Source organism: Agromyces sp. G08B096 (genome assembly GCF_040267705.1).
Lineage (GTDB): Bacteria > Actinomycetota > Actinomycetes > Actinomycetales > Microbacteriaceae > Agromyces.
On record NZ_CP158374.1, the window covers coordinates 1,506,269 to 1,560,819 of the forward strand.

At 71.1% G+C, this 54,551-nt stretch carries 56 protein-coding genes and 4 tRNA genes (2 of these 60 running past the window's edge); 31 read left to right on the forward strand and 29 right to left on the reverse strand.

Features of this window, described 5'->3' with window-relative positions; all coding sequences use genetic code 11:
• The 3 genes in view from ABIQ69_RS07280 to ABIQ69_RS07290 are tightly spaced (each overlapping or abutting the next) and all read left to right on the forward strand, a layout consistent with a single transcriptional unit that may run on beyond the window.
• On the forward strand, positions 1-272 hold the final stretch of the coding sequence (locus tag ABIQ69_RS07280) for an energy-coupling factor transporter transmembrane component T (protein WP_350349699.1). It extends 508 nt beyond the left edge of the window; the window shows 272 of its 780 coding nt (coding positions 509-780); the start codon falls outside the window, past its left edge; its stop codon occupies positions 270-272.
• Positions 269-916 carry an ATP-binding protein gene (locus ABIQ69_RS07285; RefSeq protein WP_350349700.1) on the forward strand — a complete coding sequence of 216 codons (648 nt, stop codon included), beginning with the start codon at positions 269-271 and terminating at the stop codon, positions 914-916. Before ABIQ69_RS07280 ends, ABIQ69_RS07285 begins: the two co-directional genes overlap by 4 nt.
• Entirely contained in the window at positions 913-1,170 is a 258-nt protein-coding gene (locus tag ABIQ69_RS07290; protein WP_350349701.1) for a hypothetical protein, read from the forward strand. Before ABIQ69_RS07285 ends, ABIQ69_RS07290 begins: the two co-directional genes overlap by 4 nt.
• A gap of 13 nt (positions 1,171-1,183) precedes the next feature.
• On the opposite strand, the gene ABIQ69_RS07295 is transcribed toward ABIQ69_RS07290, so the two are convergent.
• The 6 genes from ABIQ69_RS07295 to ABIQ69_RS07320 all read right to left on the reverse strand — a co-directional run bounded on the left by ABIQ69_RS07295 (position 1,184) and on the right by ABIQ69_RS07320 (position 5,028).
• The gene (locus tag ABIQ69_RS07295; RefSeq protein ID WP_350349702.1) at positions 1,184-2,428 is read right to left on the reverse strand and encodes a hypothetical protein; all 1,245 of its coding nucleotides are present in this window, start codon (positions 2,426-2,428) and stop codon (positions 1,184-1,186) included.
• Positions 2,429-2,448: 20 nt separating this feature from the next.
• On the reverse strand, positions 2,449-2,796 hold the full coding sequence (locus ABIQ69_RS07300; RefSeq protein WP_350349703.1) for a metallopeptidase family protein: 348 nt from the start codon (positions 2,794-2,796) through the stop codon (positions 2,449-2,451).
• A gap of 41 nt (positions 2,797-2,837) precedes the next feature.
• Positions 2,838-2,913 (reverse strand) — tRNA-His (locus ABIQ69_RS07305).
• A 41-nt stretch (positions 2,914-2,954) separates the two neighbouring features.
• Positions 2,955-3,578 (reverse strand): oligoribonuclease, encoded by a 624-nt coding sequence (gene orn / locus ABIQ69_RS07310; protein ID WP_350349704.1) that lies wholly within the window; start codon positions 3,576-3,578, stop codon positions 2,955-2,957.
• A gap of 61 nt (positions 3,579-3,639) precedes the next feature.
• Positions 3,640-3,712: transfer RNA gene (locus tag ABIQ69_RS07315), tRNA-Arg, on the reverse strand.
• Positions 3,713-3,801: 89 nt separating this feature from the next.
• Complete coding sequence (locus ABIQ69_RS07320; RefSeq protein WP_350349705.1) at positions 3,802-5,028, reverse strand: cation:proton antiporter; 1,227 nt, start codon at positions 5,026-5,028, stop codon at positions 3,802-3,804.
• 116 nt (positions 5,029-5,144) lie between these two features.
• Here ABIQ69_RS07320 and nadE point away from each other — a divergent pair, with 116 nt between their 5' ends.
• Positions 5,145-5,990 (forward strand): ammonia-dependent NAD(+) synthetase, encoded by an 846-nt coding sequence (nadE, locus tag ABIQ69_RS07325; protein ID WP_350349706.1) that lies wholly within the window; start codon positions 5,145-5,147, stop codon positions 5,988-5,990.
• Between the two features lie 51 nt (positions 5,991-6,041).
• Here the strand turns inward: nadE and ABIQ69_RS07330 are convergent, their stop codons facing one another.
• The 3 genes from ABIQ69_RS07330 to mgrA all read right to left on the reverse strand — a co-directional run bounded on the left by ABIQ69_RS07330 (position 6,042) and on the right by mgrA (position 8,170).
• Positions 6,042-6,683, reverse strand: coding sequence for a hypothetical protein (locus ABIQ69_RS07330; RefSeq protein ID WP_350349707.1), 642 nt, complete (start codon positions 6,681-6,683; stop codon positions 6,042-6,044).
• A 116-nt stretch (positions 6,684-6,799) separates the two neighbouring features.
• Positions 6,800-7,054, reverse strand: coding sequence for a hypothetical protein (locus tag ABIQ69_RS07335; RefSeq protein WP_350349708.1), 255 nt, complete (start codon positions 7,052-7,054; stop codon positions 6,800-6,802).
• A gap of 108 nt (positions 7,055-7,162) precedes the next feature.
• Positions 7,163-8,170 (reverse strand): L-glyceraldehyde 3-phosphate reductase, encoded by a 1,008-nt coding sequence (gene mgrA / locus ABIQ69_RS07340; RefSeq protein WP_350349709.1) that lies wholly within the window; start codon positions 8,168-8,170, stop codon positions 7,163-7,165.
• Between the two features lie 17 nt (positions 8,171-8,187).
• Between mgrA and msrA the strand changes: the two genes are divergently transcribed.
• The 5 genes from msrA to ABIQ69_RS07365 all read left to right on the forward strand — a co-directional run bounded on the left by msrA (position 8,188) and on the right by ABIQ69_RS07365 (position 12,257).
• The gene (msrA, locus tag ABIQ69_RS07345; RefSeq protein ID WP_350349710.1) at positions 8,188-8,712 is read left to right on the forward strand and encodes a peptide-methionine (S)-S-oxide reductase MsrA; all 525 of its coding nucleotides are present in this window, start codon (positions 8,188-8,190) and stop codon (positions 8,710-8,712) included.
• Positions 8,713-8,903: 191 nt separating this feature from the next.
• Entirely contained in the window at positions 8,904-9,521 is a 618-nt protein-coding gene (ssb, locus tag ABIQ69_RS07350) for a single-stranded DNA-binding protein (RefSeq protein ID WP_350349711.1), read from the forward strand.
• 82 nt (positions 9,522-9,603) lie between these two features.
• The gene (locus tag ABIQ69_RS07355) at positions 9,604-10,089 is read left to right on the forward strand and encodes a hypothetical protein (protein ID WP_350349712.1); all 486 of its coding nucleotides are present in this window, start codon (positions 9,604-9,606) and stop codon (positions 10,087-10,089) included.
• Between the two features lie 4 nt (positions 10,090-10,093).
• The gene (gene ettA / locus ABIQ69_RS07360) at positions 10,094-11,776 is read left to right on the forward strand and encodes an energy-dependent translational throttle protein EttA (RefSeq protein ID WP_350349713.1); all 1,683 of its coding nucleotides are present in this window, start codon (positions 10,094-10,096) and stop codon (positions 11,774-11,776) included.
• A 4-nt stretch (positions 11,777-11,780) separates the two neighbouring features.
• Positions 11,781-12,257 (forward strand): thioesterase family protein, encoded by a 477-nt coding sequence (locus tag ABIQ69_RS07365; RefSeq protein WP_350349714.1) that lies wholly within the window; start codon positions 11,781-11,783, stop codon positions 12,255-12,257.
• Between the two features lie 3 nt (positions 12,258-12,260).
• Here ABIQ69_RS07365 and ABIQ69_RS07370 read toward each other — a convergent pair whose 3' ends face one another.
• From ABIQ69_RS07370 to ABIQ69_RS07380, 3 genes are all read right to left on the reverse strand, one after another.
• Complete coding sequence (locus ABIQ69_RS07370) at positions 12,261-12,764, reverse strand: hypothetical protein (RefSeq protein ID WP_350349715.1); 504 nt, start codon at positions 12,762-12,764, stop codon at positions 12,261-12,263.
• Positions 12,764-13,243: a Rieske (2Fe-2S) protein gene (locus ABIQ69_RS07375; RefSeq protein ID WP_350349716.1), complete on the reverse strand. Its 480-nt coding sequence runs from the start codon at positions 13,241-13,243 to the stop codon at positions 12,764-12,766. Before ABIQ69_RS07375 ends, ABIQ69_RS07370 begins: the two co-directional genes overlap by 1 nt.
• A 93-nt stretch (positions 13,244-13,336) precedes the next feature.
• On the reverse strand, positions 13,337-14,221 hold the full coding sequence (locus ABIQ69_RS07380) for an acyl-CoA thioesterase II (RefSeq protein WP_350349717.1): 885 nt from the start codon (positions 14,219-14,221) through the stop codon (positions 13,337-13,339).
• Positions 14,222-14,316: 95 nt separating this feature from the next.
• Between ABIQ69_RS07380 and ABIQ69_RS07385 the strand changes: the two genes are divergently transcribed.
• Positions 14,317-14,997 (forward strand): hypothetical protein, encoded by a 681-nt coding sequence (locus tag ABIQ69_RS07385; RefSeq protein WP_350349718.1) that lies wholly within the window; start codon positions 14,317-14,319, stop codon positions 14,995-14,997.
• A 26-nt stretch (positions 14,998-15,023) separates the two neighbouring features.
• On the opposite strand, the gene ABIQ69_RS07390 is transcribed toward ABIQ69_RS07385, so the two are convergent.
• The 9 genes from ABIQ69_RS07390 to pepN (ABIQ69_RS07430) form a co-directional block, all read right to left on the reverse strand.
• The gene (locus tag ABIQ69_RS07390; protein ID WP_350349719.1) at positions 15,024-16,688 is read right to left on the reverse strand and encodes an FAD-binding dehydrogenase; all 1,665 of its coding nucleotides are present in this window, start codon (positions 16,686-16,688) and stop codon (positions 15,024-15,026) included.
• Between the two features lie 36 nt (positions 16,689-16,724).
• Entirely contained in the window at positions 16,725-17,138 is a 414-nt protein-coding gene (locus ABIQ69_RS07395; protein WP_350349984.1) for a globin, read from the reverse strand.
• An 80-nt stretch (positions 17,139-17,218) separates the two neighbouring features.
• Positions 17,219-18,319, reverse strand: a complete 1,101-nt coding sequence (locus ABIQ69_RS07400) for a mechanosensitive ion channel domain-containing protein (protein ID WP_350349720.1) — start codon at positions 18,317-18,319, stop codon at positions 17,219-17,221.
• A gap of 11 nt (positions 18,320-18,330) precedes the next feature.
• Entirely contained in the window at positions 18,331-20,934 is a 2,604-nt protein-coding gene (gene pepN, locus ABIQ69_RS07405; RefSeq protein WP_350349721.1) for an aminopeptidase N, read from the reverse strand.
• A gap of 56 nt (positions 20,935-20,990) precedes the next feature.
• A complete protein-coding gene (locus tag ABIQ69_RS07410; RefSeq protein WP_350349722.1) occupies positions 20,991-21,722 on the reverse strand; it encodes a response regulator transcription factor in 732 nt (243 codons plus the stop codon).
• Positions 21,719-23,041 carry a histidine kinase gene (locus tag ABIQ69_RS07415; RefSeq protein WP_350349723.1) on the reverse strand — a complete coding sequence of 441 codons (1,323 nt, stop codon included), beginning with the start codon at positions 23,039-23,041 and terminating at the stop codon, positions 21,719-21,721. The genes ABIQ69_RS07410 and ABIQ69_RS07415 overlap by 4 nt, the downstream gene beginning before the upstream one ends.
• Before the next feature lie 10 nt (positions 23,042-23,051).
• Positions 23,052-23,900 (reverse strand): ABC transporter permease, encoded by an 849-nt coding sequence (locus ABIQ69_RS07420; protein ID WP_350349724.1) that lies wholly within the window; start codon positions 23,898-23,900, stop codon positions 23,052-23,054.
• Complete coding sequence (locus ABIQ69_RS07425; RefSeq protein WP_350349725.1) at positions 23,897-24,808, reverse strand: ATP-binding cassette domain-containing protein; 912 nt, start codon at positions 24,806-24,808, stop codon at positions 23,897-23,899. Before ABIQ69_RS07425 ends, ABIQ69_RS07420 begins: the two co-directional genes overlap by 4 nt.
• 122 nt (positions 24,809-24,930) lie before the next feature.
• Entirely contained in the window at positions 24,931-27,474 is a 2,544-nt protein-coding gene (pepN, locus tag ABIQ69_RS07430) for an aminopeptidase N (protein ID WP_350349726.1), read from the reverse strand.
• Positions 27,475-27,604: 130 nt separating this feature from the next.
• Between pepN (ABIQ69_RS07430) and ABIQ69_RS07435 the strand changes: the two genes are divergently transcribed.
• The 7 genes from ABIQ69_RS07435 (at position 27,605) to ABIQ69_RS07465 (ending at position 35,054) form a co-directional block, all read left to right on the forward strand.
• Positions 27,605-28,108 carry a ribose-5-phosphate isomerase gene (locus ABIQ69_RS07435; protein ID WP_350349727.1) on the forward strand — a complete coding sequence of 168 codons (504 nt, stop codon included), beginning with the start codon at positions 27,605-27,607 and terminating at the stop codon, positions 28,106-28,108.
• Positions 28,109-28,120: 12 nt separating this feature from the next.
• Positions 28,121-29,125 (forward strand): DNA-formamidopyrimidine glycosylase family protein, encoded by a 1,005-nt coding sequence (locus tag ABIQ69_RS07440; protein ID WP_350349728.1) that lies wholly within the window; start codon positions 28,121-28,123, stop codon positions 29,123-29,125.
• A 46-nt stretch (positions 29,126-29,171) separates the two neighbouring features.
• Positions 29,172-29,840 (forward strand): FMN-binding negative transcriptional regulator, encoded by a 669-nt coding sequence (locus ABIQ69_RS07445; protein ID WP_350349729.1) that lies wholly within the window; start codon positions 29,172-29,174, stop codon positions 29,838-29,840.
• Positions 29,837-31,309 carry an amidohydrolase family protein gene (locus ABIQ69_RS07450; protein WP_350349730.1) on the forward strand — a complete coding sequence of 491 codons (1,473 nt, stop codon included), beginning with the start codon at positions 29,837-29,839 and terminating at the stop codon, positions 31,307-31,309. The genes ABIQ69_RS07445 and ABIQ69_RS07450 overlap by 4 nt, the downstream gene beginning before the upstream one ends.
• 80 nt (positions 31,310-31,389) lie before the next feature.
• Entirely contained in the window at positions 31,390-32,925 is a 1,536-nt protein-coding gene (locus ABIQ69_RS07455) for a multicopper oxidase domain-containing protein (protein ID WP_350349731.1), read from the forward strand.
• Entirely contained in the window at positions 32,912-34,318 is a 1,407-nt protein-coding gene (locus ABIQ69_RS07460; protein ID WP_350349732.1) for a sensor domain-containing protein, read from the forward strand. Before ABIQ69_RS07455 ends, ABIQ69_RS07460 begins: the two co-directional genes overlap by 14 nt.
• A gap of 76 nt (positions 34,319-34,394) precedes the next feature.
• Complete coding sequence (locus ABIQ69_RS07465) at positions 34,395-35,054, forward strand: response regulator transcription factor (protein ID WP_350349733.1); 660 nt, start codon at positions 34,395-34,397, stop codon at positions 35,052-35,054.
• Between the two features lie 18 nt (positions 35,055-35,072).
• Here ABIQ69_RS07465 and ABIQ69_RS07470 read toward each other — a convergent pair whose 3' ends face one another.
• The 3 genes from ABIQ69_RS07470 to ABIQ69_RS07480 all read right to left on the reverse strand — a co-directional run bounded on the left by ABIQ69_RS07470 (position 35,073) and on the right by ABIQ69_RS07480 (position 36,508).
• Complete coding sequence (locus ABIQ69_RS07470) at positions 35,073-35,768, reverse strand: hypothetical protein (RefSeq protein WP_350349734.1); 696 nt, start codon at positions 35,766-35,768, stop codon at positions 35,073-35,075.
• Between the two features lie 66 nt (positions 35,769-35,834).
• The gene (locus tag ABIQ69_RS07475; protein WP_350349735.1) at positions 35,835-36,323 is read right to left on the reverse strand and encodes a DNA starvation/stationary phase protection protein; all 489 of its coding nucleotides are present in this window, start codon (positions 36,321-36,323) and stop codon (positions 35,835-35,837) included.
• A gap of 111 nt (positions 36,324-36,434) precedes the next feature.
• A tRNA-Gly gene (locus tag ABIQ69_RS07480) sits at positions 36,435-36,508 on the reverse strand.
• Positions 36,509-36,709: 201 nt separating this feature from the next.
• Here ABIQ69_RS07480 and ABIQ69_RS07485 point away from each other — a divergent pair.
• The 8 genes from ABIQ69_RS07485 (at position 36,710) to clpX (ending at position 42,357) form a co-directional block, all read left to right on the forward strand.
• Positions 36,710-36,784, forward strand: a tRNA-Pro gene (locus ABIQ69_RS07485).
• A 50-nt stretch (positions 36,785-36,834) separates the two neighbouring features.
• A complete protein-coding gene (gene tig, locus ABIQ69_RS07490) occupies positions 36,835-38,307 on the forward strand; it encodes a trigger factor (protein ID WP_350349736.1) in 1,473 nt (490 codons plus the stop codon).
• A gap of 63 nt (positions 38,308-38,370) precedes the next feature.
• Positions 38,371-38,865: a tetratricopeptide repeat protein gene (locus ABIQ69_RS07495; protein WP_350349737.1), complete on the forward strand. Its 495-nt coding sequence runs from the start codon at positions 38,371-38,373 to the stop codon at positions 38,863-38,865.
• A 73-nt stretch (positions 38,866-38,938) separates the two neighbouring features.
• Positions 38,939-39,526, forward strand: a complete 588-nt coding sequence (locus ABIQ69_RS07500; RefSeq protein ID WP_350349738.1) for an ATP-dependent Clp protease proteolytic subunit — start codon at positions 38,939-38,941, stop codon at positions 39,524-39,526.
• 19 nt (positions 39,527-39,545) lie between these two features.
• Entirely contained in the window at positions 39,546-40,214 is a 669-nt protein-coding gene (locus ABIQ69_RS07505) for an ATP-dependent Clp protease proteolytic subunit (protein ID WP_350349739.1), read from the forward strand.
• A 13-nt stretch (positions 40,215-40,227) separates the two neighbouring features.
• Complete coding sequence (locus ABIQ69_RS07510; protein ID WP_350349740.1) at positions 40,228-40,641, forward strand: AAA family ATPase; 414 nt, start codon at positions 40,228-40,230, stop codon at positions 40,639-40,641.
• Positions 40,583-40,978, forward strand: coding sequence for an AAA family ATPase (locus tag ABIQ69_RS07515; RefSeq protein WP_350349741.1), 396 nt, complete (start codon positions 40,583-40,585; stop codon positions 40,976-40,978). Before ABIQ69_RS07510 ends, ABIQ69_RS07515 begins: the two co-directional genes overlap by 59 nt.
• Positions 40,979-41,082: 104 nt before the next feature.
• A complete protein-coding gene (gene clpX, locus ABIQ69_RS07520; protein WP_350349742.1) occupies positions 41,083-42,357 on the forward strand; it encodes an ATP-dependent Clp protease ATP-binding subunit ClpX in 1,275 nt (424 codons plus the stop codon).
• Between the two features lie 53 nt (positions 42,358-42,410).
• Here the strand turns inward: clpX and ABIQ69_RS07525 are convergent, their stop codons facing one another.
• Both ABIQ69_RS07525 and sepH read right to left on the reverse strand, forming a co-directional pair.
• Positions 42,411-42,695: a hypothetical protein gene (locus tag ABIQ69_RS07525; RefSeq protein ID WP_350349743.1), complete on the reverse strand. Its 285-nt coding sequence runs from the start codon at positions 42,693-42,695 to the stop codon at positions 42,411-42,413.
• A gap of 106 nt (positions 42,696-42,801) precedes the next feature.
• On the reverse strand, positions 42,802-43,911 hold the full coding sequence (gene sepH / locus ABIQ69_RS07530) for a septation protein SepH (RefSeq protein ID WP_350349744.1): 1,110 nt from the start codon (positions 43,909-43,911) through the stop codon (positions 42,802-42,804).
• Positions 43,912-44,105: 194 nt separating this feature from the next.
• On the opposite strand from sepH, the gene ABIQ69_RS07535 reads away from it, so the two are divergent.
• Positions 44,106-44,399 (forward strand): DUF4193 domain-containing protein, encoded by a 294-nt coding sequence (locus tag ABIQ69_RS07535; RefSeq protein WP_350349745.1) that lies wholly within the window; start codon positions 44,106-44,108, stop codon positions 44,397-44,399.
• 1 nt (position 44,400) lies between these two features.
• Here the strand turns inward: ABIQ69_RS07535 and ABIQ69_RS07540 are convergent, their stop codons facing one another.
• Entirely contained in the window at positions 44,401-44,862 is a 462-nt protein-coding gene (locus ABIQ69_RS07540; protein ID WP_350349746.1) for a DUF3093 domain-containing protein, read from the reverse strand.
• Between the two features lie 38 nt (positions 44,863-44,900).
• Between ABIQ69_RS07540 and dut the strand changes: the two genes are divergently transcribed.
• From dut to dxs, 5 genes are all read left to right on the forward strand, one after another.
• Complete coding sequence (gene dut / locus ABIQ69_RS07545; protein ID WP_350349747.1) at positions 44,901-45,359, forward strand: dUTP diphosphatase; 459 nt, start codon at positions 44,901-44,903, stop codon at positions 45,357-45,359.
• Complete coding sequence (locus tag ABIQ69_RS07550) at positions 45,356-45,976, forward strand: DUF3710 domain-containing protein (protein WP_350349748.1); 621 nt, start codon at positions 45,356-45,358, stop codon at positions 45,974-45,976. Before dut ends, ABIQ69_RS07550 begins: the two co-directional genes overlap by 4 nt.
• Positions 45,973-46,773, forward strand: coding sequence for a DUF3159 domain-containing protein (locus ABIQ69_RS07555; protein WP_350349749.1), 801 nt, complete (start codon positions 45,973-45,975; stop codon positions 46,771-46,773). Before ABIQ69_RS07550 ends, ABIQ69_RS07555 begins: the two co-directional genes overlap by 4 nt.
• Positions 46,774-46,931: 158 nt before the next feature.
• Positions 46,932-49,745, forward strand: coding sequence for an aconitate hydratase AcnA (gene acnA / locus ABIQ69_RS07560; protein ID WP_350349750.1), 2,814 nt, complete (start codon positions 46,932-46,934; stop codon positions 49,743-49,745).
• A 174-nt stretch (positions 49,746-49,919) separates the two neighbouring features.
• Positions 49,920-51,866 carry a 1-deoxy-D-xylulose-5-phosphate synthase gene (gene dxs / locus ABIQ69_RS07565; protein WP_350349751.1) on the forward strand — a complete coding sequence of 649 codons (1,947 nt, stop codon included), beginning with the start codon at positions 49,920-49,922 and terminating at the stop codon, positions 51,864-51,866.
• Positions 51,867-51,971: 105 nt separating this feature from the next.
• Here the strand turns inward: dxs and ABIQ69_RS07570 are convergent, their stop codons facing one another.
• Together ABIQ69_RS07570 and ABIQ69_RS07575 are read right to left on the reverse strand one after the other, a co-directional pair.
• On the reverse strand, positions 51,972-54,110 hold the full coding sequence (locus ABIQ69_RS07570) for a 3-hydroxyacyl-CoA dehydrogenase NAD-binding domain-containing protein (RefSeq protein ID WP_350349752.1): 2,139 nt from the start codon (positions 54,108-54,110) through the stop codon (positions 51,972-51,974).
• A 5-nt stretch (positions 54,111-54,115) separates the two neighbouring features.
• Positions 54,116-54,551: the 3' portion of a thiolase family protein gene (locus ABIQ69_RS07575; protein WP_350349753.1), read on the reverse strand. 770 nt of this gene lie beyond the right edge of the window; only the last 436 of its 1,206 coding nucleotides appear in the window; its start codon lies off the right edge, out of view; it ends in the stop codon at positions 54,116-54,118.

A 54,551-nucleotide genomic window follows, 5' to 3' on the forward strand; every position in this document is an offset into this window, starting at 1 on the left:
CGCGACGCGCCCGCGGCGTCGCCGACCGCGGTCGGCTGCTGCGGTTCGCCGGGCAGGCGTTCGCGCTGCTCGTGCTCGCGGTCCGGCGCGGCAGCACGCTCGCCACGGCCATGGAGGCGCGCGGCTTCGGCGCTCCCGTGCGACGCACCTGGGCGCGGGAGGTGGTGTTCGGCGGGCGCGAATGGGCGGTGATCGCGGTCGGATGCCTCGTGGCGGTCGCCTCCGTCGTCGCCGCCGTCGCGGCGGGCACGTGGAACCTGGTGTGGTCGTGACCGGCCCCGCGCCAGCGGTCGAGCTGCTCCGGCGCAGGATCGCTTCCGCGGGCGATGGCCGGCCCGGCGGCTCGCGCGTCGTCGTCGCCATCGACGGGCCGAGCGGGTCGGGCAAGTCGACGTTCGCCGACGCGCTCGTGCGCGGATGCCCCGCCCCGGTCGACCTCGTGCGCCTCGACGACGTCTATCCCGGCTGGCACGGCCTCGAGCGAGGCGCGCAGCTCGCCGCCCACGGCCTCGTCGAGCCGTGGCTCCACGGGCGGGCGGGTCGCGCAGCGAGCTGGGACTGGGCGCACTCGCAACCCGGCGCCGCCCGTCCGGTGCGTCCCGGCCGTGCGCTCGTCGTCGAAGGGTGCGGGGCGTTCGACGCGGTCGCCCGCATCGGCGGCAGGCCCCGGCGCGGCGCCGCCGCGGCGGTCCTCCGCGTGTGGGTCGAGGCATCCGATGCGGTCCGCAAGCGCGCCGCACTCGACCGCGATGCGGGCGGGTTCGATCCGTGGTGGGACGTCTGGGACGCGCAATGGCGGCGGTACGCCGCACGCACCCGCGCTCGCTCGGCCGCGGACCTGGTCGTCCGCACGTCCTTCCGACCCTCCGCGACGCTGGCGCGCGGCGACGCGGCCGGGACTACGGTGGAGGCATGAGTGCAGAGACGTCCGGCGAGTACGTCGCCGAGTTCATCGACGGGCCCCTCGAAGGCGAGTTCGAACGGCGGGTCCTCGTGAGCGGCGAGCCAGAGGAGCGCGTCGCGCGCGTCGCCGCCATCGACGGCCTCGAGTCGCTGTTCTGGTACGACGCGGTCGAGCGGCGCGAGGTCGACGGCGAGGTGCGCGTGCGGTTCCGCTTCGACGCCGGAGACTCCGACCCGGTGGAGTTCGATCAGGACGACAACGAGTAGACGCCGCTCGTCGTCATCCGGCGAGGTACTCGCCGATGATCGGGAACGGATGCGTCAGCCGCCAGAGCGGACCGGGGTCGTCGATCGGCGCCGACAGCTCGATCGGTGAAGCGAGCTCGCCCGCGGGAGTCGGCACCGTGACCCGGCCGACGGCGCTGCCGCCCCGCGCGGTCGTGAACGGGTCGACGTCGAGCTCGGCCTCGCCGACCGCCGACTGCCATCCCGTGCTCGTGCGGGTCGCCTGCGCCGTCAGGTCCGCTTCGTCGCCCCAGGCGGAGTGCGCCCGCCCGTAGACCGCGCCGGCGGAGATGACGTCGACCGGCTGCGCCGCATCGACCGCCGTGTCCGCGATCGCCCCGACCGCGGGGTCGAGGGTCTCGTAGTCGGGGATGAGGGTCATCGCGCCGACGAGGCGGACGGCTTCGCCGCCCTCGGCGACCGGGATCTCGCGCGTGAACACGAAGGACAGGGCCGCCTGGTCGGTGTAGCTGCGGGTGATCGCCCGCACACCGCGGTCGGCGAGATGGTCGATGACGTCGGGCACTGTTCGTGCGCCGACGCCGACCGGAGCCTCGCCTGCGAGCATCGCCGCGAGCGACGGATCGGCGACGGCGAGCCCGGCGAGCCGCACGAGCTCCTCGGCGGTGGCGACGTTGTCGCCCGAGAGGCCGGTCGCATCGGCGACGTGCGCGGTGGCGAACCCGTTGGCCGCGAGCCACTCGTTCGCGGCCGCGACGTACTGGTCGACGCTGCCGAACGCCCACCGCGCCAACGTGTCGGCGTGGTTGTTGCTGGAGGCGAGCAGCACGGCCCGCACCACGTCGCGCTGGGTCCAGCTTTCGCCGGGGGAGACCTGCAGCGTGCGCGACTCCTCGCTCTGGTAGCGCAGGTAGTCGGTGAAGTCCTCGGGGCCGATCTTGATCGCGGGACCCTCCGCGCCGACGGCCAGCGGCAGGGAGTCGAGGGTCACGAGAAGGGTGACGAGCTTGGCTGCGCCGCCGATCGGCACGGCCTCGGTCGAACCTCCCGTCGCGATGGTGGTGGTCTCGCCCTCGGGGTCGACGACCGCGACGGCGCTCGCGCCGTCGGCGGGGAGCGGCAGCGCGACGGCGGCCGGCGGCGCTGCGGCCGAGGCGACCGGTTCGACCGCCACCGCGGGCAGCGGCCCGAGCAGCATCGCCGGGCCGTAGACCCCGATCCCGAGGATCGCGAGCGCACCGACGGAGATGCCGACGATGCGGCCGGGACTGAGGGTCATGCACCCAGATTAACCCGGCCTCACGCCCACCCGAGTTCGTGCAGCCGGTCGTCGTCGATGCCGTAGAAGTGGGCGATCTCGTGCACGAGGGTCACGTGGATCTCCTCGCGCAGTTCGTCCTCGTCGTCGCAGATCGCCAGCAGCGGCTCGCGGTAGAGCACGATGCGATCCGGCATCTCGCCGAAGCCGTACCGGTCGCGTTCGGTGAGCGAGGTGCCGTCGTACAGGCCGAGCAGGTCGAGCGAGCCGTCCTCGGGGCGATCCTCGACGACGAACACGACGTTCTCGAGCCCGTCCACCATGTCGTCGGGCAGCTGGTCGAGTTCGTCGACCACGATGGCTTCGAAGGCCTCGGCGTCGAGCTGCATCGGGATGCTCCGTTCACCGGTGACTGCCCTCGGGAGGCGAGTGGGGTGAGTAACGGGGCTTGAACCCGCGACCTCCTGGACCACAACCAGGCGCTCTACCAACTGAGCTATACCCACCATGGCGACCCCGGTCTCACGACCGAGGCAACTCCACGAGCTTACACCACCTTGGCGTCGAACTCGTTCACGACGACGGTGGCGAGCTCCTGCAGTTCCTGGCTGGTGGGGCCAGGGTCGGCGACGAACACGGCGCGCCGGTAGTACTCGAGCTCACGGATGGATTCGCGGATGTCGGCGAGCGCGCGGTGGCCGCCGTGCTTCGCGGGCGCGTTGAAGAACGCCCGGGGGAACCACCGCTTCGCGAGCTCCTTGATGGAGGACACGTCGACGTTGCGGTAGTGCAGGTGCGCGTCGAGCCGCGGCATGTACTTCGCGAGGAACGCCCGGTCGGTGCCGATGGAATTGCCGGCGAGCGGGGCCTTCTGCTCGTCGGGGACGTGGCGCAGGACGTACTCGAGCACCTGGTACTCGGCGTCGGCGACGCTGACCCCGTGGGGGATCTCCTCGATGAGCCCGGACTCGGTGTGCATCGCACGAACGAACTCGCCCATCGACTCGAGGGCGCTGGCGTCGGGCTTGATCACGATGCTGAGCCCCGCATCGACCGGCTTCAGGTCGTAATCGGTGATGACGACGGCGATCTCGACCAGCTCGTCGACCTCGAGGTCGAGTCCGGTCATCTCGCAGTCGATCCAGACGAGTCGGTCGGTCGAGGCTGTCATGGCGGCGAGTCTACCGGCCGGCGGCGACAGGGCCGGGCGCCGATGAAGCGGTGGATCGGTGCGCCCCCGGCAGGAATCGAACCTGCGACCGACAGATTAGAAGGCTGCTGCTCTATCCGCTGAGCTACGGGGGCCGACCCCGACAGCTTACCGAATGCCTGTTGAGGGGCTCGGAGGCGGCCCGCCGGAGCGTCGGCGTGGGCCCGTGCGGGGCCAGCGCGTCTCAGCCCTCGGTCGGCGCGAACACGTCGTCGTCGACGCCGGGCGGCGGGGCATCCCGCCGGCGGCTCCGGATCGCGAGCGCGACGAGCGGGAAGACGAGCACCGAGCACATGCCGGCCCCCACCAGGGCGGCGGCGACACCGGTCGTCAGATCGCCCTGCTCGACGCCGATGGCGGTGACCGCGACGATGATGGGCAGCCCGGTCGCGCCGAAGAGCGCGGTCGCCGCCCGGTCGCGGAACGACGCGCCCGCGGGCGCAGCGAACGACGACGGGATCCCCCGGACGAGCAGCAGCAGCGCGAGGAAGATCGGCACCAGCAGCAGGACGCGGACGTCGGAGAGTAGGGCCTCGAGGTCGAAGGTCACGCCGGTGTTGATGAAGAACATCGGCACGAGCAGGCCATAGCCGACCGCTTCGAGCTTGCCCTCCACGACCTCGACATCGGGCTCGGGGGCGCCCGACAGCAGCAGCCGGTAGATCACCCCGGCGGTGAAGGCGCCGAGCAGCATGTCGAGCCCCAGCACCACGCTGAGGGCGACGAGCGCGAAGAGGACGAACACCACGAGCCGAACTGCGAACTGCCCGCTGGTGTGCAGCGTCGCCGTGATCACCCGGTGCATCCGTCTGCCCGCGCCGCTCGCAGCGAGCCAGATCGCGACGCCGGCGACCACGGCGAACGCAACGAGCACGATCGCCGCCGTGAGGGGCGAACGCCCGCTGAGGAACAGCGAGATGGCGAGCAGCGGGCCGAACTCGCCTACGGCGCCGATCGCGAGCACGCCGATACCGAACGGCGTGCGGAGGTCTCCGGCATCCCGCAGCACGGGCATGATCGTGCCGAGCGCGGTCGAGGTGAGGGCGATGCCGATGAAGACCGCCGCTGAGAGGTGCGGGGCGAGCAGCGCCGCCAGCGCGATGCCGAGCGCGAGCGAGACGAGCCAGCCGCCGGCGGCCCGCCCGAGCGGCCGGCCGCGAATGGTGCGGAAGTCGATCTCGTTGCCGGCGAGGAAGAAGAGCATCGCGAGGCCGAAGTCCGAGAGCGCGGCCGTGACGTCACCCGGCTGGATCCAGCCGAGCACCGCCGGTCCGAGCACGAGGCCGAGCACGATCTCGAAGACGACCAGCGGGATCGCGACGACCTTGCCGACGAGGCGGACGAGCAGCGGTGCCGCGACGGCGACCGCCGGGAAGAGCACCAGTGTGCCGATCGTGACGTCGAACTCCATGAGCCCCTCCTCCAGCGCCGCGCGCCCCCGCGCCGATGCTATCGAGCCGCCGGCGGCGTCGGCAGGGACCGGCGCCGTGTCGCCCGCCGGAAACATGCGCGGAGTAGGGTCGTCGCATGCGTGACCTGCAGGCTTCGATCATCGCCGACCTCGACGTGAGCCCGACCATCGACCCCGCCGAGGAGGTGCGCCGTCGCGTCGACTTCCTGAAGGCGTACCTGCGCCGCACCGGCGCGAAGGGGTTCGTGCTCGGCATCAGCGGCGGCCAGGACTCCACGCTCGCCGGGCGGCTGTGCCAGCTGGCGGTCGACGAGCTGACCGCCGAGGGCGTCGAGGCGCGGTTCGTTGCCGTACGACTGCCGTACGGCGTGCAACGCGATGAGGATGACGCGCAGCTGGCACTGTCGTTCATCGAACCGCGCGAGCGAATCGTGTTCAACATCCGCGGCGGCGTCGACGGAGTGGCCGCCGATTACGCCGACGCGATCGGCAGCCCGATCAGCGATTTCGGCAAGGGCAACGTGAAGGCCCGCCTGCGGATGATCGCGCAGTACGCGATCGCCGGCGAGCACGCGCTCCTCGTCGTCGGGACCGATCACGCCGCTGAGGCGCTCACCGGGTTCTTCACGAAGTACGGCGACGGTGGCGCCGACCTGCTTCCCCTGTCCGGCCTCACGAAGCGGCAGGGCCGGGCGCTGCTGCAGCACCTCGGCGCGCCGGAGCGGCTGTACGTGAAGGTGCCGACCGCAGATCTGCTCGACCACGACCCCGGCCAGTCCGACGAGGCGAACCTGGGACTGACCTACGAGGACATCGACGACTTCCTCGAGGGTCGCGACATCGACACCGAGGTGGCGGAGCGCATCGAAGCGAGGTACCTGCAGACCCGGCACAAGCGGACCACGCCGGTGTCGGTCTTCGATGACTGGTGGCGTGACGAGGACGCCTCCGCCCACGGCTGACCGGCGCGTGGCTGACCGGCCCGCAGCTGACCGGCGCGCGGACGCCGCGGCCTAGTAGGCCCGGGTGGGTGCCGTGTCGGCGCCCGACGCATCGCCGGCCGCCAGGGGCGCCGGCGCGGTGGTCGTCTGGTAGCGCTCGTGGTGCTGCTCGGCGACCCAGGCGTCCTGCTCCTCGACGAGCGTCTGCTCAGGCGTCGCCCGCTCGCTGCGCCAGCGCGCGAGGTCGTTCTGGAACTGCCGCTTCGTCCGCGAGGGATGCCGCTGCCACTCGAGCATGCGGTCACGGAACTCCGCGACCGCCGGATCGAGCTGGTAGCCGAACGTGGCCGAGGCGCGCTTGAGCTCATGCAGCTGGTGCGCCGCCCAGTTCGCCGCGACGTCGGCGCCACGGATCGGAAGCAGGCGCACGTGGATGTCGGCCTGCCCGACGGCGCGGTCGGCGAGTACCTGCTCCTGCGGGGTGAGCGAGTTCCAGACGGATGCCTCGGTCGCCGCATCGACGAGCGCGGCGATCGCTGCCGTCTTCAGTTCGCGATCGCGCTGGGCGACGACGCGCTTGATCGCGGCGCTCGCGATCCAAGCGGCGAGCAGGCCCGCCACGACGACGGCCACGAACAGCACGGCCGCGGCGAAGAGCGCCGGCCGGGCGGCGCTCGAGTCGAGCCAGGACATGAGGTCGTTCCACCACTGCATGAGCGTAGGCTACCGGCGGTCGACCGATGCCGTCGGCAAGGGCTCCGGCGTGCCGGACGGCACGGAGCTGCGACCGCCGAGGCGGGTGCGGCTGCCGGATTCGCGTCGGCCGGCCCTCACCGGAACACGTCCGCCGCGTCGCGCGAGCTCCAGAACTCGCCGAGCTCGACGGAGCGCACGAGGCCGGGCATCAGACGCCGTGCGCGGAAGCGTTCGCCGGCAGGACCGGTGCGGCGCTCGATGTGCCCGAGCAGCGCGCCGTCGGCCGCGGCGACTCGCCAGAGGTCGGGCGCCGCCAGGGTGAACCGGAGGCCGGGCACATCGGCCGGGTACGGTTCGCGGACCGGCGCAAGGACAGTGGTCGGGGACATGGACGATGCTCCTCTCCTCGTGCAGCCGGCCCTGCGTCTCGTGCTGCACACGCTACGCAGGGCCGCCGACACGAAGAAGGCGATCCGCCGTCCGACCGCCCGCTCGGGTCAGCCGAGCGCGGTGCCGTGCGCGGCGAGCGGCTCGATCCGCTCGATCTCCTCGGCCGAGAGCGGAGCCGCCTCGAGGGCCGCGACGTTCTGTTCGAGCTGCGCGACACTGGACGCGCCGATGAGCGCGCTCGCGACGAGCGGCTGGCGGAGCACCCAGCTCAGGGCGAGCTGCGCCAGCGACTGGCCGCGCTCCTTCGCGATGGCGTCGAGGGCGCGCGCACGGTCGAGATAGTCGCCGCTGATGCGGTCCGGCGAGAGGAACCGGCTCGTCGCGGCCCGCGAGTCCGCGGGCACGTCCCCGCCGAGGTAGCGGTCGGTCAGCAGTCCCTGCGCGAGCGGGGAGAACACGATGGCCGAAGCGCCCACCTCGTCCAACGCCTCGAAGAGGCCGTCTTCGATGTGCCGGTCGAACATGGAGTAGCGCGGCTGGTGGATGGTGAGCGGGACGCCTTCGGCGGCGAGCGCCTCGGCCGCGCGGCGGGTCTGGTCGGGAGAGTAGTTCGAGACGCCCACGTACAGCGCCTTGCCCTGACGCACGGCCGTCGCGAGGGCGCCCATCGTCTCCTCGATCGGCGTCTCGGGGTCGGGCCGGTGAGAGTAGAACACGTCGACGTAGTCGAGGCCGAGACGTCCGAGGCTCTGGTCGAGCGAGGAGAGGAGGTACTTGCGCGAGCCGCCGTCGCCGTACGGACCGTCCCACATCTCGTAGCCGGCCTTCGTGGAGACGATGAGCTCGTCGCGGTAGGGCTTGAGGTCGTCCGCCAGCAGCCGGCCGAAGTTCTCCTCTGCGCTGCCGGGGGGCGGTCCGTAGTTGTTGGCCAGGTCGAAGTGCGTGACCCCGAGGTCGAAGGCGCGGCGGACGATGGCACGCTGCGTGTCGAGGGCGCGCTCGTGGCCGAAGTTGTGCCAGAGCCCGAGCGAGAGGGCGGGCAGCTGCAGGCCGCTCCGTCCGACCCGGTTGTAGCGCATGTCGTCGTATCGCTGGGGGCTGGGCACGTAGGTCATGCCGTTACTCTAGAGCGGTGGAGAGCTTCGTCCTGGCCGGTGGGTGCTTCTGGTGTCTCGATGCGGTGTACCGCACGCTCCGAGGCGTCCACGAGGTCGTCTCCGGGTACACCGGGGGCACCACGCCCCACCCGACGTACGAGCAGGTCTGCACCGGAGCCACCGGCCACGCCGAGGCGGTTCGCGTCGAGTTCGATCCCGACGTCCTTCCGCGCGAAGTCGTCCTCGACGTGTTCTTCACGCTGCACGACCCCCGTCAACTGAACCGTCAGGGCGCCGACGTCGGCACGCAGTACCGGTCGGCGATGTTCTTCGCCGGCGACGAGCAGCGCGCCCTCTTCGAGCGGGCCCGCGAGCGCGCGGGCGACTGGTGGGACGGCGAGATCGTGACGACCATCGAGCCGCTCGGCGAGTTCTTCCCGGCGGAGGAGTACCACCAGGACTTCTTCGCGAAGAATCCCGGCCAGGGGTACTGCCTCGCCGTCGCCGTGCCCAAGGTGAACAAGATCCGGCGCTCCTACGCCGAGTACGTGGTCGCCTGATCGGCCGCGTCGCCGCTCCTGCACAGGCGGCGACGCCTTCCGTTCCCGCACAGCTCAGCGCTCTGCCAGGCCGCTGGCGTCGGTCGCGCGCGATCCTCGTTCCACGCGGCATCCGGGGCGATTCTCCGGCACGAGCACTCCGGATGCCGCGAGCCGCCACTCCGGGCGGCGTGGAGTCGCGAGGAGCGAACATGTCCGATCTCATCACCGTCACGGGCGTCGTGGGCAGCGACCCGCGGGCCATCGTCACCAGCCAGGGGCTGCCGATCACATCGTTCCGGCTGGCTTCGAAGCGCCGGTTCTTCGACCGCGCGGCCGGCACCTGGCAGGACGGCGAGACCAACTGGTACACCGTCTCGGCGTTCCGCCAGCTCGCCTTCAACGCGGGCGCCTCGCTGCACAAGGGCGAGCGCGTCGTCGTGCACGGGCGTCTGAAGCTCCGCGCGTGGACGGCTGGCGACAAGGCGGGCACGTCGGTCGAGATCGAGGCCGACACCATCGGCCACGACCTCGTGTTCGGCATCAGCCAGATGCGCCGGCTCCAGCCGGCGCGCGACGACCAGGGTGCGGATGCCTCCGCCCTCGACGCGCGCGACGGCACCCTGTCCTCCGACGACGGCGCGGCGGGGTTCGCGACCGGCGGCGATGCGATCGCCGGCGACGAGCTCCGACCCGAGGCGACCGACGACGAGCGCGACGGCTTCGCCTCGTTCGACCCCTCGTCGGAAGACGACCCCGAGGATGACGCCGAGCGCGAGGCATCCATGACGGACGAGGCGTTCGCCCTTCCGGGCGGGCGCCCGTTCTGACCGGGCAGCCGGCCGCGTCGCCCGCCTGAGCCGACCGAATAGACTCGGCTCGGGCGGACGGCACCCGCCGGACAGGGGACTCATGCACCGGCTTCGGCTGAAGACCGCGGCGCCGGCTCTCGCGGGCTCCGCCCTCCTGATCGTGCTCGCGGCGTGCACCGCGGGAGACCCGCAGCCGACGGCGACGCCCGAGAGCTCGCCCTCACCGAGGCCGACGCCGACGGAGGCGCCCGCGCCGACGCTGCGGCCCGAGCTCTCCGCCGCGGAGAACCTGGCGTACTTCGACAGCGTGAACCAGGCCGTCGTCACCGCCGATCCGAATGCCGGTGGCCGTGCCTTCATCGACGCCCTCGTCGCGGCCGGGTTCGACAAGGCCGCGATGCAGGTCACGGCCGATCGCACGACCATCGACCTGGCGGCCGACTCCGTCCAGTTCTCCGTGCTGTTCCAGGGCGAGTGCCTCATCGGCCAGTACGGGCCCAATTCCGGCGGATACCACGGCGCCGTCCGGCCCGTGCTCGGCACCGGCGCCTGTCTCGTCGGGCAGACCCGCCCCATAGACTGGTAGCGACATGGCTGAATACATCTACTCGATGGTCCGCGCCCGCAAGGCGGTCGGCGACAAGCTCATCCTCGACGACGTCACGATGGCGTTCCTCCCCGGCGCGAAGATCGGCGTCGTGGGTCCGAACGGCGCCGGAAAGTCGACGATCCTCAAGATCATGGCCGGGCTCGACCAGCCCTCCAACGGTGAGGCCCGGCTCTCGCCCGGCTACTCGGTCGGCATCCTCATGCAGGAGCCCGAGCTCGACGAGTCGAAGACCGTGCTCGAGAACGTGCAGGAGGGCGTCGGCCCGATCAAGGCGAAGATCGACCGGTTCAACGAGATCTCGGCCGCCATGGCCGAGCCCGACGCCGACTTCGACGCGCTCCTCGCCGAGATGGGCACCCTCCAGGAGGCGATCGACGCCGCCGACGCGTGGGACCTCGACTCCCAGCTCGAGCAGGCGATGGACGCGCTCCGCTGCCCGCCGGGAGACACGCCGGTCTCGGTCCTGTCGGGCGGTGAGAAGCGACGCGTCGCGCTCTGCAAGCTGCTGCTGCAGAAGCCCGACCTCCTCCTCCTCGACGAGCCCACCAACCACCTCGATGCCGAGAGCGTGCTCTGGCTCGAGCAGCACCTGGCGAAGTACCCCGGGGCCGTGCTCGCCGTCACCCACGACCGGTACTTCCTCGACCACGTCGCGGAGTGGATCTGCGAGGTCGACCGCGGCCGGCTGTACCCCTACGAGGGCAACTACTCGACCTACCTCGAGAAGAAGGCCGAGCGCCTCGAGGTGCAGGGCAAGAAGGACCAGAAGCTGCAGAAGCGGCTGAAGGAGGAGCTCGACTGGGTCCGCTCCAACGCCAAGGGCCGCCAGGCGAAGTCGAAGGCGCGTCTCGCCCGGTACGAGGAGATGGCCGCCGAGGCCGAGCGCACGAGGAAGCTCGACTTCGAAGAGATCCAGATCCCGCCGGGGCCGCGACTCGGCGACGTCGTGCTCGAGGCGAAGAACCTGCAGAAGGGCTTCGGCGACCGCACGCTCATCGACGGGCTGAGCTTCACCCTCCCGCGCAACGGCATCGTCGGCATCATCGGCCCGAACGGCGTCGGCAAGACCACGCTGTTCAAGACCATCGTCGGCCTCGAGCCGCTCGACGGCGGCGAGCTGAAGATCGGCGAGACCGTGCAGATCTCCTACGTCGACCAGTCGCGAACGGGCATCGACCCGAACAAGTCGCTGTGGGAGGTCGTCTCCGACGGGCTCGACTACATCCAGGTCGGCAAGACCGAGGTGCCGAGCCGTGCCTACGTCTCGACGTTCGGATTCAAGGGTCCCGACCAGCAGAAGAAGGCCGGCGTGCTGTCCGGCGGTGAGCGCAACCGTCTGAACCTCGCGCTCACCCTCAAGCAGGGCGGCAACCTCCTCCTGCTCGACGAGCCGACGAACGACCTCGACGTCGAGACCCTCTCGAGCCTCGAGAACGCGCTGCTCGAGTTCCCGGGCTGTGCCGTCGTGATCACCCACGACCGGTGGTTCCTCGACCGCATCGCAACGCACATCCTCGCGTACGAGGGCACCGACGAGAACCCGGCGAGCTGGTACTGGTTCGAGGGCAACTTCGAGGCGTACGAGGAGAACAAGGTGGCGCGGCTCGGGCCCGACGCGGCGAAGCCGCATCGCTCGGCCTACCGCAAGCTCACCCGGGACTGACCGGATGCGCCTGCACGTGCCGACCCCGCTCCGCTGGAGCGACCTCGACGCGTACGGTCACGTCAACAACGCCCGGATGCTGAGCCTGCTCGAGGAGGCCCGCATCCAGGCGTTCTGGGTGTCCGACGACTCGTCCGAGCACGCCGCCGGAGCGACGACGGCCGTCATCGACGCCTCGCCCGGCGCGACGACCTTCACGCTCATCGCCCGGCAGGAGGTCGAGTACCTCGAGCCGATCCCGTACCAGCGGCAGCCCGTCGACATCGAGCTGTGGATCGGGCGCATGGGCGGAGCGAGCCTCGACGTCTGCTACGAGGTGTACTCGCCGGCCGGCGTCGAGCCGCGCACGCTCTACACCCGCGCGAGCACGACCATCGTCCTCGTCGACGCCGCGACCGGCCGGCCGCGCCGGATCGACGAGCGCGAACGTGCCGCGTGGGAGCCGTACCTCGAAGCCCCGGTGGAGTTCCGGCACCGCTGACCGTCACTCCAGCGGCTCATCGCTGAACGTCCCCTCCCAGACGGCACGGCTGCCCGACTCTCCGATCTGCACGAGCGTCCAGGTCGCGCCCGCCCCCACCCCGAGCGCAGCGAGCGTCAGCACCGCGCCGGCCCCGAACACGGCGCCGCGCCCGACGGAACGTCCGCGCCGTCGCGCCGTCAGCTCGACGACCGCCCAGCTCGCGACGGCCAGGGCGACCGCCGCGAGGCCGACCACCCACGGCAGAAGGTCTTCGCCGCGACCGGTGTGCTCCTGGATCAGCGGCGCGGTCGGGACCCGCGCCTCCAGCCACTTGCCGGCCTCGATCGTCGCGATCGTCGCCGGCAGCACGAGGGCCGCGCCGATGAGGCAGGGCACCCAGAGCACCCGGCGCGCCCCGGGCCAGGCGGCGGCGATCACCAGGGTGAGCGCGAGAAGGGGCACCGCCACGATGACCACGTGCACGAGCAGCACGTGCAGCGGCAGCCCCGCGAACTCGTAGTCCATCACGCGCCCGCGACGACCTGGTCGCCTTCGACGTGCACCGGGATGGCCGGCAGCGGGTCGAGCGCCGGCCCCTGCAGGACCTCACCGGTCGCCGCGTCGTACGCCGACCCATGACAGGGGCACTCGAACCGGTCACCGGCGGCGGCGAGCACGCACTGCTGATGCGTGCAGATCGCGCTGAACGCGGCCACCTCGCCCGCGGTCGGCTGCGCGAGCAGCGCGGGCGCCCCATCGATCTCGACCGACACGCTTCCGCCGACCGGGACGTCCGCGAGCGCTGCCACCCCCGCCGCCGTGCCGGTTTCCGGGGCCGCGCCGTCCGACGCGTCGGACCCCGGCGAGGCCGGCGGCGGTGTGGAGTTCGCGGCGTCGTCCGCGTCGCCCGGCGCGCATCCCGCGAGCACCAGTACGCCGCCGACCGCGCCGGTTCCGCCGATCGTCAGGACCGCGCGTCGTGTGAGGTCCGTGGCATCCGTCATCGTGCACCGCCTCTCCGCCGTGCCCCCGCACGGCGCTCGTGGTGCCATTGTGGCGCGGACGCGTGCCGACAGCACGCAGTGCACAGCGTTCGCTCAGGCGAGCGGGTCGCCGCCGCGCGGGGCCCGGACCATCCCCTCCTGGGCGACGGACGCGACGAGCCGGCCGTCGCGGGTGTAGATGCGCCCCAGCGAGAGCCCGCGGCCGCCGCCGGCGGACGGGGACTCCTGCGTGAACAGCAGCCACTCGTCGACGCGGGCGTCGCGATGCCACCACATCGCGTGGTCGAGGCTCGCGACCTTCAGCCCGGGCGTCGCCCACGCGACGCCGTGCGCGCGGAGCACCGGCTCGAGGATCGAGTAGTCGCTCGCGTACGCGAGGGCGGCCCGGTGCTGCTTCGGGTCGTCGGGGAGCCGCCCGAACGCCTTCATCCAGACCGCCTGCCGCGGCACGTGCTCGCCGTCGACCTTCAGGTAGATGGGCGACGGGATGTGGCGGACGTCGAACGCCCGCTCGCTCGACCAGTACTTCGCCACGTCGTGGTCGACGTGGCCGAGCACGTCGGCGGTGGAGGGCAGCGACTCGGGGTCCGGGAGGTCGTCTGGCATGTCGGCCTGGTGTTCGAATCCGTCGTCCTCCGTCTGGAACGACGCGATGAGCGACAGGATCGGCACCCCGTGCTGGAACGCCTGAGTGCGGCGGGTCGAGAACGAACGGCCGTCGTGGATGCGGTCGACCGAGAAGGTGATCGGGTGGGCGACGTCGCCCGGGCGCAGGAAGTAGCCGTGCATCGAGTGGAGGTGCCGGTCGGATTCGACGGTGTGCGTCGCGGCGATGAGCGACTGGGCGAGCACCTGCCCGCCGAACACGCGGCCCATCGGCATCCACTGGGACGGCCCCGTGAAGATGTCCTCGGTGGTGCGGGCGCCCGTGTCGGTCAGGCGAAGCGTGCTCAGCAGGCCGTCGATGGGACCGTTCATCGTTCCTCCGTCTCGGGGGCGGATGCGGCGGATCGTGTCGGCGCGGCGGGCCGCTGCCGGAGGCCGCGGCGCTCCCTTGGTAGTTTAGACAGGAGATGGTCCAGCTCTTCACGCTCGCCGACAGCCTGTCACTCGGCGACCTGCACACCTACCTGCAACGGGCGGGGCGCGTCGAGGACGGCTCGGTCCGGCTCATCGCCGGCTCCGGCATCCTGGCCGTCTACACCGCGATCCTGTATCCGCGGGGCATCCTCGACGAATCGCCCACGGTCCTCGGCCTGCGCACGTTCGGTCTCGTCGACACCGAGGACTTCGACGCCGTGGTGCCCATGCGCTCCCTCGTCGAACGCATCGTGCGCGCCCGCGGCGAGCTCGGCGAAGACGACGAGTCGCGGCCCGTGTCGATGTCGCGGCCGCCCGAGGTCAACACGGTCACCTGGGCGGGCATCTCGCCGCCGCGGGGCGGCTGGCGCCCCATCGGCGAGACGGATGCCCCCACCCTCGAGGCCGCGGCACGCGCGGGCATCGCCGAGGTCGCCGAGGCGATCCCCGACGGCACCGGCGAACAGCTCGTCCAGCGCGTGCGCAGCGAGGTCTGGGGGCGCGGTGTCGACGGCATCGAGTATGTGCCGGCCGGAGCGGCGTTCGCCGCCTACAGCCTCGGGTTCCTCGGCGACGACCCGGTGCGGGTGTTCGAGACGGGCCCCTGGACGCGGCTCAGCACGCGCCGGGGCCATGTGCTCGTGCGCCGGAAGCCGTGGACGCTGAAGTCCTGACGCGCGAGTCCTGACGGGCGGCCCGGTCAGCCCCGCGCGATCGCGCGGCCGGCCGCACGGCCGGTGAAGAGGCATCCGCCGAGGAACGTGCCCTCGAGCGCACGGTATCCGTGCACCCCGCCGCCGCCGAAGCCGGCTGCCTCGCCGGCCGCGTACAAGCCCGGGACGGGTGCGCCGTCGGCGCCGAGGGCCCGTGAGTCGAGGTCGGTCTGGATGCCGCCGAGGGTCTTCCGGGTGAGCAGGTGCAGCTTCACGGCGATGAGCGGGCCGGCCTCGGGGTCGAGGATGCGGTGCGGGGCCGCGACGCGGATGAGCTTGTCGCCGCGGTAGCGGCGGGCGGCCCGGATGGCGGCGAGCTGGAGGTCTTTGGAGAACTCGTTGTCGAGCTCGCGGTCGCGGGCCCGGATCTCGCGCTCGACGAGCTCGGTGTCGAGCGGTGCGTCGCCGGACAGCGCACGCATGCCCTCGAGGAGCTCGGGCAGCGTGTCGGCGACGACGAAGTCGGCCCCGTGCTGCTTGAACGCCTCGACCGGGCCGGGGGCGCCCGACTTCACCCGCTGGGCGAGGAGCTTCAGGTCCTTCCCGGTGAGGTCGGGGTTCTGCTCGCTGCCCGAGAGGGCGAACTCCTTCTCGATGATGCGCTGGGTGAGCACGAACCAGGAGTGCGAGTAGCCGGTGGCGGCCAGATGCTCGAGCGTGCCGAGCGTGTCGAAGCCGGGGAAGAGCGGCACCGGCAGCCGTTCGCCGCGCGCGTCGAACCAGAGGGACGAGGGCCCGGGGAGGATGCGGATGCCGTGCAGCGGCCACACCGGATCCCAGTTCGTGATGCCCTCGGTGTAGTGCCACATGCGGTCGCCGTTCACGAGCCGGGCGCCGGCCTGCTCCGAGATGGGGAGCATCCGGCCGTCGACATGGGCTGGCACGCCCGAGAGCATCGCCGCGGGCGGCTCGCCCATCCGTGCGGGCCAGAACTGGCGGACGAGCTCGTGGTTGCCGCCGATGCCGCCGGAGGCGACGACCACGGCGGGGGCGCGCAGCTCGAACTCGCCGACCTCGTCGCGGTTGCTCGGCTGGCCGCGCCCCGCAGGGTCGTCGGCGAGCACGGCACCGCGCACGCCGACGACGGCGCCGCCCTCGACGAGGAGCTCGTCGACGCGGTGGCGGTGCCGGAGCTCGACGAGACCCGCCGCCTCGCCCGCCCGCACGCGGGCGATGAACGGGGCCAGCACACCGGGGCCCGTGCCCCAGGTGATGTGGAATCGCGGCACCGAGTTGCCGTGGCCGTTCGGCCGGCCGTCGCCACGCTCGGCCCAGCCGACGATGGGGAAGAACCGCACGCCCTTCTCGTGCAGCCAGGCGCGCTTCTCGCCGGAGGCGAACTCGAGGTAGGCCTCCGCCCAGCGGCGACCCCATTCGTCTTCGTCGCGGTCGAACCCGGCCGTGCCGGCCCAGTCCTGCCGGGCGAGCTCGAGCGAGTCCTTCACGCCCATCCGCCGCTGCTCGGGGGAGTCGACGAGGAAGAGCCCGCCGAACGACCAGTGCGCCTGCCCGCCGAGGCTCGCCGCGGGCTCCTGCTCGACGATGACGACGTGCTTGCCGGCGTCGACGAGCTCGGCGGCCGCCACCAGGCCGGCGAGTCCGGCTCCGACGATGATCGCGTCGGGCGTGCGGGCGGGGTCGGGTGCGGCCACGGGCTGACTCCTTCGTCTCGGGTGGCGCCGGCGCGGTCAGTCGTCGAAGGTGTTCACCATCGCGAACGCTGCGCGCTGCAGGTAGTCCCAGAGGACCTCCTCGGCGAGCGGGGGGAGGTCCAGCGTATCGACTGCGGCGCGCATGTGCGCGAGCCACCGGTCACGGGCGTCCGGATTGACCTTGAACGGCAGGTGCCGCATGCGGAGCCGCGGGTGGCCGCGCTCTTCGCTGTACGTGCCGGGGCCGCCCCAGTACTGCTCGAGGAAGAGCTGGAGTCGTCGGGCGGCCGGGCCGAGGTCCTCCTCGGGGTACATCGGCTTCAACACGGGGTCGTCCGCGACGCCGCGGTAGAACTCGGAGACGAGCTTCTCGAAGGTCGCGCTGCCGCCCACCTGGTCGTAGAAGGAGGCGCCGAGCGCCGGGCCGTGCTCGCTGCCGCGGAGCGGCACCGTGGCCGGCTGCGGGGGACCGGCGGCTTCGACGGGGACGACGGGCTCCCGGCCGGCCGGGGCGGGGGGCTGCTGGTCGGTCACGCGGTACCTCCGGTGGGCGGGGTCTTCGGGGCGCGTGGCGCCCGGGGCTTCTTCGACGGCGTGCCGCCGTCGCCGGCGGCTCCCGGCGCGCCGACGACCTGGTTCGGGGAGGTCTTCGGCGGCTTCGCGCCCTTCACGCGCGTGGCGCCCTCGAACCCGCTGAGCACGACGGCGTTCAGGCTCGGCAGCTTCACGTCCATGGCGTCGAGCGCGTGCTTGATCCGCACGCGGAGCTCGCGGGCGACGTCGTCCTTCGAGGAGGTGCGCACCTTCAGCACGACCCGGATGACCATCGCCTCGGCCGAAATGGACTCCAGGCCCCAGATCTCGGGCTTCTCCATGATGCGCGAGCGCCACTTCGGCGACTGCGCGAGCTCGGTCGCCGTCTTCAGCAGCTCCGCTTCGACCGCCTCGATGTCGGCGTCGTAGGGCACCGCGATATCGAGGATGACGCGTGCCCACCCCTGCGACATGTTGCCCACGCGGAGGATCTCGCCGTTCCGGACGAACCAGAGGGTGCCGTTCACGTCGCGCACCTTCGTGACCCGGATCTTCACCTCTTCGACGATGCCGGTGGCGGGGCCGAGGTCGACGACGTCACCCACGCCGAGCTGGTCTTCGACGACCATGAAGATGCCGTTCAGGGCATCTTTCACGATGTTCTGGGCGCCGAAGCCGAGGCCCGCGCCGATCGCGGCCGACAGCAGGGCGAACGAGCCGAGGATCGACGGGTCGATGACGTTCACGATCATCAGCACGACGATGATGAACAGCGTCACGTTCACGACGTTCGTGAGCACGCTGCCGAGGGTGCGCGTGCGCTGCACGAGGCGCACGGTCGCGAGCGGCGACGCCTGCAGGGCCTGGGTGTCGGTGACGTCCTGCTTCTTCTTCACCCCTGAGACGATCTGCTGCACCACGCGTTCGATGACGAAGTGCAGGCCCCACCTGATGATCAGCGCGATCGCGACGATCACGACGACGGCGATCGTCTTGCCGAGCAGGATGCCCCAGTTGTCGGCCCACCAGGTGCCGAGGAGAGCCCAGAAGTCGGGGCTCAGGGGTGTCGTCTCGTCGGGCGGGGTGTCGAGTCGCATGGGTCGGAAGTCTACTGACCGTCGGCTGGGAGCTCCGCGAGTGCGCGGGCGTCGAGCTCGCGTGCGGCGAGGGCGCGCTCGAGCTCGGACAGCTCCTCGGAGACCAGGCGCACGAGCGGGGCGGGCCCGTCGTTCGCGTCGAGCCAGGCCCGTGCCCGGGCGGCGAGGCGCTCGTCGACGAGCGGCGAGGGGAAGAGCCGCCGCACGATGAGGGAGGCCATCGTGAAGCTCCGCTCCGCCCACACCGTCTGCAGCATGGCGAAGTAGTCGTCGACGGTCGGCACGAGCAGCGTCGCGGGCTCGGCGCGCCGCCAGCCGTCGGCGATGGCGCGCGCCAGATCGTTGGAGAGCGAGGCATCCGTCGCGACGCGTCGCCACGCCGCGGTCTTCACCTGCTCGTCGGGCCGGGCCGCGCGCGCCGTCTCGGCGAGCTGGCGGCCCTTCGCGGTGTCGTCGCGCGCGAGCGTCTCGTCGATCTCGGCGTCGTCGCCGGCGCCCAGCGCGGCACGCGCGATCACGACCTCCCAGCGGAGGTCGAGGTCGAGCTCGAGCCCCTCGAGCGGCGCCTGACCGTCGAGGAGTCCGCCCAGGACGTCGGCGTGCGCAGCCGTCGAGGCGATGCGGGTGAACGCCTTCGCGAACTGCAGCTGCGCGTCCGAGCCGGGGACGGCGAGGCCGGCCTGCGCCCAGATCGCGTCGCCCGCGTCGGCGGAGACCTCCGCGCGGTGCTCCTCGGCGACGTAGCGCGCGAGCGCGAGTTCGAGCCGGGACAGCGCGAGGCCGCGGGCGGAGGACTGGGTCTCGTGCCCGACGCTGCGGAGCACGAGGCGCACGAAGTCGGTCGCCGGCAGCTCGGCGTCGCGCACGGCGTCCCAGGCGGAGCCGAGGATGACGGCCCGGGCGACGGGGTCGCCGATCTCGGCCAGGCGTTCGATCGCGGTGCCGAACGAGCGCTCGTCGAGGCGCACCTTCGCGTACGTGAGGTCGTCGTCGTTCACGAGCAGCAGGTCGGGCACGTGGTGGCCGACGAGGCCGGGCACCTCGGTCGAGGCGCCGTCGATGTCGAGCTCGACGCGCTGCGTGCGGATCAGCCGGCCGTCGACGACGTCGTAGCCGCCGATCGCGAGCCGGTGCGGGCGAAGGGTGGGATGCTCCGGGCTCGCGGTCTGCTCGAGGCGCGCGGCGGTGATCGTGGCCGGTGCCTCGTCGGCGGGGTCCGCCCCGGCATCCGTCTCGATCACGAGCCGCAGCGTGTTGACGCCCGCGGTCTCCAGCCACAGCGCCGACCAGGTCGACAGCTCGCGTCCGGACGCGAGCTCGAGCTCGTGGAGCAGGTCGGCGAGCGTCGCGTTGCCGCCCGCGTTCGCGGCGAGGTACGCGCCGACGCCGCGCTGGAACGCCTCGAGCCCGACCCACGCCACGAGCTGCTTCAGCACCGACGCGCCCTTGTCGTAGGTGATCGCGTCGAAGTTCACCTCGACGTCTGAGAGCGAGCGGATCTCGGCGACGATCGGATGCGTCGAGGGCAGCTGGTCCTGCTCGGCCGCGTGCGTCTTCTCGTCGCTGGCGAACGTGGCCCAGACGCCGGTGAACTCGGTCACCCGCGACGTCGCGAGGGTCGAGGCCCAGGTGGCGAACGACTCGTTCAGCCAGACGTCGTTCCACCACTTCATAGTCACGGAGTTGCCGAACCACATGTGGCTGAGCTCGTGCAGCACGACGATCGCGCGCTGCTCGCGCCTCGCGTCGGAGACGCGCGAGCGGAACAGATACGACTCGTTGAAGGTCACGGCGCCGACGTTCTCCATGGCGCCCCAGTTGTACTCGGGCACGAAGATCTGGTCGTACTTGCCGTAGGGGTAGGGCACGCCGAAGGCGCCCTCGTAGAACTCGAGCCCGCGACGAACGAGGTCGAACATGACGTCGGGCTCGGCGTACTGCGCGAGCGATCGGCGCGTGAAGAGCCCGAGCGGCACCCGGCGGCCGTCTTCGCTCACCGCCTCCTCGTGCCAGGAGGCGTACGGCCCGGCGATGATGGCGACGATGTAGCTCGAGATGACGGGGCCCGTCTCGAAGGCCCAGACCGCGTGCGGGTCGGTGCCCGGCACGGCGACCGGCTCGGGGCTCGGCGCGTTGCTCAGCACCGTCCACGCCGCGGGCGCCGTGATCGTGAACCGGACGCCGGCCTTGAGGTCGGGCTGGTCGAACACGGCGTACACCCGGTTCGCCTCCGCGACCGCGAACTCCGTGTAGAGGTAGGTCTCGCCGTCGACCGGGTCGACGAAGCGGTGCAGGCCCTCGCCGGTGTTCGTGTACGCGTTCGTCGAGACGACTCGGAGCTCGTTCTCGGCGGCGAGCCCGTCGAGACGGATGCGCGTGCCGTCGCTGACGGATGCCGCGTCGAGGGCCCGGCCGTTCAGCACGACCTCGTGCACCTCCTCGGTGCACGCCTCGATGAACGTCGAGGCGCCGTCGACACCGGTGAACCGGACCGTCGTCTCGCTGCGGAAGGTGCCGCCGTCGCCCGTGAGGTCGAGCGCGACGTCGTAGCTCGGGGAGCCGACGATCGCCGCGCGCTCCTCGGCTTCGACGCGGGTGAGGTCGGCAGCAGGCATGGAGATCCCTTCGTGGCGATGGCACGCGGCGTGGCGACGGCGCCCAGCCAGCCTAGCTAGTCGGATCCCGGCCGCAGGCCGAGTTCGTACGCGAGGATGACGAGCTGCACCCGGTCGCGTGCGCCGAGCTTCTGCAGCACGCGACCGACGTGGGTCTTGACGGTCGATTCCGAGAGGAAGAACCGCTCGGCGAGCTCGGTGTTGTTGAGTCCCTCGGCGATCCCGAGGAGGATCTCGCGTTCGCGGGCCGTGAGCGCGTCGAGCGGCGTCGACGGCGCGGCCGCCCCGTCGCCGGCAGGATCGGGGGCGCCTGGGTCGGCCCGGTGCGCCGGCAGCTCGGCGGCGAACAGCTCGAGCATGCGCCGGGTGATCCGCGCCGACAGTGTCGCCTCCCCGGCGTGCACGGTGCGGATCGCGGAGACGAGCTCGGGCGGGCGGACGTCCTTCAGCAGGAATCCGCTCGCGCCGGCTCGCAGCGCGGCGAAGGCGTACTCGTCGAGGTCGAAGGTCGTGAGGACGATGATGCGGGTGCCGGGATGCCTCGCGCTGAGCTCCGCCGTCGCGGCGATGCCGTCCATGCCGGGCATGCGTACGTCCATGAGGAGCACGTCGATGTCGGCGGATTCGACGAGCTCGAGTGCCGCACGGCCGTCGCCCGCCTCACCGACGACCCGGATGCCGGGTTGGGCCTCGAGCACGAGGCGGAAGCCGGTGCGCACGAGGGCCTGGTCGTCGACGAGCCCCACCCGGACCGGGTCGGGCGGGAAGGGGTCGCGGGGGTCGCTCATTCGTGGGCCTCGTGCTCGGTGGCGGATGCGGCGGGGGAGTCGTCGTGCGGGGGCAAGGTCGACCGCAGCCGCCACCCGCGGCCTTCGCGGGGCCCGGCGTCGAGGGTGCCGCCGTACAGTGCGAGGCGTTCACGCAGTCCGGCGAGTCCGCGCCCGGCTCCCCGAGTGGCGGACGCGTGCCCCGGTTTCGGCGGCGAGTCGTCTTCGACCGTGACGACGACGCCGGTCGGCGAGTGCTCGATCCGCACGTCCACGCGGTGTGCGCCGGGGGCGTGGCGCAGCGCGTTCGTGAGGCCCTCCTGGACGACGCGGAACACGACGAGCTCGAGCGCCGGGTCGGCGTCGGCGACGCCCGCCGTGGTCAGCCGCACCGGCATCCCGGCGTCACGGAAGCCGTCGACGAGGTCGGGGAGGTCCGCGAGCCCCGGCTGCGGGGCCAGCTCCGCCGCCGTCGCGCCGGGCTCCGTCAGCACGCCGAGCATGCGGCGCATCTCGCCGAGCGCGTCCCGGCCGGTCTCGGCGACGCTGCGCATCACCTCCGCCGCGCGCTCCGGATCGCGTGACGCGGTGGCCGCCGACCCGTCGGCGAGGGTCACCATGACGGTGAGGCCGTGCGAGACGATGTCGTGCAGCTCGCGGGCGATCCGGGCGCGCTCGGCCGCCGCGGCGAGCTGCGCCTGCTGGTCGCGCTCGCGGGCGAGGTCGTGCGCACGGGCGATGAGCGCGTCGAGGTAGCGGCGCCGGTTGCCGACCGTGATGCCGATGAGCGTCGCGACGAGCATGATCACGGTGTACTGCGACGCCGTCGCCGCCGGGCCGACGGAGAGCTCGGGGCGGCCGAACGCCGGATCCGTCGCGAGCCAGGCACCGAGGGCGGCGGCACCCGTCGCGACGAGCACCGAACCGGCGAACCCGACCCACGCGGATCTCGTCGACCGGTACGTTCCGAGCCCGTAGAGGGCGAAGAGCATCGGATAGACGTCGTTGCCGCTGAAGGGGACGACGAGGAAGCACACCGCCCAGGCGACGCCCATGACGAGCCATGGGCGGTGGCGGCGGAAGAGCAGCAGTGCGGCGCAGGCCAGCGCGATGCCCACCAGCTGCAGGAGCGTCGACCAGAGCGGCGGCTCCGGGGAGTCGGTCGCCATCACGATCGCCGCGATGAACGTCGGGATCGCGTACGCCGCGGCGATCAGGGAATCGGTCAGTCGCGGATGCCGAGCCCAGAACTGGCGGATCACGCCCGGAGGCTTCGGCAGACGCAGTTCTCCCCCGACCGCCGACGAGGGGCGTCCGGGGGAGAACGGGGCATCCGTCATATGCAGGACCCTACGCGTCCCTCCGCGTGAGCGCCGTCGCGGCGCCAGCGAGCGAGGCGCCGACCCAGGCCAGCACGACGAGGAGGCTCTGCCACGCGTTCGGGCCCACGATCTCGGCGTCGTCCGCCCCGATCGCGGTGAACATCGTCATCCCCGACGAGGAGAGCAGGTAGGGGATGGCGTCGTGCGACCAGTCGGCCGGAATGAGCTGGAGCACCGTCGGCAGGAGCAGCAGCAGGCCGAGGACCGCCGCGATGCCGCCGGCGCTCGACCGGATCACGGTGCCGACGCCGAGGGCGAACACCGCGACGAGTGCGAGGTAGAGGGCGCCGCCCGCAAGCGTGAGCAGCGTGTCCGCGTCGAACAGCTCGAGGTCCGTCCCGAACACGACCGTCGACGTGACGTAGGCGGCGAGGTCCGCGATCAGCCCGACCAGGAAGGTCGCGGCGAAGAGCACGACCGCCTTCGCCGCGAGGGCGGGCAGCCGCCGCGGTACGGCGGTGAGCGTGGAGCGGATCATCCCGGTCGTGTACTCGCCGCTGATCACGAGCACCCCGAGCACGCCAACGACGAGCTGGCCGAAGTAGACGCCGAACGTCGCGGACTGCAGGACGAGCTCGTGCTGCTGCTCGGTCGGGGCGCTCTGGAGGTCCATGCCGCCGTTCATGCCGTTCAGGATGCTGAACGACATCAGCAGGGCCATGCCGAGCGAGATGGCGATGACGAGCACGTACGACCAGACGGTCGAGCGGAGGCTCCGGAGCTTGATCCACTCGGAGCGCAGCACGCCGCCGAAGGTGAGTCGCGTGGCGCGGGCACCCTGCGAGGGGTGCGTCCCGGCGGGCGTGATGGTGGTCATCGGACGGCCTCCGTACGGTATTCGACGGCGTCGGCGGTGAGGGCCATGTAGGCCTCCTCGAGCGACGCGTTCTGCGGGGTGAGTTCGTGGATCGCGAGGCCGTTCGCCGCCGCGAGGTCGCCGATGCCGGCGGCTTCGACGCCGGTCACTTCGAGGACGCCGGCCTCGGAACGGATCACGGCGACCTCGGGGGCCGCCAGCAGCTCTGCCAGCTGCGACGCGTGCGGCGAACGCACGCGGACCCGGGGGAGCGTGCCGCCCGCCACGATGTCGGCCATGGGCGCGTCCGCGATGATCCGGCCCCGCCCGAGCACGATGAGGTGGTCGGCGGTCTGGGCCATCTCGCTCATGAGGTGCGAGGAGAGGAAGACGGTGCGGCCCTCGCTCGCGAGGTGGCGCACGAAGCGGCGGACCCACAGCACGCCCTCGGGGTCGAGCCCGTTCACCGGCTCGTCGAGGATGAGCGTGGCCGGATCGCCGAGCATCGCGGCGGCGATGCCGAGTCGCTGGCCCATGCCGAGCGAGAACCCGCCGACGCGCTTGCGTGCGACCGATTCGAGGCCGGTCAGCTCGATGACCTCGCGCACCCGGCGCGCGCCGATGCCGTGCGTGGCCGCCATGGCGAGCAGGTGGTTCTCGGCGGTCCGGCCGGTGTGCACGGCCTTCGCGTCGAGCAGCGCGCCGACCTCGTGCAGCGGCGCGCGCGACTGGGCGTACGGGCGGCCGCCGACCGAGACCGTCCCCGAGGTCGGACGGTCGAGGCCGACGATCATGCGCATCGTGGTCGACTTGCCGGCGCCGTTCGGTCCGAGGAACCCGGTCACCTGGCCGGGCCGGACCGTGAAGGTGACGTCATCGACGGCGGTCTTCGCGCCGTAGCGCTTGGTGAGCGCGGTTGCGGTGATCATGCGTCCGACGCTACGGATGCCTCCGCCTTCGGCGCATCGGCCCTGGGAACGGTTCGGGGCGGCGGCGGGTGGTACCGGAGTACCACCCGCCGCCGCCCCTCGGGTCGCGCGAGCCGGTGCGACTACTGCGCGTCGCGCTCCTGCGCCGCGATCGCGCGCTCGACGCCCGCGACCGACTCGATCACGAGGCGACGAAGGGCCGGCGTGTCGGGGTGGCTCTCGAGCCACGCCCGGCTCGCGTCCACGAGCGCCTGGTTCGCGAGCGGCGCCGGGTAGAGCAGCTCGACGAGCTTCTCGGCGATGGCGTAGCTGCGCTCCTCCCACACGGTCTCGAGCATGCCGAAGTAGCGGTCGACGAACGGGGCGAGCAGGCTCGGGTCGTTGGCGCGGAGGAAGCCGGTCGCCGTCGTCCGCACGACCGAGTTCGTGGCGGTGTCGACGTCGATGAGCGACGCCCAGGCCCGCTCCTTCGCCTCGGCCGTGGGGATCGCGGCGCGGGCGTGCGCGGCCGACTCCTGCCCCGTGACGGTGTTGTCCTCGGCGAGGCGGGCGTCGATGTCGTCGTCGCCGGCGCGGCCGGCGGCCACGAGCGCGATGAGCAGCTCCCAGCCGAGGTCGGTGTCGATGTCGAGCCCGTCGAGCGCGATCTCGCCGGCGAACAGCGACGACAGCTCGTCGACGTGCGAGCCCGCCTCGGCGACCGCGGCGAAGTACTTCACGAACTGGAACTGCGCGTCGCTGCCCGGCTCGGCCGCCTGGGCGAGCGCCCAGAGGCCGTCGGCGAGGGTGCGGCGCGCGTCGGCGCGCTTGGCGGGCGCAACGTACGAGCTCGCGGCGAGCTGCGCGTTCGCGAGCACGATGCGGAGGGTTGTCGACTCCGTCTCGGAGGCGATGTTGCCGAGCACGAGCTCGAGGTAGTCGCTCGCGGTCGACTCGCCGTCGCGCGTGGCATCCCAGACCGAGCTCCACACGAGGGCACGCGCGAGCGGGTCCTCGATGTCGGAGAGGTTCTCCAGTGCGACGCGATGCGACTGCTCGTCGAGCCGGATCTTGGCGTACGCGAGGTCGTCGTCGTTCAGCAGCACGAGGTCGGGGCGGGTGACGCCGACCAGCTCGGCGACCTCGGTGCGCTCGCCGTCGACGTCGAGCTCGACGCGGTGCTCGCGCACGAGCTTGCCGTCGCGCAGGTTGTAGAAGCCGATCGCGAGGCGGTGCGGCCGGATCGTGGGGTAGTCGGCCGGTGCGGACTGCAGCACGGCGAAGGCGGTGATCGTGCCCGAATCATCCGTCTCGATTTCGGGCCGCAGCGTGTTGACGCCCGCGGTCTCGAGCCAGAGCTTCGACCAGTCGGAGAGGTCACGGCCGCTGGCCGTCTCGAGCTCGGCGAGCAGGTCGGCGAGCGTGGTGTTGCCCCACGCGTGCTTGGTGAAGTACGCGGAGACGCCCGTGAAGAAGGCGTCGATGCCCACCCAGGCGGCCAGCTGCTTCAGCACCGAGCCGCCCTTGGCGTAGGTGATGCCGTCGAAGTTGACGAGCACGTCTTCGAGGTCGCGGATCTCGGCGACGATGGGGTGGGTCGAGGGCAGCTGGTCCTGGCGGTACGCCCAGCTCTTCTCCATCGAGTTGAACGTGGTCCACGCCTCGTGCCACTCGGTGGCCTCGGCGGTGGCGATGGTCGAGGCCCACTCGGCGAACGACTCGTTCAGCCAGAGGTCGTTCCACCACTTCATCGTCACGAGGTCGCCGAACCACATGTGGGCCAGCTCGTGCAGGATCGTGACGACGCGGCGCTCCTTGATCGCGTCGGTGACCTTGGAGCGGAAGACGTACACCTCGGTGAAGGTGACGGCGCCGGCGTTCTCCATGGCGCCCGCGTTGTACTCGGGCACGAAGAGCTGGTCGTACTTCGCGAACGGGTAGGGCACGCCGAACTTCTTCTCGAAGTACTCGAAGCCCTGCTTCGTCTTCTCGAAGATGTAGTCGGCGTCGAGGTACTGCGAGAGGCTCTTGCGGCTGAAGACGCCGAGCGGGATGACCCGGCCGTCGGAGCTCGTGAGCTCGTCGCGGACGACGTCGTACGGGCCGGCGATGAGCGCGGTGATGTAGCTCGAGATGCGCGGGGTGGGCTCGAACGCCCAGGTCTTGGCGCCCTCGTGCGCGTCGACGGGCTCGGGCGTGGGGGAGTTGGACACGACCTCCCAGTGCGCGGGCGCGGTCACCGTGAACCGGAACGCGGCCTTCAGATCGGGCTGCTCGAACACGGCGAACATGCGCCGCGAGTCGGGCACCTCGAACTGGGTGTAGAGGTAGGCCTCGCCGTCGACGGGGTCGACGAACCGGTGCAGCCCCTCGCCGGTGTGCATGTAGCGGCCGTCGGCGACGACGACGAGCTCGTTCTCGTCGGCGAGCTCCGGCAGCTGGATGCGGATGCCGTCGCTCACCTCGGCCGGGTCGAGCTCGCGCCCGTTGAGGGTGACCGAGTGCACCGCGGCGGTGATCGCGTCGATGAAGGTCGACGCGCCCGGCTTCGCGGAGAACCGCACGGTCGTGGTCGAGCGGAAGACGTCGGGACCGGTCGTCACGTCGAGCACGACGTCGTAGTCGTGCACGGTGACGAGCGCCGCGCGCTCCTCGGCTTCGATGCGGGTGAGGTTGTCTCCAGGCACGTGCAAGTCTCCATCTGCGTCGAACGGATGCCTCGCCCCCGGCTCGTGGCCGCGGGCAACGGCCTCCAGCCTAGCTCGCGAGGTGCGCGCCCTGGCGAGGCCATCCGCCCGGATCCCTAGACTTGCTCGCATGCGCATCCACATCGCGACCGACCACGCCGGCCTCGAGTTCAGCCGCACGCTCGTCGACCATCTGACCAACGCCGGTCACGAGGTCGTCGACCACGGCCCCGCCGAGTACGACCCGCTCGACGACTACCCGGCGTTCTGCATCAACGCGGCGCTCGGCGTCGTCCGCGATCAGGAGGCGGGCGTCCGTGCGCTTGGCGTCGTGTTCGGCGGGTCGGGCAACGGGGAGCAGATCGCGGCGAACAAGGTGCAGGGCGTCCGGGCGGCGCTCGTGTGGAGCATGGACACCGCGATCCTCGCCCGCGAGCACAACGACGCGAACGTCATCTCCATCGGGGCGCGCCAGCACACGGTCGAGGAGGCGATCCGCTACATCGACGCGTTCATCGCCGAGCCCTTCTCGGGCGACGAGCGGCACGTGCGGCGCATCGCCCAGCTGGCCGAGTACGAGCGGACGGGCGACATCGCCGGCAAGGGCGTCGACGTCGTCGGGCCCGCCGAGTAGCCGGAGCGCGGCATGCCTGAGGGGCACTCCGTCCATCGCATCACGCGCCAGTTCGAACGCAATTTCGTGGGTCACGTCGTGCACGCGTGGAGTCCGCAGGGCCGGTTCGCTGCGGGTGCGGCCGAGCTCGACGGGCGCCGGATGACCGAGGCGCGTGCCGTCGGCAAGCAGATGTTCCTCGGGTTCGAGGGCGACGTCTGGCTCCGGGTCCACCTCGGCATGTACGGCGCGTGGGACTTCGCGGGCGAGATCCTGATGGATGCCACGATCGCGTCGGCGAACGGGCGCATGGGCCAGACCAATCAACGCGGCACCTTCCTCGACGGGCCGAATCCCGACGCCGTCGTCCTCGACGCAGCGGGCGAGAACTCGCTGACCTCGATCGGGGCGCCGCGGCGGACGCGGCTCCGGATGTCGGAGTCGGAGAAGGAGGGCGCCCGGCTGGAGACCTTCCCGCCCGAGCCGGTCGGCCAGGTGCGGGTCCGGCTCCTCACCGACACGGTGTGCGCCGACCTCCGCGGCCCGACGGCGTGCGAGGTGCTCGATCCCGCGCAGGTCGAGCGGGTCGTCGGCAAGCTCGGGCCCGACCCGCTGCTCGACGACGGACCCGAGGCGGAAGACCGCTTCACGAACGTCGTCAGGCGCAAGCCCACCCCGATCGGGCTGCTGCTCATGGATCAGAGCGTCGTGTCGGGCATCGGCAACGTGTACCGGGCCGAGCTGCTCTTCCGCGCCAGGCAGAATCCGCACACGCCCGGCCGGCAGGTGCCGGAGGAGCAGGTCCGCCATCTCTGGCGCGATTGGTCGAAGCTGCTGCGCATCGGCGTGGAGACCGGCCAGATGATGACCATGGACGATCTCGACCCCGAGGCCTGGCGCCAGGCGATGGCGAACCGGGCCGATCGGCACTGGGTGTACAAGCGCGAGGGCTTGCCGTGCCGGGTGTGTGGAACGAACATCGTCCTCGAGGAGATGGGCGCGCGCAAGCTCTACTGGTGCCCGTACTGCCAGGCCTGACGCCCGGCTGCCGCCCCCCACCCCGCCGGCCCGAGACCGAGGAACCATGCGACAGAATCCCAGCTTCACCCTCGCGAGCGAGGACGGTGTCAAGCGCGTCATCCGCGAGCACCCGTGGATGACGATCGTGAGCGATACGGATGCCGCGGGCCTCGTCGCGTCCCATTACCCGGTGCTACTCGACGAGGATGCCGACGGCATCGTCCTGCTCACCCATGTCGGGCGCCCCGACGAGGTGCTGCACGAGCTCGGCCGGCACGAGGTGCTTGTGATCGTGCAGGGCCCGCACGGCTACATCTCGCCCGGCTGGTACGACCACGATGCGCCTGGCGTGCCCACGTGGAACTTCGTCACCGCCCACCTGTACGGCACGCCCGAGCTCCTCGAGCCCGCGGAGAACCTGCGGGTGCTCGAGCAGCTCGTCGATCACTTCGAACGCGAACTGCCCGAGCCGAGGCGCATGCGCGGCACGCCGCTCGACTCCGAGTACGCCGATCGCATCGCGGTCGGCACCGTGGGCCTGCGGATCCCGGTGACCCGGTTCACGGCGAAGAACAAGATGAGCCAGAACAAGCCGGCCGAGACCGTCGACCGCATCATCGCGGAGCTCGAGGGCGACGGGCCGTACGCGAGCTCCGCGCTCGCCGCGGAGATGCGCCGCACCCACGACGCACTGCGCTCGGCGCAGGCGGCCGCCCGGGCGGCGCGCGAATGACCGCGCTGCTCCTCGCCGGCGGGCGGCTTCCGGGGCGTGACGGCACGGTCGACGTCCTCCTCTACGACGGCGTGGTCGCGGAGGTCGCACCCGCGGGCGAGTCATCCGTCGCGGGCGCCGAACGGGTCGCGCTCGACGGGCGCTGGATCGTTCCCGGCCTGTACGACCGGCACGTGCACCTCTCGCAATGGGCGATGGTCTCTCGCCGCCTCGACGTCTCGGCCGCCGGCTCCGCCGCGGAGGCGGCATCCCTCGTCCGACGCGCCGTCGCCGACGGCGCCGGCGAGATCGCCGGGTTCGGCTTCCGCGACGGACTGTGGCCGGATGCCCCGACCGCCGAGCTCCTCGACACCGCGGCCGGTGCGGTGCCCGTCGTGCTCGTCGCAGCCGACCTGCACGCCTGCTGGCTGAATACCGCCGCCGCCGCCCGTCACGGCGTGACGTTGCCCGACGACGGCCTCCTCCGCGAGGACGCGTGCTTCGCGCTCGTGCGCGAGCTCGACGACGTCGCCGACGACGTGCTCGATACGTGGGTCGGCGACGCGGCGCGACGCGCGGCCGCCCGCGGCACGGTCGGCGTCGTCGACTACGAGATGCGGTGGAACCGCGACGACTGGCAGCGCCGCGCCGCCGACGGCGCGTTCCCGCTCCGGGTCGCGTTCGGCATCTACCCGCAGCACCTCGACCGCGCGATCGCCGAGGGCCTCCGCACGGGTGACACGGTCGCCGGCACCGGCGGCCTGGTCACGGTCGGCGGCGCGAAGGTCATCACCGACGGGTCGCTCAACACGCGAACGGCCTGGTGCTTCGACCCGTACCCCGGCCTCGAGCACGCCGAGCACCCCCACGGCATCCCCACGGTGCCGATCGACCGATTCGTCCCGCTGCTGCGACGCGCCCACGCGGGCGGACTCACGCCCGCCGTCCACGCGATCGGCGACCGCGCGAACGCCGACGTCCTCGACGCCTTCGAACAGGTCGGCTGCCGCGGCTCCATCGAGCACGCCCAGCTGCTGCGCCACGAGGACGTCGAGCGATTCGCCCGCCTCGGCATCGTCGCGAGCGTGCAGCCCGAGCACGCCATGGACGATCGCGACGTGGCCGAGCGCTACTGGGCCGGCCGCACCGACCGGGCGTTCATGCTCGCCGAGCTCGCCGCCGCCGGCGTCGAGCTCGCCCTCGGCTCCGACGCCCCCGTCGCGCCGCTCGACCCGTGGGTCGCCATCGCCGCGGCCGTCGGGCGCTCGCGCGACGGGCGGGAGCCGTGGCATCCCGAGCAGTCGATCGACGTCGCCACCGCGCTCGCCGCGTCGACCGGCGGCGCGGGGGCCGAGGTCCGCGCGGGGCTCCCGGCCGACGTCGCGGTGATCGAGCTCGACCCGTACGAGGCATCCCTGGAGGAGCTGCGCGCCATGCCGGTCGCCGCGACGTTCCTCGCAGGCCGCCCGACGCACACGACCCTGGCCTGAGGAGGCGGGGGGATAACCCCCCGCCGGATCCGGACGCCCGCCGGATGGGGCGGATCCCGCCCGATCGCGAGGCTGGAACCATGCTTCGCACCGCACTCCGCCGCCCGCGCGCCACCGTCGCGTCCGTGGCCGGGCTAACCGTCACCGCCGGCGCCGTCGCGTTCGCGCTCGCCGGATGCGGCGTCGCCGGTCCCGGCGCCGTCTCCACCGTCGGCTCGGTCGACTTCGACACCCCGCTCGCCATCCCGCCGCTCGCAGAGTCCACGGTCGACGCCGACGGCACCCGCGTGTTCTCGCTCGAGGCGCAGGCCGGTGAGACGGAGTTCGAACCCGGCGTGCCGAGCCCGACCTGGGGCTTCGACGGCAGCTACCTCGGCCCGACGCTGGTCGCCGAACGCGGCGAACGCGTCCGCGTCGACGTGACGAACGCGCTCGACGAGCCCACCACCGTGCACTGGCACGGCATGCACCTGCCCGCGAAGATGGACGGCGGGCCCCACCAGATGGTCGAGCCCGGTGCGACCTGGTCGCCCGAGTGGCTCATCGACCAGCCGGCCACGACGCTCTGGTACCACCCGCATCCCCACGGCGAGACCGAGTCGCACGTCGCCCGCGGGCTCGCCGGCATGTTCCTCCTCCACGACGAATCGGAGCGCGCGCTCGGCCTGCCCTCGCAATACGGCGTCGACGACGTCCCGGTGATCGTGCAGGACACCGGCTTCTCCGCAGACGGCCGCAAGGAGGACGCCCAGCGCGGCTACGCCGGCGGACTCGGCGACGAGCTCATCGTGAACGGCACACGCGGCCCCTTCCTCGACGTCCAGGACGAACTCGTCCGGCTCCGGCTCCTGAACGCGTCCACCGCGCGCAGCTACGCCTTCACCTGGAGCGACGGCCGGGCCGTCGAACTCATCGGGACCGACGGCGGCCTGCTCGAGGCGCCCGTGCAGCTCGACCACGTGCGGCTCTCGCCCGGCGAACGCGCCGAGGTGCTCCTCCGGGTCGAGCCGGGGGAGCGGCTCGTGCTCCAGTCGCGGATGACACCCGAGATCGCCGCGCTCGAAGGGCCGATCGCCGTCATGAACGGCGGGACCGACGCGTTCGACGTGCTCGAGGTGCGCGCAGCCGACACTCTGCGGCCGGCACCCGCCGTGCCGGACCGTCTCGTCGACGTCCCCGACTTCGATCCCGCCGAGGTCGCCGCCGACCGCCGGTTCGTGCTGGGCGACAGCTTCGAGATCAACGGACACGCGATGGACCTCGGCCGAGTCGACGAGACGGTGACGGTCGACACGCTCGAACGCTGGACCGTCGTGAACGACACCTCGCTGCCGCACAGCTTCCACGTCCACGACGTCCAGTTCCGCATCGCCTCGATCGGCGGCCAGGCGCCGCCGCCCGAGCTCGCCGGATGGAAGGACACGATCTTCGCCGACCCCGAGACCGAGTACGTGCTCCTCATGCGGTTCGAGGACTACGCCGATCCCGACACGCCGTACATGTACCACTGCCACCTGCTGTGGCACGAGGATCAGGGGATGATGGGGCAGTTCGCCGTCGTCGAACCCGGTCAGCGTGCGACGATGACCGAGGAGACGAACCATGGCCACCACTGACCTGCAGGGCGCCGCAGCGCCCGCCGATCCGACGGATGCCTCGGCCCGCCCCGCCGACCCCGCCCGCCGCGGCTACGGCGCGCTCTGGGCGAGCGTGCCGCGCGAACTGGGCTTCCTCATCCTCACCATGCCCATCGCGATCATCGGGCTCAGCGTCCTGTCCACGGTGTTCTTCGCCGGACTCGGCATGGTCGCGATCTTCATCGGCATCTTCCTCATGGTCGCGGCGTTCTTCATCGCGCGCGGCTTCGGCACGCTGGAGCTGATCCGGCTCCGCTGGGCCGGCCGCCCCGAGATCCGGCAGCCCGACTGGTCGCGTGACGGTCGCGAACAGGGGTTCTGGCGCGCGACGTTCACGCCGTTCGTCGACGGCCACTACTGGCTCTACGTGCTGCACACGATGGTCATCAACCCGATCGTGAGCATCGTGAGCTGGAGCCTCACCATCGTGTGGACCTCGGTCGCGCTCGCCGGGACGACCGGCTGGATCTGGCAGGGCTTCGTCCCCGACGGCGACCGCACCCTGTGGCTGAACGAGTGGCTCATCGACCGGTTGGTGCCGGGCAACGACTTCTCCTACGACGTCGTGGCCGGCGAGCGGGTGTTCGAGTTCGTGCTCGGCGTCGTCTTCCTCCTCACGCTGCCGTTCGTGCTCCGAGGCCTGACCGTGCTGCACGACGTCATCGCCAGGGGCGTGCTGGGCCGGTGGCGCTCGGAGGCGCTCGAACGCGAGGTCGCCTCGCTCGCCGCCTCCCGCGGCGCGGCCGTGCAGGCCGAGGACACGTCGCTGCGCCGGCTCGAGCGCGACATCCACGACGGTCCGCAGCAGCGTCTCGTGCGGCTGCAGATGGACCTCGCGACGATCGAGCGCCGCCTCGAGCAGGACCCGGATGCCGCGAAGTCGCTCGTCGGCGAAGCGCGCGACACCGCACGCGAGGCGCTCGACGAGCTCCGCGCGCTCTCCCGTGGCTTCGCCCCGCCGCTGCTGCAGGACCGCGGGCTGGCGAGTGCGCTCGCCTCGCTCGCGGCGCGGAGCCCCGTCCCGGTGGAGTTCGAGGACCGGTTGTCGGCGGATGCCCCGCTCCCGGCCGCGATCGAGCGCAACGTGTATTTCGTGGCGGCCGAGCTCCTCACCAACGCCGCGAAGCACGCGGAGGCGACGGCGATCCGGCTCCGCATCGCCACGCGCGACGCAGGACCCGCCGGACACTGGCTCGACCTCTGGGTCACCGACAACGGCCGGGGCGGTGCGGCGCTCGCACCCGGTCACGGCCTCGCCGGCCTCGATGAGCGGGTGCGCGGCCTCCAGGGCCAGCTCGTCGTCGACAGCCCTGAGGGCGGCCCGACGGTCGTGGGCGCGCACGTGCCCTTCGTCCCGGCGACGACGGCCTGAGCCGGCCGATCGAGCGGGCGCCCGGTGCCGGGCGCCCGCTCGCGGCGTGCGCTCCGGTGCTCGCTACGCTGAAGGGATGACCGACCGAGACCGGCCGCTGCGCATCGTGCTCGCCGAGGACTCCGTGCTGCTCCGCGAAGGCCTCGTCCGGCTCTTCGACGAGGCCGGCTTCGAGACCGGGGGCGCCTATGGCGACGCCGACGCCCTGCTCGCCGCGATCGACGACGTCCGGCCCGACCTGGCGGTCCTCGACGTGCGGATGCCGCCGACATTCCGGGACGAGGGCGTGCGCGCCGCGATCGAGCTGCGCCGGCGCTCGCCCGGGCTCGGCGTGCTGCTGCTCAGCCAGTACGTCGAGGGCACGTACGCGCACGAGCTCCTGTCGTCGGGGGAAGGCGGCATGGGGTATCTGCTGAAAGACCGGGTCGCTTCGCTGGAGGAGCTGGAGGACGCCGTGGAGCGCGTGAGCGCCGGCGGCACCGTGCTCGACCCGCAGGTGGTGAAGGAGCTGCTGTCGCGGCGCGGCGATCCGCTCGCCTCGCTCACGCCTCGCGAGCGCGAGGTGCTCCAGCTCATGGCGGAGGGACGCACGAACCAGGGCATCGCCGCCCAGCTCTTCATCGGCGTCGGCGCGGTCGAGAAGAACGTCACGTCGATCTTCCAGAAACTCGGCCTCGAGGACTCGGGCACCGACCACCGCCGGGTGCTCGCGGTGCTCGCCTGGCTGCAGCGGTAGTCGCCCTCGCCCGCGCGGTCAGCGCGACCGGCGGAGCGGCTCATGCATGCGGAACGCGTCGCGATACGAGCGGTACCCGCGCACGAGCCAGAGCACCAGCAGCAGCAGCGCCACGGCGGCGCCGATCGTCACCGCGAGCCAGGTGGCGCCGCCGAGCGCGGCGGCGATACCGCCCGCCAACAGTCCCGTGACGGCGGACTGCACGAGCGCGATGAGCATCATCGAGCTCGCGAGCACCTGGCTGCCCGAGCCGCGATCACCGAAGTAGTGATAGGTGCGGCGCGAACCTGCTTCGTCGTCGGCGGGCGACATGAGCAGGTACGGCGCCAGGCCGGGGTCGAGGTCGAGGTAGGCGCCCCGGAGCCGGTTCATCGCCACGACGTACATGAGGTCCTCGGTGCCCGTGTTGAACACGCGGAGCGCGGTGACGTAGCCGAGTAGGCAGAGCAGGAGCAGCACGCCGAGCGCGGCCACGCCGAACCAGCCGCGGAACCCGGTCGCCTGACCGAGCACCCCGAGCGTCACGAGGCCGGCCGAGACGAGGGTCAGGAAGATGGCGATGCGCGTCAGCACTTCGCTCTGCGTGGTCGACCGCGAGGCGAGCAGACTCCAGTGCTCGGTCGCGAGCAGCTGGGCGCGCAGCGCGCGCTGCGCGTCGGTCAGCCCGGCGCCGTCGCCCGGAACGGGGACGGGCCCGGGGGCATCCGCCGTCATAGCGGCATTCTGCACCCGGGCCCGTCGGCCCGCCAGCGCCGGTCGGCCGGCGCCACGGCTGGATGGTTACTTGACCGCGACGTGCGCGGAGAGGAACCAGCGGTCCTTGTCGAGACCGCGTCGGATCTCGATCACGACGTCCTGGCTGGCCGGGTCGAGCTCCTCGAGCCCGGCGATGGCCTCGTTGACCTTCTCGGTCGCGAGGTCGATCTGCGCCACGACGACGGCGATCGCCTCGTCGTATGGCAGGAAGCCGAGCTTCGGGTTCTTCGCACCGCTCTGCTCGGCGACGGTCGCGAGGCGCCCGTCGATCGGCAGCCCGAGGGCGACGACCCGCTCGGCCGCGAGGTCGGACCAGTCCTGCGCGTGCGCCACGACCTCGTCGAGCAGTTCGTGCACGGCGATGAAGTTGGTGCCGCGGACATGCCAGTGCGCCTGCTTGCCGTTGACGGCGAGCGCGACGAGTTCGTGCACGACCGGCGTCAGGTACTGGGCGACGCCTGCGGCGACGTCGGCGTTGGATCCGGTCTTCGGTGCGGTCTGGATGTCGGTCATCGTGTCCACCTTCCCTTGAGCTTGTCGGTGTCAACGCTACGCACCCGTCGGCGTATTTCAAGGGAGGGAAGGCTGGCCTCAGCTCTGGTATGGCGTGAGGCGACCGTGTCGTGGAGGGGCGGACGGGAATCGAACCCGCGTAATTAGTTTGGAAGACTAAGGCTCTACCATTGAGCTACCGCCCCGGAGCGCCCGCTCGGCGGGCACCCGGACCATGCTAATACACCGCGGATGCCCCGCTCGTCACGTGCCGTCCGCCTCGCGAAGCCGTCCCGGACGCGCGCCATGGCCGCGGGCCCGGGTGCAGTAGACTTTCCGGGGTCCATCCGCGCACCGGCCTGTTTCGGCATGCTCGCGCGGACGGGCCGACGAGTTGAGTAGCGACTCGGGGCGTAGCTCAGCTTGGCTAGAGCGCCCGCTTTGGGAGCGGGAGGTCGCAGGTTCGAATCCTGTCGCCCCGACGAGTCGTCCAGGCTCGACACGAACTTCCACACAACAGGAGATCTTCCCCATGCCGACCACTTCGGTTGAGAAGCTGAGCCCGACGCGCGCCAAGCTCACCATCTCGGTGACGCCCGAGGAGCTGAAGCCCAGCATCGCCCACGCGTACGAGCACATCGCCGAGCAGATCAACGTCCCCGGCTTCCGCAAGGGCAAGGTCCCTGCGCCGGTCATCGACCAGCGGGTCGGCAAGGCCGCCGTGCTCGAGCACGCCGTGAACGAGGGCCTCGACGGGTTCTACCGCGCCGCCGTCGCCGAGCACGAGCTGCGCCCGCTCGGCCGCCCCGCGGCCGACATCGTCGAATGGCCGAACGAGAAGGACTTCTCGGGCGACCTGCTGCTCTCCATCGAGGTCGACGTCCGCCCCGAGATCGAGCTGCCCGCATACGAGGGCCTCGAGGTCACCGTCGACGACGTCGCCATCGGCGACGACGAGGTGAACGAGGAGCTCGAGCGACTCCGCAGCCGCTTCGGCACGCTCATCACCGTCGACCGTCCGGCCAAGTCGGGCGACTTCGTCACGCTCGACCTCGTCGCGACCATCGACGGCGCCGAGGTTGACACTGCGAGCGGCATCTCCTACGAGGTCGGTTCGGGCGAGCTGCTCGAGGGCATCGACGAGGCGCTCGACTCGCTGACCGCAGGCGAGACGACGACGTTCGCGTCGAAGCTCCTCGGCGGCGAGCACGAGGGCGAGACCGCCGAGATCACCGTCACCGTCACCGCCGTCAAGGAGCGCGAGCTTCCCGAGGCCGACGACGACTTCGCGCAGATCGCGAGCGAGTTCGACACCCTCGCCGAGCTCACCGACTCCCTCAAGGAGCAGGTCGCCCGCAACAAGACCTTCGGCCAGGGCACCCAGGCTCGCGACCTCTTCGTCGAGAAGCTGCTCGAACTGGTCGACGTCCCCGTCGCCGACAGCGTCATCGAGGACGAGGTGCACCGCCACCTCGAGAGTGAGAACCGCCTCGAGGACGACGAGCACCGCGCCGAGGTGACCGAGGCCAGCACGAAGGCGTTCAAGACGCAGATCGTGCTCGACAAGATCGCCGAGGCCGAGGACGTCAAGGTCAGCCAGGAGGAGCTCACGCAGTACCTCGTGCAGGGCGCCGCGCAGTACGGCATGGACCCGAACGAGTTCGTGCAGATCCTCAGCCAGCAGGGCCAGATTCCCGCGATGGTCGGCGAGGTCGCCCGCAACAAGGCGCTCGCGATCGCGCTCGGCAAGGCCAAGGTGACGGATGCCTCGGGCAACCCGGTCGACCTCTCGGAGTTCACCGCCGTTCCCGGTGACGACGAGGCCGAAGCTGAGGCCGAAGTCGTCGAGCAGGCCGAGGAGATCGTCGAGGAGGCCGAGGCCGCCGAGGCGAAGCCCGCGCCGAAGAAGCGCGCCGGGAAGAAGGCCGCCGCAGACGAGGGCGACGCGCCCGCCGAGAAGAAGCCCGCGCGCAAGCGCGCCGCGAAGTCGGCCGACGCCGAGTAGTCGCCGTACATGAAGGGGCCGGGAGTGATCCCGGCCCCTTCGCCGTCCCGGGAGGAACGCACCATGCACGACTGGCAGACGCGGGTCGACGCCGTCTGGCGGGACGCGAACGCGCTCGGCGACGACGCGGTGCTCGAGCGGATCGCGGCGCTCGCGGCGGAGCTGCCCGCCGACGACCCCCGCGGTCCCTTCGAGCTCGCCGGCGCCTACGACTCCGCCGGCCGCGAGGCCGAGGCGGAGCCGCACTACCGCCGTGCGCTCGAGTCGGGGCTCGGCGGCCGGCAGCGGGTGGAGTGCCTCATCCAGCTCGCCTCGACCCTGAGGAACCTCGGGCGGCCTGAGGAGTCCATCGCCCTCCTCGACGAGGCGGCGCGGGAGCCGCACGACCTCGGGGACGCGGTTTCCGCCTTCCGCGCGCTGGCCCTCACGAGCGCGGGGCGCCCCGACGCCGCGGCATCCGTCGCCCTCGCCGTCCTCGCTGCGCACCTGCCCCAGTACGGCCGCGCGGTCGCCGCGTACGCGGCGGAACTCGACTCGGGCGACGCGCCATCCGCCTAGGGCGAACACCCCCGTTCGGCCGTGTTGCACCGGATAGATTCGAGTGAACGTGACAACGAACGGAGCGAATTCCATGGCCGAACCGACACTGCAGCCCGGTGTGTTCGATCGACTGCTGAAGGACCGCATCATCTGGCTCGGCTCCGAGGTGCGCGACGACAACGCCAACGAGATCGCCGCCAAGCTGCTGCTCCTCGCCGCCGAGGACCCCAAGAAGGACATCTACCTCTACGTCAACTCGCCCGGCGGCTCGATCACGGCCGGCATGGCCATCTACGACACCATGCAGTTCGTGCCGAACGACATCGTCACCGTGGGCATCGGCATGGCGGCCTCCATGGGCCAGCTGCTGCTCACCGCCGGCACCAAGGGCAAGCGGTACATCACGCCGAACGCGCGCGTCCTGCTGCACCAGCCGCACGGCGGCTTCGGCGGTACCGCGAGCGACATCCAGACCCAGGCGCAGCTCATCCTCGACATGAAGAAGCGGCTCGCGGAGATCACGGCGGCGCAAACCGGCAAGACGGTCGAGCAGATCAACCGCGACGGCGACCGCGACCGCTGGTTCTCCGCCGAGGAGGCGCTCGAGTACGGCTTCGTCGACCACATCCGCGAGTCCGCGCTCGACGTGTCGGGCGGCGGCGGAACCGACCAGGCCTGAGAAGAGAGAGAACGATCGAATGAACATTCCTGCTTTCGGCGGCACCGCCTTCTCGGGCACGCAGGCGCCCGGTTCGCGCTACATCCTGCCGAGCTTCGAGGAGCGCACGGCCTACGGGTTCAAGCGTCAGGACCCGTACGCGAAGCTCTTCGAGGACCGCATCATCTTCCTCGGTGTCCAGGTCGACGACGCGTCGGCCGACGACATCATGGCCCAGCTGCTGGTCCTCGAGTCGATGGACCCCGACCGCGACATCATGATGTACATCAACTCGCCCGGTGGCTCGTTCACGGCGATGACGGCGATCTACGACACGATGCAGTACATCCGCCCGCAGATCCAGACCGTCGTGCTCGGCCAGGCGGCTTCTGCGGCCGCGGTCATCGCGGCGGCCGGCACGCCGGGTCGCCGGCTCGCGCTGCCCAACGCCCGCATCCTGATCCACCAGCCCGCGATGGGCGAGGCCGGTCACGGTCAGGCGTCGGACATCGAGATCCAGGCGGCCGAGATCCTGCGCATGCGCACGTGGCTGGAGGAGACGCTCGCCAAGCACTCCAACCGGACGCAGGAGCAGGTGAACACCGACATCGACCGCGACAAGATCCTGTCGGCCGAGGAGGCGCTCGAGTACGGCCTCATCGACCAGGTGCTGAACTCGCGGAAGACGCTCCCGGCGCTCACCCGCTGACGCACTTCCACGCATGCACGCGGCGGACGACTGGCTGGACGACAGCCGGATCGTCCGCCGCGTCGTCGTCGACGGGGCGGTCGAGCTCGATCCGGACACCTGGCCCCTCACCGTACCCGCGGTCGCCCAGGTCGTCCGCGAGGGGCTCGACCTCGGTCCGGGGCTGACCTTCCTCGTCGGCGAGAACGGCAGCGGCAAGTCCACCCTGATCGAGGGCCTGGCGATGGCGTACGGACTGCCCGCCGAGGGCGGCAGCACCAAACGGCGGCCGTGCGACTCGGCCGTCGGAGTCGCCGCTCGGCTCCTGGCTGCGCGTCGAACGGCGAGCGGGGACGCCCCGGCGGGGCTTCTTCCTCCGCGCCGAGACGATGCACGGGTACGCGACCTACCTCGACGACCTCGGCGGTCCGAGCGGGGGCCTGCATGAGCTGAGCCACGGCGAGTCGTTCAATCGGATGCTCGACGAGCAGCTGAACCATCCCGGCTACGCGCCGGGGTTCGCCTGCCTCGACGAGCCGGAGGCGGGTCTCTCGTTCGGCTCGCTGCTGCGCTGGGTGGGCTCCTTGCACGAGATGACCCGTCGCGGTGCGCAGGTGGTGTGCGCCACCCACTCGCCCGTGCTCGCCGCCGTGCCGGGCGCCACGATCCTCGAGCTCGGGGAGTGGGGCATCCGGCGCACCACGTGGGACGAACTGGAGCTCGTCGCGCACTGGCGGTCCTACCTCGCCGATCCGGCGCGGTACCTGCGCCACCTGCTCGACTGATTCGCCCAGGGCGTACGCGCGTCCGCCACGAATCTGCGCGGCTCCGCCGCAACGCCGCCCGCACGGGTTAGGCTCGGAACAGACGCGTCGAGAGGGAGGATGCGATGGCACGCATCGGGGAGAGCGCCGACCTGCTGAAGTGCTCGTTCTGCGGAAAGAGCCAGAAGCAGGTCCAGCAGCTCATCGCCGGTCCCGGCGTCTACATCTGCGACGAGTGCGTCGAGCTGTGCAACGAGATCATCGAGGAGCGGCTCGCCGAGGCCGGCGAGACCGAGTCGGGCGAGTTCGAGCTGCCGAAGCCGAAGGAGATCTTCGCCTTCCTCGAGGAGTACGTCATCGGGCAGGAGGCGGCGAAGCGGTCGCTCGCCGTGGCCGTCTACAACCACTACAAGCGGGTGCGGGCCAAGCAGACGATCACGTCGGCCGACCACCGCGACGACGTCGAGCTCGCCAAGTCCAACATCCTGCTCATCGGTCCCACGGGCTGCGGCAAGACGTACCTCGCGCAGACGTTGGCCCGCCAGCTGAACGTGCCGTTCGCCGTGGCCGACGCGACCGCGCTGACCGAGGCCGGGTACGTCGGCGAAGACGTCGAGAACATCCTGCTGAAGCTCATCCAGGCGGCCGACTACGACGTCAAGCGCGCTGAGACGGGCATCATCTACATCGACGAGGTCGACAAGATCGCGCGGAAGGCCGAGAACCCGTCGATCACGAGGGATGTCTCGGGCGAGGGCGTGCAGCAGGCGCTGCTGAAGATCCTCGAGGGCACGGTCGCCTCGGTGCCGCCGCAGGGCGGCCGCAAGCACCCGCATCAGGAGTTCATCCAGATCGACACGACGAACGTCCTGTTCATCGTTGCGGGTGCCTTCGCCGGGCTGGAGGACATCATCTCCTCGCGGGCCGGCAAGCGGGGCATCGGCTTCGGTGCGCCGCTGCACAGCAAGAACGATCAGGCCGATATTTTCAGCGAGGTCCTTCCCGAGGATCTCCACAAGTTCGGCCTCATCCCCGAGTTCATCGGTCGTCTGCCCGTCGTCACGACCGTGTCGCCGCTCGACCGTGATGCCCTGATGGAGATCCTCACCGAGCCGAAGAATGCGCTGGTGAAGCAGTACCAGCGCATGTTCGAGCTCGACGGGGTGCAGCTGGACTTCGAGCAGGAGGCGCTCGAGGCGATCGCCGACCTGGCGGTGCTCCGTCAGACGGGCGCCCGCGGCCTTCGCGCGATCATGGAGGAGGTGCTCGGCCCGATCATGTTCGAGGTGCCGAGCACGACCGGTGTCGCCCGCGTGGTCGTCACCCGTGCCGCTGTGCTGGACAATGCCGCGCCGACCATCGTGCCGCAGAAGCCGCGACGCGCGGAGAAGTCGGCCTAGGTACCGTCGTCGGCGCGTCGGCGCGCCGGCGCGCCGGCGTCACGTTCGCCCCGTCAGTCGAACACGCGCAGAAGCCGCCAGCGACGGCCGTCGTGGCCGACGTCGAAGACATGCGTCTCGCCGTCCTCGGCGCTCGCCTGGAAGCGCCAGCCCGCGATGGCGAGCGGACCGTGCCCGGGGGTCACGTCGTGCCCGGCGAACGGCTCCCACCACTCAGCCGGGCCGACGAGCGGGGTCGGCATGTCGGTCACGCGGAAGCGCCGAGCCCGCCAGACGAGGCGCTCGGGCTCGCCGCTCTCGGCCGCCCACAGCTCCACGAACTCCTGCACTCGGGGCACGGCATACCTCGCATTCGAACAGATATTCGAATGCTAGCACCGCGACGGGCGCGCTTCGACGTCCGAACGTGCCGGGATTCCGGACGAGCGCTCGAGGGCTGCGACGTCAGGCGAGGTCGTCGTCGGTGCGGGCGCCGAAGACGATCTCGTCCCAGCTGGGCATCGACGCGCGACCCTTGCGGCCGGCGTTCCGACCGGACCCGGTGGACGCCTTGCTCCAGAGTGAGCGGGCCGCCGCGCCCGGCGACTCCTCCGGCGGAGCGGTCTCAGGGGTCGGGGCGGACTCGGCGGCCGGCTGCGCGTGCACAGGCCGGGACGGCGACTCAGGCGCCACGGGAGCGGAGGGCAGCGGCTGCTGTTCGCCGGTCGCGGCTTCGCGCTCACCGCGGCGCCGGCGGAGCGCTTCGAGCAGGTCGGCCGTCTCGCCGTGGGCCTGGGCGGGTTCGTCGGCCCGCTTGATCGCGGCGCGGGTCACCGCGGGGCTCGAGGGCTGCGGCGCGAGCGGGGTGGGCCGGCCGTACGGCAGCGGCTCGAGCTGCGGCTGTGTGTCCTGGTCGGAGCCCGGCTCGGCCTCCTCGAAGGTGAACGCGCCGCTGTCGAACCGCGACTGGTCGGGGTCGCCGCCGACGGCTCGCAGGCGGGGGATCAGCCCGTCCTTCAGCTCGCCCTGCTGCGAGAGGGTGATCGCCTCGGAGTTGATCGGCTGCAGTGCGCGGCGACGGAGGTCGAAGCTCCAGCGTGCGTCGTGGTCGATGGTGTCGGCGGTGAACTCGAGCTTGATGATCCAGCCGCGTTCCTCGTCCTTCCAGCTCGCCCAGCGTTCGCCGTGGGCATCGAGCTTCGCGAGGCGTTCCCGGATCACCGTGCCGAACGAGAGGGGCTCGTCGGCCGGGTCGACGTCGCCCGCGACGTGCACGGGCACCGCCAGCGCGGAGGTCACCATGTGTTCGCGCTCGGCGATCACCGGACCCTCGAACCGCCGGATGTAGTCGACGGACGCGCCGGTGAGCCGCGCCACCTCCTCGGCGGAGAGCCCGGAGCGGATCTGGGCCTGCACCTCGCGGGGCGAGAGCTTCGGGCCCTGGTGGGTCTCGGGCTGCGCCTGGCGGATCCGCGACTGCAGCACGTCGTCGATCTCGATCCGGAAGCGCGCGCCATCTTCGGAGGCGGCGACGAGTGCGCCGTTCTCCACGCCGATCACCTTGAGTTCTTGCATCGCGACAAGCCCTTCCGTGCTTTCGTCTCCGCCCAAGGATGCCACGCCCGCAGGCCGACCGCGGGAATAGCCCGGGCGTGCCGGAAGTTGCACGAGTGACCGGTCGGAGCGACCACCGCGGAAGTTTGCCAATGACCGGCTTTTCGTGCAAACTATGGCCGCCGAATTCTCGGCGCCACGAAGAATGGATGGGCATGGCAACGGATTACGACGCACCGCGGAAGACCGAAGACGACTCCGAGTCGATCGAGGCCCTCAAGGAGCGCGTTCCCGACAAGCTCTCGGGACAGGTCGACGTCGAAGACGCCGACAACCCCGGCAGCTTCGACCTGGCCGGAGCCGACCTGTCCGACGTCGAGCTCGACGTCGTCGTGCTCCCGCCGCAGGCGGATGAGTTCACCTGTGTGAGCTGCTTCCTCGTGAAGCATCGCTCGCAGATCGACCACGAGACCAAGCTCGGACCGATCTGCCTGGAGTGCGCCTCCTGAGCTAGTCGGTCGTCTCCGCATCGGGCCGCCGCGATCCATTGATCGCGGCGGCCAGTTCGTTGGGCCGTCGGCTCGAGACGAGCCAGTAGGGCGTCGGGTCGGCGGGGTCGGCGATGGGGATCCGCACGACGGGGCGGATCCATCCTCGGATGACGAGGAACGCCCGGGCGTCGAGGCCGGTGCCGAGCTCGGTACGGGCTGCGTCGCCTTCGGCCGCCACCGCCTCGCCGGTCAGGGCCGTGGCGATCTCTGCCCGGCCCGCTCGCAGGCGCCCGTCCGCCACCTCGACGACCGGTGCGGTGAGCGAGAGCGCCCCCACCCCGCCGAGGTAGAGCACGAGGCCGGTGACGATGCCGGCGGGCAGCGAGACCGGCGCCAGCACCAGGATGCTGGCGGGGATGAGCAGCAGGCTCGAGACGTAGATCCACGGTGACGGCCACATGCGCTCGCGATAGTCGGGCATGGCTCTATTCGACCAGACTTCTGCACTACCCTCGAACGGTGACCGATTCCGTCGATGTGCTGATCACGGCCGAGCGCGTCCCCACCTACGCTCACCCGGGCGATGCGGGCGCCGACCTCCACGCCGCCGAGTCGCTCGTGCTCGAGCCGGGCCAGCGGGCCACGGTGGGCACCGGGGTGTCGATCGCGCTGCCCGACGGCTACGTCGCCTTCGTCGTGCCGCGATCGGGACTCGCGTTCAAGCACGGCATCACCATCGTCAACGCCCCGGGCACCGTCGACGCCGGATATCGCGGCGAGATCAAGGTCGCCCTGCTGAACACCGACGCCCGCGAGCCGTACCGCATCGAGGCCGGCGATCGCATCGCCCAGGTCGTGGTGATGCCGGTCAGCCGGGCGCGATTCGTCGAGGTCGAGCGGCTGCCCGGCAGCCTTCGCGGCGAGGGCGGGTTCGGCTCGACCGGGTTCGGGGAGCACAAGTCAGGAGTGAACGCGTGAGCGACATCGAGAACGTGGGCGACGCCCCCGTCGACCAGCCGAAGTCGGCGCCCGCCGACCGCGAGACGGCGGGTCCGCTCGACGAGGCCGAGGCCAACCCCGTCCGACCGTACGTCGACCTCGGCGGGGTGAAGGTGCTGCCCCGCGAGGGACTGCACCTGCGCCTCGAGATCGAGGAGGGGACGAAGCGCGTCGTGGCGATCGGCCTCGATTATGCCAACTCCACGCTGCAGGTCCAGCCGTTCGCCGCGCCGCGGTCGAGCGGGCTCTGGCACGAGATCCGGGCGCAGATCGCCGACCAGATCGCCAGGCAGGGCGGCACGACGACCGTGCGCGAGGGCGCGTTCGGTCCCGAGCTGCTGGCGCAGATCCCCGTCGCGGCCACCGCTGACCAGCCCGCGCACATGCGGCTCGCCCGGTTCGTCGGCGTCGACGGCCCGCGCTGGTTCCTGCGGGGCGTCATCGCGGGCGAGGCGGCCGTCGAGCCCGGCGCTGCCGCGCAGGTCGAAGACCTCTTCCGTTCCATCGTCGTCGTGCGCGGCACGACGCCCATGCCGCCGCGGGATCTCATCCCGCTGCGGATGCCGGCGACCGGCACGCCCGGCCAGACGCGGTGACGGCCGAGCCGGACGACGCGCGCCGTCGGGACGACCGGGGCGATGACGCCGCGCGCGCCGACGACGCCAGCGCCGGGCAGCCCGATCTGAAGGCGGAGTTCGCGCGTCAGTTCTCCGCTGCGGCCGAGCGCAGCGGGCTCGGCGGGCTCGCGCGCGACGAGCAGCTGACCGGCCGAGACATCCTCGCCGCCGTCGGCGGAGTCCGGGGCATCCTCGAGGCGCTGCTGCCCGGCCTCGTCTTCCTCGTGGTGTACTCCGTGCTCACCAGCTTCGGCGGTACCGACCCCCAGGCGGCGCTCGTGCCCTCGCTCGGGGCATCCGTTGGGCTCGCGGTGGTGTTCACCGTCGCCCGTGTCGTGGTGAAGGGGCAGCCGACCCAGGCCATCGCGGGCCTCGTGGGCGTCCTGCTGTCCGCGGCGCTCGCGCTGTGGTCGGGCGATGCGCGTGACAACTACGTGCTCGGCTTCTTCACCAATGCCGGGTATGCGCTGGCGCTCCTCGTCTCCATGGTCGTGCGGTGGCCGGCCATCGGGCTCATCGTCGGCTTCCTCGTCGGCGACGGCACCGCCTGGCGCTCCGAGCGCCGCAAGGTGCGGCTCGCGCAGATCCTCACCCTGTCGTGGATCGGCTTCTTCGTGCTCCGCCTGGTGGTGCAGGTGCCGCTGTATTTCGTCGAGAACGTGCAGGCGCTCGGGCTCACTCGCCTCCTCATGGGTGTCCCGCTCTATGCCCTGATGCTCGTCTTCACCTGGCTCGTGGTACGTGCGGCGTGGGCGCCGCGACGCTCCGGCGAGTGATACAGTTATCTCGACGTCGAGATAAATTTCCGGGCAGGCGACCGCAGGCCCGCGGGCTGACCGCTTAGGTTACCCTTGCTGGAACAGCCCCATGTCTGACGAGCAAGATCGAGTTGCCGCGCGTTCACATGCCCGGCATCCGCGAAGGAGAGGACATCGTGTCTGCAGTGAACAGTTTCGGGGCGAAGGACACGCTCCACGTCGGTGAGACGGCGTACGAGATCTTCCGGGTCGACACCGTCCCCGGCTACGAGAAGCTCCCCTTCAGCCTGAAGGTGCTGCTGGAGAACCTGCTCCGCACCGAGGACGGCGCGAACGTCACCAAGGAGCAGATCCAGGCGCTCGGCTCGTGGGTGCCGACGGCCGAGCCCGACACCGAGATCCAGTTCACGCCGGCGCGCGTCGTCATGCAGGACTTCACGGGCGTGCCCTGCATCGTCGACCTCGCGACGATGCGCGAGGCCGTCGTCGGCCTCGGCGGCGACCCCAACAAGATCAACCCGCTCTCGCCGGCCGAGATGGTGATCGACCACTCGGTCATCGCCGACCTCTTCGGCACCGAGAACGCGCTGGAGCGCAACGTCGAGATCGAGTACGAGCGCAACGGCGAGCGGTACCAGTTCCTCCGCTGGGGCCAGACGGCGTTCGACGACTTCAAGGTCGTGCCGCCGGGCACCGGCATCGTGCACCAGGTGAACATCGAGCACCTCGCGAAGGTCACCTACACCCGCACGGTCGACGGAGTGCTCCGCGCCTACCCCGACACCTGCGTCGGCACCGACTCGCACACCACGATGGTCAACGGCCTCGGCGTGCTCGGCTGGGGCGTCGGCGGCATCGAGGCCGAGGCCGCCATGCTCGGACAGCCCGTATCGATGCTCATCCCCAAGGTCGTCGGCTTCAAGCTCTCGGGCGAGATCCCGACCGGTGTGACCGCGACCGACGTCGTGCTCACGATCACCGACATGCTGCGCCAGCACGGCGTGGTCGGCAAGTTCGTCGAGTTCTACGGCTCGGGCGTGGCCTCGGTGCCGCTCGCCAACCGCGCGACCATCGGCAACATGAGCCCCGAGTTCGGCTCGACCGCCGCCATCTTCCCGATCGACGAGGTCACTCTCGACTACCTGCGCCTCACCGGCCGCAGCGAGGAGCAGGTCGCCCTCGTCGAGGCGTACTCGAAGGCTCAGACGCTCTGGCACGACGCCTCGCACGAGCCGGTCTACTCCGAGTACCTCGAGCTAGACCTCGCCACGGTCGTTCCCTCGATCGCCGGGCCGAAGCGCCCGCAGGACCGCATCGTCCTCTCCCAGGCGAAGCAGCAGTTCGAGCAGGACCTCACGAACTACACCGAGGTCACCCACGACCTCGTCGACCTCGAGATCGCCGAGTCGTTCCCCGCGTCCGACCCGCCCGCGAACTCGCCCGAAGACGAGTACAGCAGCCACGTGCACCACCACCACTCGCACGCGCCGAAGTCGGCGTCCAAGCCGACGCGCGTTGAGCAGGCAGACGGCTCGGCGTACACGCTCGACCATGGCGCGGTCACCATCGCGGCGATCACCTCGTGCACCAACACGTCGAACCCGTCGGTGATGCTCGCCGCCGGCCTGCTCGCCCGCAACGCGGTGAAGAAGGGCCTGAAGGCGAAGCCGTGGGTGAAGACCACGCTCGCTCCCGGTTCGAAGGTCGTCACCGAGTACTACGAGAAGGCCGGCCTCACGAAGGACCTCGAAGACCTCGGGTTCTACACCGTCGGCTACGGCTGCACGACCTGCATCGGCAACTCGGGCCCGCTCATCGAGGAGGTCTCGGCTGCGGTGCAGCAGAACGACCTCGCGGTGACCGCGGTGCTCTCCGGCAACCGCAACTTCGAGGGCCGCATCAACCCCGACGTGAAGATGAACTACCTCGCGAGCCCGCCGCTCGTGATCGCGTACTCGCTCGCCGGGTCGATGAACTTCGACTTCGAGACCGACCCGCTCGGTCAGGACTCCGACGGCAACGACGTGTTCCTGAAGGACATCTGGCCCGACGCGGCCGAGGTGCAGAAGACCATCGACGAGTCGATCAACGAGGAGATGTTCACGCGCCAGTACGCGAGTGTCTTCGAGGGCGACGAGCGGTGGCGGACCCTGCCGACGCCCACCGGCGCGACCTTCGAGTGGAACGCGGAGTCCACGTACGTCCGCAAGCCTCCGTACTTCGAGGGCATGACGATGGAGATCACCCCCGTGACCGACATCGTCGGCGCGCGCGTGCTCGCGAAGCTCGGCGACTCGGTCACGACCGACCACATCTCGCCGGCGGGTTCGATCAAGGCCGACAGCCCGGCCGGTCGGTACCTGACCGAGCACGGCGTCGACCGCAAGGACTTCAACTCCTACGGCTCGCGTCGCGGCAACCACGAGGTGATGATCCGCGGCACGTTCGCGAACATCCGGCTGAAGAACCAGCTCCTCGACGGGGTGGAGGGCGGCTACACCCGCGACTTCACGCAGGAGGGCGGCCCGCAGTCGTTCATCTACGACGCGTCGATGAACTACCAGGCGCAGGGCACGCCGCTCGTCATCTTCGGCGGCAAGGAGTACGGCTCGGGTTCGAGCCGCGACTGGGCCGCGAAGGGCACGAACCTGCTCGGCGTGAAGGCCGTCATCACCGAGAGCTTCGAGCGGATCCACCGCTCGAACCTCATCGGCATGGGCGTCGTCCCGCTGCAGTTCCCGGCGGGGGAGTCGGCCGACTCGCTCGGCCTCGATGGCACGGAGGTCGTCTCGATCACCGGCCTCGAGCAGCTGAACGAGGGTGTGACCCCGAAGACGGTCCGCGTGGTCGCCGAGCCGTCGGAGTTCTCGCCGGCCGGCAAGCAGCGGGTCGAGTTCGACGCGGTCGTCCGGATCGACACGCCCGGTGAGGCCGACTACTACCGCAACGGCGGCATCCTGCAGTACGTGCTGCGGAGCCTGGTCGCGTAGACCGTTCAGAGACTGCCCGCGTCGCGGCATCCGTCATCGGATGTCGCGCGCGGGCAGTCTCGTGCGTCCAGGGCGGGTGGGGCCCCGGCACCTTCAGATGCGCCCCAGACAGGGGCGCGTAGACTCGACCCGACGCCGCCGACCGCTTCGGGGCGTCATGAAAGGCGGTTCCGGATGACCCTGCTCGAGCAGATCGGAGGCCCCCGCGACCTCGACGCGCTCTCGCAGGCCGAGCTCGGCGATCTCGCCGCGGAGATCCGCGCCTACCTCGTGCAGAACGTGGCCAAGACCGGCGGCCACCTGGGTCCGAACCTCGGCGTCGTAGAGCTCACGCTCGCCATCCACCGCGTCTTCGACTCGCCTCGCGACTCGATCGTCTTCGACACCGGCCACCAGTCGTACGTGCACAAGCTGCTGACCGGCCGGCAGGACTTCTCCACCCTGCGGCAGTCGGGCGGGCTGGCCGGGTATCCGCAGCGTTCGGAGTCCGAGCACGACATCGTCGAGAGCTCCCACGCGTCGAGTTCGCTGTCGTGGGCCGACGGCATCTCGAAGGCGTTCGAGATGACGGGCCAGAGCGACCGACACGTGGTCGCGGTCGTGGGCGACGGTGCGCTCACCGGCGGCATGACGTGGGAGGCGCTGAACAACATCTCCGACGACAACACCCGCAAGCTCGTGATCGTCGTGAACGACAACGGTCGTTCGTACGCGCCGACCATCGGCGGCATGGCGCGCTTCCTCAACTCGGTCCGCACGAAGCGCACCTACAGGTCGCTCCACCTGTCGAGCCGGCGCGTGTTCGAGCGCATGGGCGAGCCGGCGCAGGCGTTCTACCGCGGCGTCCGCGGCGGTCTGCACGGCTTCCTGTCGCGGTTCACCAACAACGAGGCCTTGTACTCCAACCTCGACATCAAGTACGTCGGACCCGTCGACGGGCACGACGAGCACGCCATGGAGGCGGCGCTCCGCCAGGCGAAGAACTACGGCGCGCCGGTCATCGTGCACGCGATCACCGACAAGGGGCGCGGGTACGAGCCGGCGCTCCGAGACGTCGCCGACCAGTTCCACGCGGTCGGCCAGATCGACCCCGAGACGGGCGAGTCGCTCGAGACCTCCTCGGCACCGTCGTGGACGAGCGTGTTCGCCGACGAGCTCGTGGCGCTGGCCGACAAGAACGACCGCCTGGTCGGCATCACGGCGGCGATGCTCCGGCCGACGGGCCTGCACCGCATGGCCGAGCGGTTCCCGACGCGTGTTTTCGACGTCGGCATCGCCGAGCAGCACGCCGTCACGTCGGCGGCGGGCCTCGCCTTCGGCGGGTTGCACCCGGTCGTCGCGGTCTACGCCACGTTCATGAACCGCGCCTTCGATCAGCTGCTGATGGATGTCGCGCTGCACCGGGCGGGCGTGACGTTCGTGCTCGATCGCGCCGGCGTCACAGGCCCCGATGGCCCGAGCCACCACGGCGTCTGGGACCTCTCGATCCTGCAGGTCGTGCCCGGTATCCGCATCGCCGCGCCGCGTGACTCGATCCGGCTCGCGGAGGAGCTCGCGGAAGCCGTCGACGTGACGGATGCCCCGACGGTGCTGAGGTTCCCGAAGGGCACGGTCGGCACCGAGTTCGCCGCGGTGCGCCGGACGGACGACGGCGTCGACGTGCTCCTCGAGGCGGAACGGAAGGACGTGCTGATCGTCGCGGTCGGCCCGATGGCGGGCATCGCCCTCGACGTCGCGGCGCGGCTCGAGGCGCAGGGCATCGGCGCGACCGTCGTCGATCCCCGCTGGGTGGTGCCCGTGCCCCGCAGCGTGATCGAGCTCTCCGCCGAGTACCGCATCGTCGTGAGCCTGGAGGACGGCATCCGGGTCGGCGGCATCGGGACCCGCATCCGTCAGGACCTCAGGGAGGCGGGCGTCGACACGGCGGTCACCGAACTCGGTCTGCCCGACGAGTTCCTCGACCACGGGTCGCGGTCGGAGATCCTCGAACGGGTGGGCCTCACGCCGCAGCAGATCGCTCGCGACGTGACGGCCATGGTGCTCGGCAGCAAGCTTCCGCACGCCCGGGGCGCGGGCCTGGAATCGGTGTCCAGCGACACCGGGTCCCACCGCCGGCTCTGAGCGCGTTCGGACGGTGTCAGCCGTCGGCGATGGCCTCGCCCCGGGAACGGTACGCACGAAGGGCCCCGGCGCAAGCCGGGGCCCTTCGTGTGTGCGGGGCGCAGGTTACGCGCCGACGCCCTTGATGGTCGGGTGGTGGAACGTGTCGCCGAAGACCCGCTGCGACGCGCCCACCCGGTCGAGGTAGGGCGTCGCCCCGCCCGCCTGGAAGGGCCAGCCTGCGCCGAGGATGAGGCACAGGTCGATGTCCTCCGCGGCGGCGACGACCTGCTCGTCGAGCATGAGCTTGATCTCCTGCGCGAGCTCGTCCTCGACCCGGCGGAGGATCGTGGCCTCGTCGACCGGCTTCTTGCCGACCGTGATGGCCTTCTTCGCCTCCTTGGTGAGGTCGGTGACCTTGCCGTTCTTGTCCTTCTCGACCACCTGGCCGAGCTTGGACAGGATGTGCATGTTCTCCGACGCGTAGAAGCGCTCGGGGAACTCGCGGACCATGGTGTCCTGCACGTGCGCGGCGACGGCCCAGCCGACGAGGTCGATGAGCTCGAACGGTCCCATCGGCAGTCCGATGGGGGCGAGGGCCTTCTCGACGACGGGGACCGGGGTTCCCTCGTCGACCGCGCGGGCCGCCTCGCCCATGACCTTCGCGAGCAGCCGGTTGACGACGAACCCGGGCGCGTCTGCGGTGAGGACGGCCGACTTCTTCAGCTTCGCCGCGGTCGCGAACGCGGTGGCGAGGGTCTCGTCGTCGGTGGCGGGGGCCTTCACGATCTCGAGCAGCGGCATGACCGCGACCGGGTTGAAGAAGTGGAAGCCCACGACCCGCTCGGGATGGGCGAGCTTCGCCCCGATCTGCTCCACCGACAGCGACGACGTGTTCGTCGCGAGGATCGCCGTATCGGAGACGTACTGCTCGACATCGGCGAAGACCTGCTGCTTGACCGCGAGGTCTTCGAAGACCGCCTCGATGACCCAGTCGCAGTCGGCGAAGTCGGCCTTGTCGGTCGTGCCGGAGACCAGCGCGCGCAGACGGTTGGCCTCGTCGGAGTCGATCCGGCCCTTCTCCTGCAGCTTCCCGATCTCGTCGGTGATGTACGAGAGCCCCTTGTCGACGCGGGCCTGGTCGAGGTCGGTGATGACGACGGGCACCTGCAGTCGACGCACGAACAGCAGCGCGAACTGGCTGGCCATCAGACCGGCGCCGATGATGCCGACCTTCGTGACCTTCCGGGCGAGCGACTTGTCGGGGGCGCCGGCGGGCCGCTTCGCCCGCTTCTGCACGAGGTTGAACGCGTAGATCGACGCCTGGAACTGGTCGCCGGCGATGAGGTCGGCGAGCGTCTCGTCCTCGCGGGCGAACCCTTCGGCCTTCGTGCCCGACTTCGCGGCCTTCAGCAGGTCGAGTGCGGCGTAGGGAGACTTCGCGACCGTGCCGATCTTGGACTCGAGGCTCTTCCGGGCGATGCCGATCGCGACGTCCCATTTGGCGAGGCGCTCCAGCTTGCCCGGCTCGTTCGGCCGCTTGACCTTGATCTTCCCGCCGAGCACCCCGTCGGCCCACTTCAGCGAGTCCTCGAGGAAGTTCACCGGCGAGAACATCGCGTCGGCGATCCCGAGCTCGAGGGCGTCCTTCGCCTTCAGCATGCGGTTGTTCTTCAGCGGGTTCTCGACGATGACCTTCAGCGCGTTCTCGATACCGATGAGGTTCGGCAGGAGGTAGGCGCCGCCCCAGCCGGGGATGATGCCGAGGAACACCTCGGGCAGCCCGAGGCCGGGGGCGGAGGCATCCACGGTGCGGTAGTCGCTGTTCAGTGCGATCTCGACGCCGCCGCCGAGGGCGAGGCCGTTGATGAAGCAGAACGAGGGCACACCCAGTTCGCCCAGCTTGCCGAGCACGAAGTGGCCGAGCTGGCCCATCTTCAGGGCGACCTCGCGGCTCGGGATCTCGCTGACCTTCGACAGGTCGGCGCCCGCGGCGAGGAAGTACGGCTTGCCGGTGATCGCGACGGCCTGGATCTCGCCGGCCTTCGCCCGTGCGGCGAGCTCGTCGAGGCGGTCGTTCAGCTCGAGCAGCGTGACCGGCCCCAGCGTGGAGGGCCGGGTGTGGTCGCGGCCGTTGTCGAGCGTGATGAGCGCGAGCACGTTGCCGGACGGCAGACGGATGTCGCGCACGTACGAGTGCGTGACGACCTCGTCGTCCGACATGGCGGCCAGCTCGGAGAAGTCGATCTTCGAGTAGTCGGTCATGGAGCTCAACGGCCCTTTCCGTAGTGCTTGTGGTGCGGGTTCTCCCAGATGACGCTGCCGCCCTGGCCGAGGCCGACGCACATGGCGGTGAGGCCGTAGCGCACCTCGGGGTGCTGTTCGAACTGGCGGGCGAGCTGGAGCATGAGCCGGACGCCCGATGCGGCGAGCGGGTGGCCGATCGCGATCGCGCCGCCCCAGGGGTTCACGCGGGGGTCGTCGTCGGCGATGCCGAAGTGGTCGAGGAAGCTGATCACCTGCACGGCGAACGCCTCGTTGAGTTCGAACAGGCCGATGTCCTCGATCTTGAGGCCGGCGCGCTTCAGCGCCTTCTCGGTCGAGGGGATCGGCCCGATGCCCATCACCTCGGGCTCGACGCCGGCGAAGCCGAAGGCGACCATGCGCATCTTCGCCGTGAGGCCGAGCTCCTTGACCGCATCGCCG

What these genes read in the sequence shown, in the direction of transcription:
- ABIQ69_RS07290 (WP_350349701.1), top strand. Translation starts at nt 913, where the DNA reads ATGAGTGCAGAGACGTCCGGCGAGTACGTCGCCGAGTTCATCGACGGG.
- ABIQ69_RS07295 (WP_350349702.1), bottom strand. Translation starts at nt 2,428, where the DNA reads ATGACCCTCAGTCCCGGCCGCATCGTCGGCATCTCCGTCGGTGCGCTC.
- ABIQ69_RS07300 (WP_350349703.1), bottom strand. Translation starts at nt 2,796, where the DNA reads ATGCAGCTCGACGCCGAGGCCTTCGAAGCCATCGTGGTCGACGAACTC.
- orn (WP_350349704.1), bottom strand. Translation starts at nt 3,578, where the DNA reads ATGACAGCCTCGACCGACCGACTCGTCTGGATCGACTGCGAGATGACC.
- ABIQ69_RS07320 (WP_350349705.1), bottom strand. Translation starts at nt 5,028, where the DNA reads ATGGAGTTCGACGTCACGATCGGCACACTGGTGCTCTTCCCGGCGGTC.
- nadE (WP_350349706.1), top strand. Translation starts at nt 5,145, where the DNA reads ATGCGTGACCTGCAGGCTTCGATCATCGCCGACCTCGACGTGAGCCCG.
- ABIQ69_RS07330 (WP_350349707.1), bottom strand. Translation starts at nt 6,683, where the DNA reads ATGCAGTGGTGGAACGACCTCATGTCCTGGCTCGACTCGAGCGCCGCC.
- ABIQ69_RS07335 (WP_350349708.1), bottom strand. Translation starts at nt 7,054, where the DNA reads ATGTCCCCGACCACTGTCCTTGCGCCGGTCCGCGAACCGTACCCGGCC.
- mgrA (WP_350349709.1), bottom strand. Translation starts at nt 8,170, where the DNA reads ATGACCTACGTGCCCAGCCCCCAGCGATACGACGACATGCGCTACAAC.
- ssb (WP_350349711.1), top strand. Translation starts at nt 8,904, where the DNA reads ATGTCCGATCTCATCACCGTCACGGGCGTCGTGGGCAGCGACCCGCGG.
- ABIQ69_RS07355 (WP_350349712.1), top strand. Translation starts at nt 9,604, where the DNA reads ATGCACCGGCTTCGGCTGAAGACCGCGGCGCCGGCTCTCGCGGGCTCC.
- ettA (WP_350349713.1), top strand. Translation starts at nt 10,094, where the DNA reads ATGGCTGAATACATCTACTCGATGGTCCGCGCCCGCAAGGCGGTCGGC.
- ABIQ69_RS07365 (WP_350349714.1), top strand. Translation starts at nt 11,781, where the DNA reads ATGCGCCTGCACGTGCCGACCCCGCTCCGCTGGAGCGACCTCGACGCG.
- ABIQ69_RS07370 (WP_350349715.1), bottom strand. Translation starts at nt 12,764, where the DNA reads ATGGACTACGAGTTCGCGGGGCTGCCGCTGCACGTGCTGCTCGTGCAC.
- ABIQ69_RS07375 (WP_350349716.1), bottom strand. Translation starts at nt 13,243, where the DNA reads ATGACGGATGCCACGGACCTCACACGACGCGCGGTCCTGACGATCGGC.
- ABIQ69_RS07380 (WP_350349717.1), bottom strand. Translation starts at nt 14,221, where the DNA reads ATGAACGGTCCCATCGACGGCCTGCTGAGCACGCTTCGCCTGACCGAC.
- ABIQ69_RS07385 (WP_350349718.1), top strand. Translation starts at nt 14,317, where the DNA reads ATGGTCCAGCTCTTCACGCTCGCCGACAGCCTGTCACTCGGCGACCTG.
- ABIQ69_RS07400 (WP_350349720.1), bottom strand. Translation starts at nt 18,319, where the DNA reads ATGCGACTCGACACCCCGCCCGACGAGACGACACCCCTGAGCCCCGAC.
- pepN (WP_350349721.1), bottom strand. Translation starts at nt 20,934, where the DNA reads ATGCCTGCTGCCGACCTCACCCGCGTCGAAGCCGAGGAGCGCGCGGCG.
- ABIQ69_RS07410 (WP_350349722.1), bottom strand. Translation starts at nt 21,722, where the DNA reads ATGAGCGACCCCCGCGACCCCTTCCCGCCCGACCCGGTCCGGGTGGGG.
- ABIQ69_RS07415 (WP_350349723.1), bottom strand. Translation starts at nt 23,041, where the DNA reads ATGACGGATGCCCCGTTCTCCCCCGGACGCCCCTCGTCGGCGGTCGGG.
- ABIQ69_RS07420 (WP_350349724.1), bottom strand. Translation starts at nt 23,900, where the DNA reads ATGACCACCATCACGCCCGCCGGGACGCACCCCTCGCAGGGTGCCCGC.
- ABIQ69_RS07425 (WP_350349725.1), bottom strand. Translation starts at nt 24,808, where the DNA reads ATGATCACCGCAACCGCGCTCACCAAGCGCTACGGCGCGAAGACCGCC.
- ABIQ69_RS07435 (WP_350349727.1), top strand. Translation starts at nt 27,605, where the DNA reads ATGCGCATCCACATCGCGACCGACCACGCCGGCCTCGAGTTCAGCCGC.
- ABIQ69_RS07440 (WP_350349728.1), top strand. Translation starts at nt 28,121, where the DNA reads ATGCCTGAGGGGCACTCCGTCCATCGCATCACGCGCCAGTTCGAACGC.
- ABIQ69_RS07445 (WP_350349729.1), top strand. Translation starts at nt 29,172, where the DNA reads ATGCGACAGAATCCCAGCTTCACCCTCGCGAGCGAGGACGGTGTCAAG.
- ABIQ69_RS07450 (WP_350349730.1), top strand. Translation starts at nt 29,837, where the DNA reads ATGACCGCGCTGCTCCTCGCCGGCGGGCGGCTTCCGGGGCGTGACGGC.
- ABIQ69_RS07455 (WP_350349731.1), top strand. Translation starts at nt 31,390, where the DNA reads ATGCTTCGCACCGCACTCCGCCGCCCGCGCGCCACCGTCGCGTCCGTG.
- ABIQ69_RS07460 (WP_350349732.1), top strand. Translation starts at nt 32,912, where the DNA reads ATGGCCACCACTGACCTGCAGGGCGCCGCAGCGCCCGCCGATCCGACG.
- ABIQ69_RS07465 (WP_350349733.1), top strand. Translation starts at nt 34,395, where the DNA reads ATGACCGACCGAGACCGGCCGCTGCGCATCGTGCTCGCCGAGGACTCC.
- ABIQ69_RS07470 (WP_350349734.1), bottom strand. Translation starts at nt 35,768, where the DNA reads ATGACGGCGGATGCCCCCGGGCCCGTCCCCGTTCCGGGCGACGGCGCC.
- ABIQ69_RS07475 (WP_350349735.1), bottom strand. Translation starts at nt 36,323, where the DNA reads ATGACCGACATCCAGACCGCACCGAAGACCGGATCCAACGCCGACGTC.
- tig (WP_350349736.1), top strand. Translation starts at nt 36,835, where the DNA reads ATGCCGACCACTTCGGTTGAGAAGCTGAGCCCGACGCGCGCCAAGCTC.
- ABIQ69_RS07495 (WP_350349737.1), top strand. Translation starts at nt 38,371, where the DNA reads ATGCACGACTGGCAGACGCGGGTCGACGCCGTCTGGCGGGACGCGAAC.
- ABIQ69_RS07500 (WP_350349738.1), top strand. Translation starts at nt 38,939, where the DNA reads ATGGCCGAACCGACACTGCAGCCCGGTGTGTTCGATCGACTGCTGAAG.
- ABIQ69_RS07505 (WP_350349739.1), top strand. Translation starts at nt 39,546, where the DNA reads ATGAACATTCCTGCTTTCGGCGGCACCGCCTTCTCGGGCACGCAGGCG.
- ABIQ69_RS07510 (WP_350349740.1), top strand. Translation starts at nt 40,228, where the DNA reads ATGCACGCGGCGGACGACTGGCTGGACGACAGCCGGATCGTCCGCCGC.
- ABIQ69_RS07515 (WP_350349741.1), top strand. Translation starts at nt 40,583, where the DNA reads ATGCACGGGTACGCGACCTACCTCGACGACCTCGGCGGTCCGAGCGGG.
- clpX (WP_350349742.1), top strand. Translation starts at nt 41,083, where the DNA reads ATGGCACGCATCGGGGAGAGCGCCGACCTGCTGAAGTGCTCGTTCTGC.
- sepH (WP_350349744.1), bottom strand. Translation starts at nt 43,911, where the DNA reads ATGCAAGAACTCAAGGTGATCGGCGTGGAGAACGGCGCACTCGTCGCC.
- ABIQ69_RS07535 (WP_350349745.1), top strand. Translation starts at nt 44,106, where the DNA reads ATGGCAACGGATTACGACGCACCGCGGAAGACCGAAGACGACTCCGAG.
- ABIQ69_RS07540 (WP_350349746.1), bottom strand. Translation starts at nt 44,862, where the DNA reads ATGCCCGACTATCGCGAGCGCATGTGGCCGTCACCGTGGATCTACGTC.
- dxs (WP_350349751.1), top strand. Translation starts at nt 49,920, where the DNA reads ATGACCCTGCTCGAGCAGATCGGAGGCCCCCGCGACCTCGACGCGCTC.
- ABIQ69_RS07570 (WP_350349752.1), bottom strand. Translation starts at nt 54,110, where the DNA reads ATGACCGACTACTCGAAGATCGACTTCTCCGAGCTGGCCGCCATGTCG.